Genomic DNA, 47,245 nt, shown 5'->3' with positions numbered 1-47,245 from the left:
TAAGTCACTGGAGAGCCGGACGATCGGGAAACCATCAAATCCGGTTCGGCGGGAGGCCGCGCGGAAAAGGACCAGCCCAACGGCTGGCACCTCGCCGCGCGGCCCACCCATCCGGATGGCTGGTGCGTAACCGGCGCCTGGCCCGCGACTACGAGCGGCTCACCGCCAACTCCGAGGCCATGATCAAGGTAGCGATGATTCGACTCATGACGATACGTCTTGCCGGTCAAACGATCCGCTGGGCCAACGCCACCGAGCGCGAAGCCGCCCAACGCATCAACGTTGAGCGACTTCTCGCCACGTAGTCACCTGGTTACCCGACGGTCTCTTACATAGCCGCGTGAATTCGTCGCCGAGGAACCGTCCTGGTCGACCGGGCTGCCCGGGTCCGTACCTCACCAATGTGGACAGATTGCACCCAACGTGGGAATCCCCTTCGGATCGGCCCTTCTACCGGTGGCCGCGTGGCACTACCGTTGCACGAAGAGTCACCGTACGGGGACGGAGGAGCGCGGCGTGCGCGAGTTGATCGAGGTCCGACTTCCTTCCGGCAACACGATGTGGGTCACTGTGGACTCCGACGAGGAGTCGCGCGACGTGGGGCTCCGCGAGCGGTTCGCCGACCTTCCCGGGCTGGCCGAGGTCGTCGACTGGGTGAGTTCCAATGTGGTCGCGGGGCTGCGGCACGCCAAGCCGGACCGGTTGACCGTGGAGTTCGGCGTCGAGATGGCGGTCGGCGAGCGGGGCCTGGTCGCCGCGCTCGGCGGGGTCGGGGGCAAGACCGCCGTGAAGGTGACGATGAACTGGGGCCCGGGGGACGACGAGCCGGGCGCGGAGCCGCCGGCCGAAGAACCCAGGTGACGGCATGGCCGCGCCGGACGGCATCGACCAGTTGACCGCGCTGCTGAAGGACTGCCTGGTGCGGGTCTCCGGGCGTGGTGAGGGCAGCGGCTTCTTCGTCGGCCCCGGGCTGGTGGCCACCTGCGCCCACGTGGCCGGCGCGGCCGGCGACCGGGTCACGGTCGGGTGGCGCGACGCCGACCTGCCGGGCACCGTCCGCTGGGCCTCCGCGCTCGACGGGCGCGGCATCGCGCCGTACCCGGACCTGGCGGTGGTCGAGGTGGCCGCGCCGGCCGGCGGCCATCCCGCGGTGTGGCTGGACGATCACCCGCCCACCATGTCGGCACGGCTCGTCATCGTCGGGCACGCCCGGTTGTACGGCCCGCAGGTCGGCCGGACATCGGGGTGGTTCGCCCACGGCGGCGGCTACGAGGACATGATCCGGCTGACCGGGGACGAGATAGAGCCGGGAATGTCCGGCGCGCCGGTCCTCAACGCCGAGACCGGTGGGGTGTGCGCCGTCACCAAGGCGACGCGGCGATCGGGGCAGCCCTCGGGCGGCGTCGCCGTTCCGGTCCGGGCCCTCCGTGGGATCATGGACCCGGCCCCGTACCGGCGGCTGCGCCGGGAGCACGACGCCTACCACCGACGCAACCGGCGCTGGACCGGCCTGGCCGACGACCTGCCGGGCGCGACGGGACCGGTCAGCCGCCGGGCCGAGCGGGAGCTGCGCGCGATACTCGCCGGTCTGCCTGCGGCAGGCCACGAACAGCACCTGGCGACCTACCGGGCGGTGGCCGGCGAGCTGGCGGTGCCGCCCCGGCACCCGCTGCACGACCACGGCGACGTGGTCAGCGAGCTGGCCGGGCTGCTACCGGCCGAGGACGGCTTCCCGCACGTGTTGGCGTACGCGATCGACATGTCCTTCGCCGCCGCCGAGCAGTCCGTCGCCGAGTCGTTGCGGGTGTGGGCACGGATGTCTCCCCAGACTCCCCGGGACCGCGACGAGGCGGCGACCCGGCTGGCCGACGGGCCCGCCCCCGCGGAGTCGGCGGCGACCTCCCGGACGCCGTCGGTGCTGGTGTACGTGCGGCCGGCCGGCCAGAACCGGCGGCGGTACCGCTGCGAGCTGTGGCGCCACGCCGACAGCGGCGACATCACGCCGATCGCCACGGACGACCCCGACCGGTCGCTGGAGGAGCTGCGGCGGCACCTGCGGGCCCGACTGCCGGACCTGGCCCGCGGCGGGCCCGACGACGCCTCGCGTCCCCTGATCGAGCTGGTGCTTCCGTACGATCTCCTCGACGAGGACGTCGACCAGTGGCTGGAGGCGCCCGACCGCAATCCGTGGTCGGTCATCGGGCAGACCAACCCGGTGGTGGTCCGCGAGCTGGAGCGCTTCGACGAGGACGACGACCGTCTCGGCGGCTGGCGGCAGCGCTGGAAGGCGCTCGAAGGCCAGGACATCGGGGTGGCGTTGACGTCGGTCTCCTGTCTGGAACGGCGGGAGCACCGGGCGCTGCACGCCTGGTTCCAGCTCGAACCCTCGCTGGGCGCGCTCGTGCTGCCGTGCTCGCCGCAGGAGGTTCCCGCGCGGGCGGCGCTCGAGGTCGGGCTCTACTGCGGCATCCCGGTCGTGCTGTGGCGCCGGCGCGGGTGCGCCGGGCAGCCCGGACTCTCGCACCGGGACTGTCCGGCCAGCCGGCTGGCGGAGGCGGTCACCCTCGAGTTGAGCAAGGCCGGCCGGGACGACGTCCCGGAGCGGATCATGCGGCTGCGCAACCGGGCCGGCGCCGACGGGCATCCCGAGTGCGGACACGACGTCGTGCTGCTGTGGGACGACCCGGGTCGCCGGCTTCCGCGGCCACGGATGGCGACACCGACAGGGGAGCGGCGTGGGTGAGTTCCTGGTCTATCGAGGCACCGGCGTCGCGGACCGCGACGACGACCGCATCCTGCGCCGGGCGGAGCCCCCGCCGTGGCGGGTGTTCGACGGGGAGCCGCTGACACCGCTGGACCGCGACGCGCCGGTGGGTCGCCGGCTGCCGTACCGGCGCAGGGCAGTGCCCTACCAGGCCGACGAGAACACGGTCAGGCTGGTCAACGTGGCGCTCCACCTGCGCCGCCCGCTGCTGGTGACCGGCCATCCCGGCACCGGCAAGTCCACCCTGGCCTACGCCGTGGCGCACGAGTTGCGGCTCGGCCCGGTGCTGCGTTGGTCGATCACCAGCCGCTCCACGCTGACCTCGGGCCTCTACCACTACGACGCGGTCGGTCGCATCGAGGAGGCCAACGCCCGCGCGGCCGGCCAGCCTGCCCTCGGTGCCGCCGCGGAGGCCGCGGAGCCGGACGCCGTGCCCCGCGGCGACGGCTCGAGCCGGTGGGGGCCGGTCGACATCGGCAGGTTCATCCGGCTGGGGCCGCTCGGCACCGCCTTCGCCCCGTACGCGCTGCCCCGCGTGCTGCTCATCGACGAGATCGACAAGAGCGACATCGACCTGCCCAACGAGCTGCTCGACGTGTTCGAGGAGGGCGAGTACGGCATCCCGGAGCTGCAACGGATCGCGGACCTCGTCCCGCGGGTGCGGGTGCGCCCGGCCGACAACGGCGAGCCGGTGACCGTGAACGACGGGCGGGTCCGCTGTCGCGAGTTCCCGTTCATCGTCCTGACCAGCAACGGCGAGCGGGAGTTTCCGCCCGCGTTCCTGCGTCGGTGCGTCCAGTTGGACCTGGCGCAGCCGGACGAGCGGCGGATCGAGGCGATCGTCCGGGCGCACCTGGGTGACGAGGCGGTCGCCGAGGCGGCTGATCTCATCGACGACTTCCTGGCCCGCCGTGAGCAGGGGCAGCTGGCCACGGACCAGCTGCTCAACGCGGTGTACCTGCTCCACCGGGCCAGCGGTGACGCCAGGCCCGACCGGGACGAACTGGTCAACGTGGTGCTGCGAGAGCTGAGCGGGTCGGGGTGACGGCCCGGATCGACCGCCTGCTCGCCGTTCTCGACGCCGCCGGCGTCCGGCTGACCCCTGCCGAGCTCGCCGAGGCCGTCTGGCTCGCCCTGCGGGTGGACGTGGCCGGGCCGTCGCCCGCTCCGGCCGCCGGCCCGCCGTCCGGGGGGCGGGCCGTGGTCTCCGGGCCCGGGCCGGCGCCGCCGTCGCGCGGCGAGCAGGTGGACCTGCGGCTGCCGGTGCGGCCGGGGAGGGATCCGGGGCCGGCCGCTGCCGCCCCGGAGGCGGGGCCGCCGGGTGACCCGGGCGGGCCGGCGGCGCCGGGCCGCGGGAACGCTCCCGCACCCCACCCGGACGGCGGGGGTGGCGACGGCCGGCTCGACCTGGAGGCGGTGCCGGGGTGGCCGCTGCTGGTGCGCACCGCCGGCGCCCTGCCGAACAGCGGACAGGTCCTGCGCGCGCTGCGCCCCCTGAAGCGGCGCGTCCGCTCCGGCCACCGCGCCACGATCGACGAGGAGGCCACCGCGTGCCAGATCGCCGAGCGTCGGTTGTGGACGCCGGTCTGGCGGCCGGCGACCGACCGGTGGTTGCACCTCACGCTCGTGCTGGACCGCAGCTCCGTCGGCGGGGTCTGGGACCGGCTGGGGCACGAGGTCCGTACGCTGCTGGAGCGGCTCGGGGCGTTCCGGACGATCCGGGTGGTGTACCTGGGCCTGCGCCCCGACGGGACGATGGGCCTCACCGCGCGCGCCCGGCTCGGCGGGCCGAACCCGCCGGTCGCGCCGCGCTCGCCGCTGGGCCTGACCGACCGGACCGGTGATCATCTCGTCCTGGTGCTCAGCGACTGCGTCAGCGGCCCGTGGCACGACGGCGAGATGGCCCGGGTGCTCGGAAAATGGGCCCGCCGCGCACCTGTCGCGATCCTCCAGCCCCTGCCGGAGCGGCTGTGGTCCCGTACCGGTCTCGATCCGGTGCCCGGCCGGCTGTCCGCCCCGCGCGCCGGCGCGCCGAGCGCGGAGTCCCCGTTCACCTCGGCCTGGCGGCGGCGTGGCCTGCCGGAGCGCACCGGGCCGGTACCGGTTCTGGAGATCGATCCGCGGTGGCTACGCCCCTGGGCGAACCTGGTCGCCGGCCGGGCGGTCGGTGGCATCGACGCGATCGTGACGCCCGCCGGCGTGCGCGACGTCGACGACGTGGGTCGTCCGGCGGCCGGCCGGGGGCCGGGTGGGACGCGGCAGCCGCCGGTCGAGCCGACTCCCGAGCGGCGGGTACGGGAGTTCCGGGCCGCCGCGTCGGCACCGGCGTACCGGCTCGCCCGGTACCTGTCGGCGGCGGTGCCGCTCAACCTCGCGGTGATCCGCGTCGTGCAGGCCGTGATGGTGCCCTCGGCCCGCCCGTCCCACTTGGCCGAGGTGCTGTACGGCGGGCTGCTCGTGCCGGTGTCGCTCGGCGGTGGGGCGGCTGACGAGCAGCACTTCGAGTTCCGCCGGGGCGTGCGCCAGGCGCTGCTGGGCACGCTGGACCGGGCGGAGGCGGGCCGGGTCCTCGCCGAGGTGTCCAGTTACGTGGAGCGGCACCTGGAACGAGCCGGGGCGTCGTTCACGGCGGTGGTGTCCGCCCCGGTGGGCAGCCTGACGGTGCCGGCGTTGCGTCAACCGTTCGCGCAGATCCGCGCCGAGGTGCTGCGCAGGCTGGCCGGGCGCGCGGCACCTGGCGATCCGGGGCCGGCGGGCGGTCCGGGGCCGGCGGGCGGTCCGGGGCCGTCGGCGACTGCTCCGGGCGGCGGGCCGCGGCTGGGCTCGGCCGCCGCAGCAGCCGGCCACCTCACGATCCTGCAGGTGAGCGGGTCGAGGCTGACCGGGGAGGGCGACCCGGCGACGGGCGACCCGGGTGACCCGGACGGCGCCGGATCCGCCTCGGGACCGTCCGGCCCGGAGCTGCTCGACGACCTCGCGGCCGCGTGTCACCGCGAGGGGAGGGCACCCGACCTCGTGATCGTCACCGGGGGTGCGGCCCGTCGGGCCACCCCGGCGGAGTACCAGGCGGCCTATCGTCTGCTGGAGAACCTGCGGACGCGGCTGGGCCTGCCCACCGGGCGCGTGATCGTCGTCCCCGGCCTGTCCGACGTCAACGAGGGGCGGTGCCTGGCCCACTTTCTGAGCCGGGCGGCGGACGGTGCGGAGCCGGTCCCGCCGTACTGGCCGAAGTGGGAACCGTTCGCGGAGCTGACCGCCAGGCTGCCCGGCGCGACGGCGTTCCAGCCGCACCAGCCGTGGCAGCTGCTGCCGGTTCCCGCCGCGCGCACGGTGGTCGCCGCGCTGAACTCCACCATGTCGGTGAGTCACCTACCGGGGGAACGGTTCGGCCGGCTGGGCCACGCCCAGCTGGAGTGGTTCGCCGACCGGCTGCGCGACTACGAACGGCGCGGCTGGCTGCGCGTCGGTGTGCTGCACCACGACCCGACCGACGGCGCGGACGACACGGGGCTGCGCGACGCGGACGCCTTCGCCCGACTGCTGGCCGCCCAGCTGGACGTGGTGCTGCACGACCACCCGGGCGGCGTACGTGAGATCGGCCTGACCGGGGTGCCGGCGGTCGGCCTCCACGGCGCGGACGGCTTGCTGCCGCCGGACGCGACGCACCGGACGGGTACGCCCGGCGGGTACCGGTACCAGCTCGTCGACCTCCGGCCGGGGACGCTGCGGGTGCTGCCACAGAGCCACGCCCGGCGGGGCGCGGCGGCCGGGCGGGACGTCTCGCACGCGTACGGCGACCACTGGTGGCCGCCGGAGGTGGGCGACAGGGACGCCGGCGCGGCGGGCGCGGCCGGCGTGGACGACCTCGTCGACGGATCGCGGACCGACCTGGTGGCCCGGGTGGCGCGGGCGTACCGGGCCCGTACGCCGGGTGCCGTCCTCGCGGAGCACCGGTGGCCGGGTGCGCCGCCGGGTGCGCCGCGGGCCGGTTACCTGGTGGTCTCGCCGGCCGGTGATCACCTGTCCGCCCCGTACCTGATCGGTGTGTTCGACGCTGAGCCGCGCGCGGAGACCGTGCAGCGGTTCCTGGACGACGTGGTCCGGCCGGACGGTCCGGGCCGTGACGCCACGCTGGTCTGCCGGTCGGTGCCGGCCCACTCCGGCCTCCGGGAACGGGCCCTCGGCCAGGGTGTTCGGCTGGTGAGCTTCGCCGACTTCGAGCTCGGTGACGACGTGCTCTGGTACGCCGAGGGGCAGGCGGCGTCGCTGGCCGACGACCTGGCGTTCCCGGCCGCCCGTTACGTCCCGCAGCCATACGTCCTGTTCGACCCCGACAGCGGGGCGTCCCGCGCCGGCGACGCGGGGCCGGCCGAGCCGGCGCCCGAGCTGCTGGGCCGTCTCCGCCGCTGGCTGGCCGCCCCGGAGGGGCAGATGATCGCGGTGGTGGGCGCCTCGGGGACCGGCAAGACGTTCCTGTTGCGGGAGTTGGCGCGCCGGCTGCACGCCGACCGCGACCCGGTCGTGCCGATCCTGGTGGATCTGCGGAGCCTGGACTGGCGCGTCGGCCTGGACGAGCTGGTGGCGATCCACCTGTCCCGGGGCGGCCTGCGCCGGGTGGACCTGGACCGGAGCCGGTACCTGCTGCGCGAGGGGCGCGTCGCGCTGTTGTGCGACGGGCTCGACGAGCTCGCCGCCCGCACCACCCACGACCGGCTGCGTGACTGGGTGGCCGGGTGGGAGGCCGGCGCGCGGATCCGGCCCGGCCGCGGGAAGGTCGTCCTGGTGAGCCGGGACGCCGACCTGCTCGCCGACGCGCTCGGCCCGTACTCCGTCGGGGGTCCGACCGGCCCGGCGGTGCGCTGGGTGCGGCTCGTGGGCCTGGACCGGGAGCAGATACTCGAGTTCCTGGCCCGGCGGCTCGGCGGCCCGGAGCGGGCGCGGGCCCGGCTGGAGTTGCTCGGGCGGGTCGGCGGCCTGCTGCGGATGGCCCGCAACCCGCGGATGCTCGCCTTCATCGCCGACATCGACGAGCAGCGGCTGCGCGCGGCCGCGTCGGGTGACGGCCGGGTGACCGTGGCGGACCTCTACCGGCGGCTGATCAGCGAGTGGCTCGACGGGGAACGGCGGCGTGGCGGCGCCGACGACGTCCTCGGCCTGACGCCCCTGGCCGACCTGGAGCGCGCGGTGACATACCTGGCCCGGCGGCTGTGGGAATCGGGCGAGGCGGCGCTCGGCGCGGACGCGCTGGGTGCGGCGGCCGACGTGCTGACCCGGCTCACCACCGCCCGGGGCGGTGGGGCGTCCGGCCGCAGCGAGACGGCACGGCTGCTGGGCGCCGGCACCCTGCTGGTCCGCGATCCGGCCTACCGCTTCCACTTCGTCGACCGCTCGGTCCTGGAGTGGCTGGTCGCCCGGGAGGTCGCCGACCAACTGGATCCGGACCACCCGGCCGGCCGGGTGCGCGGGCTGCTGCGCCGGGAGATGTCCCCGCTGCTGGTGGAGTTCCTGTGCGACCTCGCCGGGCACGACACCGCCCGCCGGTGGGCGCGGGCGGCGGGCGCCGACCCGGCCGCACCCGTGGAGGTGCGGGTCGCGGCCCGTCGGGTGCTCGACCACCTCGACCGGTCCGGCGCGGGCCAGGGGAGCCCGGACCAGGGAGGGGCCGGCGGCTCACCAGAGCCGCCCGCCGGACGGGACCGGCCTTAGCGCCGGCACGTACGGGTCGAGTTCGCCGGGCTCGAACCGGCACATGCCGATGGCGTACCAGTACTCGCCGTGCGGCTGTCCCGCCAGGACGTACCGCTGGTCGTCGAGCAGGACGGCCGAGCCGCCGGCGACCAGCGGTACGAGCACCGCCCGCGGCCCTCGGCGCGTGGTGTCCCAGAACCGGACGGCGCGGTCCCCGCCGGCGCTGGCGAGGTGCCGGCCGTCCGGGGTGTAGGCCAGCGAGCAGATCCACCCGGCGTGGCCGGTGAGCGTGTGGGTGAGCCGGCCGGTGGCGGTGGCCCAGATCCGGATGGTGCCGTCGGCACCGGCGCTGGCCAGGTGGCGCCCGTCGGGCGAGAAGGCGATGGCGGTCACCGGACCCTGGTGCCCGGCGAGGGCCCGCGGCGGCTGGCCGGCGTCGATGCCCCGGATCCTGATCGCTCCGTCCTCGTCCGCGCTGGCCAGGTGGCGCCCGTCGGGGGAGAAGGCGACCGCCCGGACGGTGTTGGCGTGCCCCGGCACGGACTGCCGCCGCCCGGTGGCGAGGTGCCAGACCCGGATGCCGTCGGTGCCGGCGCTGGCCAGGTGGTGCCCGTCCGGCGAGAACGCGATGGTGGTGACCCCGCCGTACTGACCGGCGAGGGCACGGACCCCGCCGTGGCCGGTGACGTCCCACATCCGGATCGTGCCGTCGGTGCCGGCGCTGGCCAGGTGGCGCCCGTCGGGGGAGAAGGCGATCGCGCGGACGGCCCCGATGTGCCCGGTCAGGGTCGCCTCGAGCGCCGCCGTGGCGGGGTGCCACACCCGGATGCCGCCGTCGTGGGCGGCGCAGGCGAGGTAGCGGCCGTCCGAGGAGACGGCGAGCGCGGTGACGGCCGTGTCGGGGCCGACCGGTTCGCTGAGCACGCGGGGCTGGTCGCCGACCACGGCGCTCCAGATCCGTACGGCGCCGTCGCCCGATCCGACCGCCATCCAGGGATCGTCCTCCCGAGGGGAGAAACCCAGCGCACAGGAGTCACCGCCGCCGCCCCGGAGGGTGCGGGACGGTCTGCCGTCGGCGGTGTCCCAGACGCGGACGGTCTCGTCGTCGCCGGCGCTGGCCAGCTGCCGGCCGTCCTGGTAGTAGGCCACGGCGTGGACGGTGCCGGTGTGGCCCGTGAGGGTGTGCAGCGCCTGGCCGGTGCCGGTGTCCCAGACCCGGACGGTGCTGTCGTCGCCGGCGCTGGCCAGCCGCCGCCCCTCGGGGGAGAAGGCGAGGGCGCGGATCCAGCCGGTGTGCCCGGTCATGGTGTGGACGATGGCGCTCGTGGCCACGTCCCACACGTGGATGCGCCGGTCGTCGCTGGCGCTGGCGATCCGGTCGCCCGACGGCGCGTACCCGACGGCGTGGATCGTGCCGGTGTGGCCGGTGAGGGTGTGTACGGTGCGGCCGGTGGTGGTGTCCCAGACGCGGACGGTTTCGTCGTCGCCGCCGCTGGCGAGGTGCCGGCCGTGGGGGCTGTAGGCGAGGGCGCGTACCCGGCCGGTGTGGCCGGTGAGGGTGTGTACGGTGCGGCCGGTGGTGGTGTCCCAGACGCGGACGGTCTCGTCGTCGCCGCCGCTGGCCAGGTACCGGCCGTCGGGTGTGCAGGCGATGGCCCGCACCGCGCCGGTGTGCCCGGTGAGCACCCGCAACGGGGTCCCGTTTCCGGCGTCCCACACCCGGATGGCGCCGTCTTCGCCACCTCCGGCCAGCAGCCGCACCCCGAAGGCCACCGCGACGGCGTGCACGACGGCGGACGAGGCGATCTGCGGCTCGGCGGCGGCGTCCCCGGGCAGTGCGGCGCCGAGCGCGTCCACGCCGCGCAGCGCCTCGCCGTCGGCTCCGGTCGCGGCCACCAGAGCGGCCCGGCGCAGCCGTACGCCGGTGAACACCGCGCCGGTCAGGTCCGTGCCGAGCAGTCTCGCCCCGGTGAAGTCGGCCTCGGTGAGGTCGGCGTCACGGAGCGCGGCCCGGTCCAGGCGGGCGCCGGTGAGGTTGGCCTCGGTCAGGTTGGCCCCGGTCAGGTCGGCGCCCACCAGCCGGGCGCCGGTCAGGTCGGCGCCGCTGAGGTCGGCGCCGGCGAGGAACCGGGCGGAGAAGTCCTCCCCGCGCAGGTCGAAGCCGGGCATGTGGAGTGGCGACGAGGTGGCCACCCGGAGGTGGCGGAGGACCTCGACGGCGTTGCGTCCGACCCCGCGCGCGGTCGACTTGTCGGCCAGGGTCTGCTCCGCCCAGTCGCGCATGACGTCGCGGCCGGCCAGGCCGACCAGGAAATCGATCATGAGGGGGGACATGGACCGTCCGACCAGGCCGGGGGCGGCCCCGCCGCCGGCGGTCAGCTGACCGGCGAGGTGCTTGGCGATCAGCCACTCCCGTACCGAGTGGTGGACGAAGGTGAACCGGCGCAGCCCGGACCGGACCAGCAGGGTGCTGGACCCGAGCAGGTGGGCGCTCTCCTGCGGTTCCAGGGCGGCTGTCTCACCGACCGCCGCGGCGGTGAGCTGGGACAGCGTGGCCGCGGCGGCTCCGAGGTCGTCCAGGCTGAGACTGTCGTCGGGTGAGTCCCACAACCGGAGCGCCAGGTGGGTGACGGCCTCCCACAGGTCCGCCTCGTCGGGTGCGAGCGGACCGAGGCGGCCCAGTCGCCGGGTCTCGTAGGCCAACCAGCGGTCGAGTACCTGCTGGTAGAGGTCGGCGGGGGTGATCGGGTTCCCGGCGTCGCTCGCGATCCGCAGGGGCTCCTCACCGAGTTCGGTGATGAACCCGAGCAGCCGCGGGTTGCGGGACAGCCCCAGCAGGTCGTTGACGTGCCGGAGCAGGTCGAGGCGGCGCTGGGCGCTGACCGGGTCGCGCAGCTGGTGGGTGAGGAAGGTGAGGATCTGCTGGTCGTCGAAGTCGGCCAGGCGGACGACCCGGCGGTCGGCGCCGAGTTGCGCCCCCAACGCCGACAGCACGTCGGCGTCGGTGAGGAAGTGCTGGTCACGGCTGGTGACGATGACCTTGGCCCGTTCCTCGGCGGCCTGCACGATCGTCTCCAGGTGGTTGGTCGCGCGGTCGTAGCTGACCCGGGTGGCCAGCTCGTCGAAGCCGTCGAAGAGCAGCGCCACCCTGCCCTCGCGGCGCAGGTACCGGAACGCGTCCAGATCGATCTGCCGTTGGCCGTGCCGGGAGAGCTGGACGGCGACGAGCTCGTCCAGGCTGTACGCCTTCTCGAAGCCCCGCAGGTCGATCAGCACCGGCACGGTCCGGCAACCGTCGCTGCGCATCCGCCGGGCCAGCTCGCGCAGGAGGAAGGTCTTGCCGTGCCCGAACGTGCCCAGCACCACCACCAGCCGCCCGCGCGGCGCGTCGACCCAGTCGCGCAGCCACGCCAGAAGATCCGTGGACGGCGGCGCCTCGGACGGCGCCCGTGGTCCCGGCAGGAACTCCGTGTAGCGCTGCGGGACGTATGCGGCGGACGGGTAGACGGGGTCGCTGTCCAGCACGGCGGCCTGCCGCTCGGCGAAGCGGTCGAGGTCGGACCCGAGCTGGAAGTCGGCGAAGGTGACGAGGGCGACGCCGCGCGCGCGGGCCCAGTCGCGCAGCCGCTGGTCCGTCTCCGCGCCGACGTGCACGAGGCTGGCGGTGCGGCCGGCGCCGCCGATCCGGAACCGGGCCAGCACGGTGCCGAACCACGCGACGTCGTCGCGGGTCGGGACGGCCGCGCACACCCCGACCGGGTGCTGCTCCGCCGGGCCGCGGTCGCCGTGCGCGGGGTCGGGAGAGATCCGCAGGTAGGCGAGCCGGGTCGAGTCCGGCTGGGGCACCAGGGCGACGTCGGCGTCCGGGTGGCGCAGCCGGCACACCTCCGCGACCTGGTCCGCAAGCCGGCGCAGCGCAGCCGGTGGACTCGGCGGGCGGGGGCGGGGCGCCGGCCGGCGCGGGGGAGGGTACGGCAGCGGGACCGGGTCGGTGCCGGCCGGGTGCGGACCGGGTGGCAGCGCGTGCAGCCGTACGTGGTCCGGATGCGCCTCGAGGAGTTGCCAGCCGCCGTTCCCGCCGCCGATCACCGGCGCGCCACCGGGGAGGAGGGCCACGGTGGGCCCGCCGGGCTGGCCGTGCACGACCAGGTCCAGGTGCGGGCCCAGGGCGGTGACGAACCGGTCGGCGTCGGCGAGCCGTCCGCCGCCGTCCGCTCCGTCCGGCCGGTGGTGCAGCACGCCGACCCGCAGCCAGTCGCGCCGGGCCGGTGCGGCGAGCTGGTCGGAGAACCAGTCGATCTGCTCCGCGCCCAGGTAGCCGTACTCGTCCTTCGGCAGGTGGGTCTGGGCCATCGTGGAGTTGAGGCCGGCGACGACGACGCCCAGGTCCGGGTATTCGGTGAGGCCCCAGGGTTGGTCCTTGGGCAGTTCCGTGCCGTGGAACCGGCGCACCATCGTGGCGAAGGGCTGCCACTTCTCCCAGTACGGCGGCGCCGGCTGTTCCTCGTCGGCGGCGCACTGGAGAAAGTAGGCGTGGCATTTGAGGCGGTTGACGTCGCTGCTGCCGGGCACCAGCACGATCCGGCGGGCGTCGAGCCCGAGTGCGTCCCGCAGGGTGCCGAGAAGCTGGTGCGCGATTTCGTATTCCGCGGAGGTCGCCCGTTCGGCGAGATTGCCGGCGATCATCACCAGGTCCGGCGGTCGGGTCACCTCCGAGGAAGCCAGTTGGTCGAGCAGGGCGGTGACCACGTCGTGCGGAGCCCGCCCCCCGGCCTGCGGAGAACGCATCGTGGTCAGGAAGTCCCGGCAGTGCAGGATCATGATCGGCGACGTGGTGTAAACCGGTGTTCTCCCCACTTCCGGGAGCCTTCCCGGGAGGCGCCGGCGAGTGGTGAGACGCGCAGGCCGCGTACGGGAGCGCTCTTCGTCTGCCATGGGCGGTAACGAGCGTACCAATTGTCGATGATCCATAAATGGGCCGTTCCGTTATGCGGGCTAAATATTGATACGCCCGGAATGTGACGCTGTTGGTCCAATGGGCTGGCGGGATATGCTGCGCCGAAGGAGAAGCACTGTTCCTGAGGTTGGCTGCCCGGCGCGGACGACGCCGCGCGCTGCATTGCCCGAGGTGAATGAACGGTGGTTGCCGATCAATGAGACTTCAGCCGCGCCAGGAACTGCTGTCAGTGTGGAAAGCAATATCCAGATGGTGCGGTTCGGGGCGGGCATTCTCCTGGGGCGACCGATCCGGCCGCAACTCCATCAGTGACGCCGAGTTGCTTCTCTGCCTCCTGCTGCCGCCGACGAAACTGCCCGGCATCCGTTTCGACCGTCCGGACGAGACCAAGCCGGACGTCTGCGCCGCGCTCGCCTCGTTCGGTGGTGCCGTGGAGATCCCGCAGCGGGTCGTCCGGCTCATCGGGGAGTACCTGCGGTGCTACACCGACCCCGGGACGGGGCTGCCGGAGTTCTCCGGCGGCAGCTACCTCACCACCGCGCCCGACGACGACCGGGAGCCCACCCCGGAGCAGCTGGCGCTCGAGGTGGTCGACTCGTACGCCACGTCGGTCGTGCTCACCACGGCCGCCATCGGGTTCCTGCGTGGCTACCGGCCGCAGGTCCAGCGGCCGTCCCACCGCGAAGAGATCGACAAGGTGGAGGTCGACGCGCGGAAGCGGCTGACGGCGGCGATGGCCGGGCTCCAGCGCAGCTTCACCCTCAGCGTCTTCCGGGGCGACAGCCGCGCGGGGCGGGCGCTGTGCGAGACCGTCAGCCCGGAGGAGGGTTACTCCGCCGAGCTGGTCGCCCGGATCCGGAACTCGCTGACCGACGTCATGGCCGGCCTCCGTGAGCTGGGCTCGTCCGCCGACGAGGTGGAGACGCTGCTGGAGAACCGCGACCTGCTGTTCGAGTGCGGCTGGTCCTGGGGCATCGTCCAGGGCGCGGAACCGGTCAAGACGCCGACGACCGTGTACGCCCAGCCCGGGCTCGCCGAGCCGTACCCGTACCTCTACTTCACGGTGGTGGCGGTCGACGGCATCCGTGACCTCTTCTCCCGCGAGACCCGGCTGCAGGGCCTGCTCGACGAGGAGCAGCAGTCGCTCGCCCGGATCCTCAACCTGCAGTGGGATCTGGCCCAGCGCTACTGGTCCACGATCGCCACCCTCGGCGACGATCGCTGGCCGGTCGAGGACCTGCCCTGGCGGACGACGGACGAGGAGGAGAGCGACTACTACAGTCTGCTGGTCGTCTCCCTCGTGCGGCACGCCCTGCTCGACCAGGGCGCCCCCGACTCCGACCTGGCCCGGATCGCGCGGGTGCTCGAAGACCTGGCCGACCGCGGGCGGATCAGGCGCCGGCCGCTCGCCGCCGATCCCGCCCTGAAGCTGCACCATCCGGGCACCTGGGTCGCGCTCGTCGGCGCCGAGCTCGCCGGACCGGACGCGCCCCCACTCGGCTGGCGGCTGGGTGAGCTGGGCACCCTGTTGCTCGGCCGGGCACTGGCCGTCGCGGCCCAGGCCAACGACCACCGCCTGCGGGCCCGGTTGCTGCGCCTGGCCGACGAGGCGTGGCGGCACCTGGAACGGCGTCGGCTGCGTGACGGCAAGGGGGCCGGCCTGTGGGACGAGCCGGCCAACGTGTACCCGACGCTGCCCCGCCGCGGGACGCCCAGTTGGTACCACACCACGCGGGTCATGCAGTGCATGGGCACGGCGGCCGACCTGATCCAGGGCGTGCCGCCGCCCGGCTCGATGCTGTCGGACATCGCCACCGAACTCCTGGTCGAGGCGGAGGACGTGTTCGACGAGGAGCAACTGCGCGGCTCGGGAGAGGGCGGTCCGGCGCTGCGCGACAGCCTGAGCCGGCAGGCGATCGGGCTGCGGCGGGCACGCCGGCTGCTGTCCACCCGGCCCGGCACGGCCGCCGCCCTGACCCTGGACGTCCTACGCGAGTTGGACAAACTCGCCGCGGCCCGGGAATCCGAGGTTGGAGACTAGCGTGCTGGTCTTCGCGGCGTCCGACAAGGGCGGCACCGGAAGGTCGGTCACGAGCTGCAACGTCGTGTACCGCCGCGCCCTCGCCGGTGCCGAGGTCTGCTACCTCGACTTCGACTTCGGCTCGCCCACCGCCGGATCGATCTTCCAGATCGTCGACGCCGCGCGGGGCGTGCGGGAGGGCGGCGGGCTGCACTCGTACCTGATGGAGCAGGACCCGCACGCGGCGGTCGAGGAGCCCCTGCGCATCGACGTGTGGAACCGGTCGGCCCGGGCCAGCCTGCGGCACCGCCCGCCCGGCTCCGGGCAGCTCATGCTCTTCCCGGGTGACCAGGACGGCGGTGAGTTCCGGCCGGACAAGGAGGCCCTGCGCCGGTGCGTCCGGCTGCTTCTCGCGCTCGACGAGGAGTTCGACATGTGCCTGATCGACCTCAGTGCCGGACGGTCGTACGCGACCCAGTTGGTGCTGGAGGCGACGGCCGACGCGGCGCTGCGCGGTGTGGTCGCCCGCTGGCTGGTCTTCCACCGCTGGACCCGGCAGCACATTCCGGCCGCCGCCGGCCTCGTCTACGGCAAGGACGGCATCCTCGACGTCGGTGAGCGCGCCGGGCACGACCGGGAGCGACTGGCGGCGTCGATCCGGTTCGTCCGCACCGCGGTGGTCGACCCGGACTCCGCCGAGCTGCGCGGACTGCGGCCCGCCCAGGTCGCGTGGCTGCGCGACTGCGACCAGGACCTGCGGCGGCTCGCCGCCCGGCATCGGGTCGGGCGGCTGGCGTTGCTCGGTTCGGTTCCGCTCGATCCGGTGTTGCAGTGGCGTGAGCAGCTGCTCTCCGACAACGACGTCGTCGCCCGGGACATCGCCAACCTGTCGACGGTGGCCGCGTTCGACGAGCTCGCCCGGAACCTCGTGGACGACGAAGTGTGGGCCACCACATGAGAGCCGACGCCGAGTTCTTCGAGTCGACCGCGGACGCGCGGGTGGAGTCCATTCCGCTTTCACATTTATCGATCGAGTTGGGTCATTTCTACTCCCCGGACCTCAGCCGGGACGTCGACTTTTTCGCCGACCATTTCCGTCGAATCGCCAGGTGGTCCGCGACCGCCCGGGCCGCCTGCCGCGACGCGGTCCAGGGAAAGACCGCGCGAATCAGCACGTGCGTGCTGATCGACGATTACTTCGGGCAGCCGGAGTCGCCCCGCACACTGCTGCCGAAATTGCTCGCGGCGGCCCGGGAGGGGGGCCTGGAGCTCGACTACCTCGCCCGGGAGTCCGGGTGCGCGGACCCGGTGGACCCGGCCGACGCGGACCCGGCCGAACCGGCGGACGACGCTCCGGCCGGCCTGTCGCTGGCCGAACTGGTCGAGGCGCGGATCGTGGAGGATCCACCGCCGGACAGCACCGGGGCCCGTCCACCGGTGCATCACACAGGGTGGTTGTGCAACGGGCAGCGTTCGCCGGCCACGGACCGTCACGAGGCGATGAAGCGGCCGAGCACGTGGCTGCCGCCCGCCGAGAACGCCGCCGTCAACCACTCCATCTTCGCCGACATCGAGCTGTGGCGGGACGGTGAGCGGGGCCGGCAGTGGTCCTGCGCGATGCTGGCCGCCGTGTGGCAGCTGCTGCGGCTGGGCGTCCTGCGGGACAAGGGCCGCCGGGTCGCGGTGCCGAGGCCGCTGCCGGACGAGCTGCCGGACGACTGGCGGCGGCTGCCCGCGGTGCTGCGGCTCAACGAGCGGGCGGCGCCGTTCAGCGCCTACCGGACCATGACGATCTGCGCCCCGCTGTTCCTGCCGATCGAGAACGCGGTCCGGACGATAATGCAGCAGGTGGCGGTGGATCCCGCCGTACTCGACCAGCTCGGCGGGCGCGGCGCCGACGAGGGGATCGCCCTGCCGCCCGCCGTGGTCGATCGGATCGAGTATCTGTTCGTCGACACCGGACCGGTGCACGGTGCTGGTCCTGGGTGAGGTGCAGACCACGGCCCTGCGCCATTCCGGCGACGTGCCCCGTGAGCTGGCGGAGAGCGTGCTGGCGCTGCTGGCCGGCGAGCGCGTCCGCGTCTCGGAACGCCCGATCGGGTACGCGGTCAGCCCGCACACCTTCACCGGGGTGGACTGCCGGATCGCCGCCCGCTCGGGTGCCCGGGTGCGCGGCGTGGGCACGCTCATGGGCCGGGTCTGCCTCACCGGCGGGCGGGTGTTGCAGAGCTCCGCCGTGGTGCGGGTCGAGCCGGTCGGGGGCGGCTACCGGCGGGCCTGGTCGCACTACCTGGCGCGGCTCGGTGTGGTGGAGACCCTCGGCCGGACCGACCTGCCCGGGACGGCGGCGGCCCACCTCGACGCGGACAGGCGGGCGTCCACGATGGGCATGGGCGCACTCTGCAACCGGCTCCTCGCCGAGGTGCAGGGGTCGTCGCTGCTGGACCGACGGCCGCCGGTGCGGGCGCGCCGTACGGTGCTGCGGTGGGCGGCGCTGACCGACGAGGACGTCCAGGCGGCCCGGGTGCGGCTCACCGTCCGCGAGGACGGCCTGCGGTCCGTGCGGCTGTTGCTGGGGCAGGCGGCGGTGGCCGACGTCGTCGCGCTGTGTGAGGATCTGGCGCTGCACGACTGGTTGCTGACCGCGCTGTTGTCGATCATCGAGCAGAGCCAGATCGGGGTCGGGGAGCCCGTGCAGATCATCCACCGGCTGCGGCCGGCCGTCGATCACCTGCTGCACCTGTGGATGCCGGCGGCCCGGCTGGACGGGTTCGCGCTGTCCGTCTGGGAGGGGCTGGAGGGCAGGCCCGGGCTGTCCCGACAGTGGGACGCCTCCGTGCGGCGGATCCGTGATCAGATCGCCATGGCCGCCGCGTTGGTCAACCGGGCGCCGGATGCCGTCCAGCTCTTTCGTTAGTGGATCGAACCGGGTCGACGGCGCCTCCCCTGAATGGGTTATCTTGTACGCCGCCCTGGGTAACGCAAGGCCTTTTCGGGTATTTGCGACGAATGCTACGCCGGCGTTAGATTGTGGTTATGTCTCCAGGCTGAGCAGGGATTGCATGTCGCGATTCCGCGCATGAGGACGGTAGGTGGCGGTGGTGAAGACCGAAGGTGCCGTGGTCGAGCGGCGAACCGCGGTCGGCGCGGACGCCGATCCGACCGGCTCGGGCACCACGTCGTCGCAGGCCGGGCTGACGATCGCCATCCTGCACACCGGCGAGCAGATAGAGACGGCCGCGGAGCTGCTGTGGACGGTCTGGGGCGCCAGCACCGACGCGGAGCGCAGCGAATTGATCAACGTCAGCCTGCTCCGGACCCTGTGCCACTCCGGCAACTACGTGGTGGGCGCGTACCGCGACGGCCGCATGGTCGGGTGCACCGTGGGGATGCTCGGTGCGCGCACCGGCCGACCGGATCATCTGCACTCCTACATCACCGGCGTGTCCCAGGCGGAACGCGGCCGCGGCACGGGGCTCGCGCTCAAGCGGCATCAACGCAGGTGGGCGCTGGAGCGCGGCATCGACGCCATCTCGTGGACGTACGACCCGCTGGTCTGCCGCAACGGGTACTTCAACCTGTGCAAGCTCGGCGCGACGGTCACCGCCTACCGGCCGGACTTCTACGGGCGACTCGACGACGGCGTCAACACCAACGAACGCACCGATCGGCTCCTGGTCGAGTGGGCCCTGCGTTCCGAGTGGGTCGAGCAGGCCATGACCGGCGAACCCGGGGCGATGCGGCGGCACGCCCGCGTGGTCCCCGGCGCCGAGCTGATCGCAGTACCGGAGGACATCGAGATGCTTCGGAGAACCGACCGCCAGCGGGCCCAGCGCGAGCGCTTCGCGGTACGGGACCGCTTCCTGGCGCTCTTCGCCGACAACTACCGGGTGGCGGGCATGACCAGCACCCACGAGTACGTCCTCGTGCCGGCCCACACGACCCCCTCGTACGAGCCGTGAAACTCACCCGGATCGAGCTGCACTGGGTGCGGCTGCCGCTGGTGGCGCCGTTCCGGACCTCGTTCGGCGTGGAGTACGACCGGGAAGCGCTCCTGGTGAAGGCGGTCACGCCCGACGTGGTGGGCTGGGGTGAGTGCGTCGCCCTGCCGCAGCCGCTCTACTCCGCCGAGTACGTCGACGGCGCCGCCGACGCGCTGATCCGCTTCCTCGTTCCCGCGGTCAGCGCCCTGCCCGACGTCACCGCGGCGGCGGTCGGGGCCGCCCTCACCGCCGTCAAGGGGCATCCGATGGCGAAGGCGGCGCTGGAGATCGCGATCCTGGACGCCCAGCTCCGGCAGGCCAACATGCCGCTGGCCGACTATCTCGGTGCCGTCCGACCAGCGGTTCCGTCCGGCGTGTCCGTCGGCATCATGGCGTCGATCCCGGAACTGCTCGACGCGGTCGACGGCTACCTGGCCGCCGGATACCAGCGGATCAAGCTGAAGATCCAGCCGGGCTGGGACGTGGCGCCGGTCCGCGCCGTGCGCGAGCACCTCGGTGACGCGGTGCCCCTGCAGGTGGACGCGAACGGGGCGTACACGCTCGCCGACGCCGTCCACCTCGCCAGACTGGACCCGTTCGAGCTGCTGATGATCGAACAGCCGCTGGTCGAGGACGACCTGCGCGGGCACGCCGCGCTGGCCCGGCGACTGCGTACGCCGATCTGCCTCGACGAGTCGGTCACCTCTCCCGCGCGGGCCGTCGAGGCGATCGAGTCGGGGGCCGCCGCCGTCATCAACATCAAGCCCGGTCGGGTCGGCGGATATCTGCAGGCACGACGGATCCACGACATCTGCGCCGCACACGGCGTGCCGGTGTGGGTCGGCGGCATGCTGGAAACCGGCATCGGCCGCGCGGCCAACCTGGCGCTGGCCGCGCTGCCGAACTTCTCCCTGGTCGGCGACGTGTCGGCGTCGGACCGCTTCTTCGCCCGGGACATCACCCCGCCGATCACCATGCGGGACGGTTGGATCGAGGTGCCGACCGGGCCGGGGATCGGGGTGGAACCGGACGATGCCGCACTGAAGGAGGCGTCCGTGCGCAGCGAGTGGATCGATCTCTGACGTGTCGTGACCGGGCCCCCGCCGCGCTCTGCCGGACGCTGTGGAGCTGCCCCGCCTGTGCTACCGCACCCCCCCCCGATCCGGCAGGGCTCGCACCGCTCGGCGCGTAGCCGCGTGGACCCCTGGCCGCCCCGTCGTCGCCGCCCCGTTCGTGCGGGCAGCTCCACAGGGGCCGACCGTCCGTGTCCGCCTCCCGTGCCCGGCGTCCCGCTACCGGTCGCCACGATCGGGGCAGGGCGGCCGTCGGCCGATTTCCACGGCTGGAGTCAGGAGGGCGTTCACCCGCCGGCGGCCACGAGCCGGCGGATCTCGGCGGCGGCCGGGTGTTCCGGCGCGACGGTGAGGAACCGGCGCAGGGTGGCCGCCGCCCCGGGGGAGCGGCGGTCGCGCTGCGCCAGCCCGAGCACGAGCAGGCCGTCGGGGGAGTCCGGGGCGCGGGCCAGCACCCTCCGCGCCGAGTCCTCCGCTCCGGTGGCGTCGCCGGCCCGCAGCAGCGCGAACGCCAGCCGCAGCCGGATCGCGTCGTCGGGCCGGTCCCGCAGCGCCTCCTCGTACATCCGGGCGGCGGCGTCGTAGCGGCGCTGCGCCTCCAGGTCCCGGGCCAGCGCGACGGCGACCGTCACGGGGTCCGCCGGCTCGGCCGGTGGGCCCGGCCGGTCGAGCCGGCCGGCGGTCACCGCGACCGACGCCACGAGGGCGACCACCCCGACCGAGGCGACCCGCCACGCCCGGCGGACTCCCCGGCCGGGCGGCGCGGCAGGCACGTGGGTGGGGGGCGCGCCCGCCCCGGAGCCGGCACCGGTCGGTACGACCGGCCCGGGCGGTGCGCTGGACCCGGGGGCGGGCGGCGCCGCGCGGGGCCGCAGCGTACGCAGGGCGGCCCAGCCGGCGCCCAGCAGGGCCAGCGCGGGTACGGCCCAGAGCAGCGGCCCGGCCCGGCCGGGCGCGTCGGCCAGCACCTCCGGCCCGTACCGCTCGACGAACCAGCGGCGGACCTCCTCGGCGTCCCGGCCCTGCGCGACCTGGTCCGCCACGACCTGCCGCATGGCGGCGGCGATCGGCGAGCGGGAGTCGGCGACCGACTCGCCCTGGCAGGCCGGGCAGCGCAGCCCGGCGGCCACGGCGCGCGCCGGGTCCTGGCGGTCGGTGCCGCCGGCCGACCGGGCCAGCCCCGCGCCGGCGGCGGCGAGCAGGGCCGCGAGGACGAGCGCCCCGAGGGCGGCCCGCCACCTCATCGGGCCAGCAGCGGCGCCACCCGCTGCTCCAGCCACTGCCCGGTGACCACGCCCCGCTGCCGGTCGACGATCCGGCCGTCGCGGTTCACCAGGAACGTCTCCGGCACCCCCCGGACCCCCCAGTCGACCGCCCGGGTGCCGTCCGGATCCGGCAGCACGGTCAACCCCTGCGCGCCGGTCTGCTCCAGCAGCGCGCGGACCGCGTCGGCCCCGTCCCGGACGTTCAGCCCCACCAGCCGCAGCCCCTGCGGCGACCAGCGCCGGTCGGCGTCGACCAGCAGCGGCAGCTCGTCGCGGCAGGGGCCGCACCAGGAGGCGAAGACGTTGACCAGCACCACCTGACCGCGGGCGTCGGCCAGGTCGAACCGGCCGCCGTCCAGGGTGGCGCCCGCGAGCGCCGGGGCCGGCGCGGGCATGCCGCCGGCCGCGGCGGAGTCCGGCGGCGGCGCGGGCTGACGCAGGCCGAGGGCGAGGACCGTGCCCAGGGCGGCGGTGAGCGCCAGCGCCAGCGCCGGGCCGACGCGCGGCGTACGGAAACGGGGGCGGATCATGCCGGCGTCCCGGCCGGCACCGGCCCGGGTCCCGCCGGGGCGGCGGCCCGGCGGCGCGGGCGGACGGCGCCGGCCGCCGCGAGCAGGCCCCCGGCGGCCGTCAGCGCGCCGCCGGTCCAGAGCAGCCCGACGAGCGGGTTGACCGCCAGCCGCACGGTGGCGCTGCCGCCGTCCGGGGCCACCGCGAGCAGCGTGACGTACGTGTCCCGCAGCGGCCCGGTGCGGATCGCCGGCACGGTGACGGTGGCGTCCCGGGCGGGGTGGTAGCGCAGCGCCGGCGCGACGGTACGTCCGCCGCCCGCACCGGACAGCCGCAGCCGGGCCCGGACGGTCATCGTCCCGTCCTCGGCGGTCCGGTCCACGCCGACCAGGCGCACGGACGCGCCGGCCACCCGCAGCGTCTCCCCGGTGCCGACGACCCGCTCGACGTCGCGGCCGTACGCGGCCGATCCGGCCACGCCCACGGCGACCAGGGCGATCCCGGCGTGCGCGACCAGCCCGCCGACCCGGCCGGACCGCCGGTGCCGGCGGCCGGCGGCGGCCGCGTCGGAGTCGGCGCGTCGCGGCCGGCCGGGATGCGGCATCCGCTCCGCCAGTTCCGTGGCCACGCCGGTGAGCACGAACGCCGCCGCGCCGAACGCGGCCAGCGCCGCCGGGCCGGGCCGGCTGAGCAGCCCCACCGCCGCGACGGTGGCCAGCGCGACGCCCCCGGGCACGGCGAGCCGCCGGAGTCCCCCCGCGCGGGCCGTGACCGCCGGCAGCGCCCCCATGACGAGGAGCACAGCGACCGCCAGCGGCACCGCCGTCCGCTGGTAGTAGGGCGGGCCCACCGAGGTGCGTACGCCGCCGAGCGGGCTGGACAGCAGCGGGAAGACCGTGCCGACGAGCACCACTGCCGCGATCGTCACCAGCAGCACGCCGTTGGCCAGCACGGCGGTGCTGCGGGACAGGGCCGGCGCGGCGGCGCGGCGGGGCGGCTCGGGCGTCCGCCGGCCGGCCAGGAGGGTCGCCGCGACCACCGCCAGCAGCACGAAGCCGAGCAGCATCGGCCCCAGCGGCGAGTCCGTGAAGGCGTGCACGCTGGACACCGCCCCGGAGCGGGTGAGGAACGTGCCGAACAGCACCAGCACGAAGCTCGCGCAGGCCAGCACCAGGTTCCAGCCGGCCCGGCCGGCGCCGCGGCGGGTGGCGGTGTGCAGGAACGCGGTGGCGGTGAGCCACGGCAGCAGGGAGGCGTTCTCCACCGGGTCCCACGCCCAGTAGCCGCCCCAGCCCAGCACCGCGTACGACCACCAGGCGCCGAGCCCGATGCCCGCGGTCAGCGCCGCCCAGGCGGCCAGCGTCCACGGGCGGGCGGCCCGCACCCAGTCCCGCCCCTGCGGCCCGGCCAGCGGCGCGGCGAGCGCGAACGCGAACGGCACCACCAGGCCCAGGTACCCGGCGTACAGCAGCGGCGGGTGCACGCCCATCGCCGGGTGCTGCTGCAGCAGCGGGTTCGGGCCCGGACCGTCGGCGGGCACCGGGCTGACCGGCCGGAACGGGTTCGCCGCGAACGCGGACAGCGCGAAGAAGAACACGGTCACGGTGCTGACGACCGCCATGGCGTACGCGTGCAGCCGGGCCGGGTACCGGCGACGGTGGGCCAGCAGGGCGGCGAACCCGGCGAGGACCAGCAGCCAGAGCAGCAGTGACCCGTCCAGCGCCGCCCAGAGGCTGGTCACGGTGTGGTACGCCGGGACGTGCCGCCCGCCGTTCTCCGCGACGAACTCCACGCCGAAGTCGTGCCGCAGCAGGGCCGCCTCCAGCAGGGCGCAGGCGACGGCGGCGGCCGCCAGGGTCGCGGCGGAGGCCAGCCGGGCCGGTCGGGTGGGTGCGGCGAACAGGGCCACCCGCAGCCAGAGCAGGGCGGTCAGGGTCGCGCAGAGCAGTCCGGCGGCGAGGCTCGCGGTGCCCAGGTCACCGAGCACGGGCGGGCTCCGGGGGGCTGGTGGCCGGGCGGTACTCGTTGCCGTGCCGGACCACGACGTGGTCGGCGTGGAACACGCCGTCGGGCGACAGCGTGCCCTCGACGACCGCCCCCTCGCCCTCCCGGAACGTCTCCGGCGGCACGCCGCGCTGCTCGACGGTGATCTCCCGGCCGCCCTCGGCGAGGCGGAAGACCAGCAGGTCGCCGTCGCGGCGCAGCGACCCGGGCACGACGTCGCCGCCGAGGCGGACCCGGTCCCGTGCCCCGGCGGGGTCGCCGAGCACCTCGGCGGGGGTGCGGTAGTAGGTGAGGGTGTCGGCCAGCACGGCGGCGACCAGCAGCGCGCCGGCGGCGGCCAGCACGGCGACGACGGCGGCCCGGCCGGCCCGGCGACGGCTCATCCGACCCGGGCCGGGAGGCGCTCGGCGGCGGGGGCGGCGTCCGCGCCGAGTCGGCGTTCCAGCCGGACCACCCGGTGCAGCAGGACGCAGAGCGCGGCGAGGGTGGCGGCGGCCGCGGCGAGGAGCAGGGCGAGGCCCATGCGTGGGTCGATCGGTGGGCGGTCGGGGGCGAGCACGGTGGCCTGCTGGTGCAGCGACCGCCACCAGAGGACGGAGAAGTGGACCACCGGTACGAGTAGGAATGCGGTTGTGCCGAGGATCGCGGCCGGTCGGGCTGTCTGGTGGCTGTTGCCGTTGTGGGTTCCGGTGTGTTCGGCGGCTGCGTGGCGTAGGGCGAGGTAGCCGGTGTAGGTGAGCAGGAGCAGGGCGGTGCTGACGAGTCGGGGGTCCCAGGCCCACCAGGTGCCCCAGACCAGTCGGCCCCAGAGGGCTCCGGTGGCGATGGCTGCGGCGGTCAGGGTGACGCCGACTTCGGCGGCGGCTCGGGCGAACCGGTCCCAGCGTAGGTCGCGGCCGTGCAGGTATGCTCCGCTGCTGGCGAGTACGACGGCGAATGCGGCGTATGCGGTCCAGGCGGCGGGGACGTGCAGGTACATCAGCCGTTGTGCCTGGCCTTGCACCTCGTCGGGTGGTGCGAGCCAGCCCCCGGTCACGGTTGCTGCGGCGGCGAGTCCGGCGGCGAGCCATGCCATCGTTCGGCGGGCGGCGGCGGCCCGGGCGGTGTCCGCGACGAGGTCCACGCTGCGGGCGCGCATGATCTCCCTGTCCGCGCCCCGGAGGGCGCTCCGCTGAGGGTGGGGACTGTGGAGCCCACGATAAGGCGCTCGGCCCCACATACGGCACCTTTCGGAATAAAACGGATGAAGCCGGGCGGCCGCGATTAGGGTTCTTCCCGGTGAAGACGACAGTGGAAACCAGGTCACGCTCGGCCCGGCGGCAGCGCCGGCCCCGGGCGGTGCTGCCGCTGCTGTCCGGCCTGCTGCTGCTCGCCGGCTGTTCCGGCGACAGCCCGTCGGCGTTGAATCCCGCCGGGACCGGGGCGGCGCGGATCAACGGCCTCTGGTGGCTGCTGTTCTGGATCTCCGTGGTGGTCTTCGTCGAGGTCATGGCGCTGCTCGCCTGGGCGCTGGTGTTCCGGCGGGGCGCCGCACGGGTGCGCCACGGCCAGCCGCTGCGGTTCGTGACCATAGCCGGGGCCGCGATTCCCTTCGTCATCCTGGTGGCCGTCTACGGGGTCGGCCTGCGGGACCTCGCCGCGCTCGGTGCCGGTCCGGGCCGGGACGCACTGACCGTGGAGGTCACCGGCCACAAGTGGTGGTGGGAGGTGCGCTACCCGGACGCCTCCGGCGCCACAGCCAACGAGATTCACATCCCGGTGGGGGAGCGGGTCAAGGTGCGCCTGCGGACCGCCGACGTGCTGCACAGCTTCTGGGTGCCGCAGCTCATGCCGAAGACGGACCTGATCGCCGGCGAGACCCGGGAGACCTGGTTGGAGGCGCGGAAGGCCGGTAGCTACCGTGGCCAGTGCGCCGAGTACTGCGGCACCCAGCACGCCCACATGGCGTTCCTGGTGGTGGCGCAGTCCCGCGCCGAGTTCGATGCCTGGCTGGCCCGGCTGGACGCTCCGGCCCGGGCGCCCCGGACCGACGCCGAGCGGCGCGGGCAGCAGGCGTTCGTGCAGGGCACCTGCGCCGCCTGCCACTCGATCCGGGGCACCGGCGCGCAGGGGCGGGTGGGGCCCGACCTGTCGAACGTGGGCTCGCGGTGGAGCATCGGCGCCGGGGCGGTGCCCAACGACGCCGGGCACCTCGGCGGGTGGATCGCCAACTCCCAGACCGTCAAGCCCGGCAACGCGATGCCCCCGCAGCCGGTCGACGCCGCCCGGTTGCCCGACCTCATCGCCTACCTGCGGTCACTGGAGTAGGTGCGACGATGTCCACCACCACCGGCACACCGCCCGGCGTCGGGCGGGACGACCTGGAGCGGCTGACCGAGCACTGGGAGGAGCCCCGGTCGCTGCGCGCCTGGTTCACCACGGTGGACCACAAGAAGATCGGCCGGCGTTACCTGGTCACCGCCGGGTTCTTCTTCGCCCTCGCCGGACTCGGCGCACTGACCATGCGTACCCAGCTCGCCCGGCCCGAGGCGGAGGTCCTGTCCCCGCAGGAGTACAACCAGCTGTTCACCATGCACGGCACGGCGATGATCTTCCTGTTCGCCACCCCGATGCTGTTCGGCTTCGGCAACTTCCTCGTCCCGCTGATGATCGGTTCCCGGGACATGGCGTTCCCGAGGTTGAACGCCTTCGGCTACTGGGTGTTCCTGTTCGCCGGGCTGTTCATGTGGGCGAGCCTGCCCTTCGGCGCCGCCCCGAACAACGGCTGGTTCGCCTACGCGCCGCTGAACGACGTGCGGAACAACCCCGGCCTGCACATGGACGTCTACGCGCTCGGCCTGCTCTTCCTCGGCATCTCGACCACGGCGGGCGCGATCAACTTCATCGTCACCGCGCTCAAGCTGCGCGCGCCGGGGATGTCGCTCAACCGGGTGCCGCTGTTCGTCTGGGCGATCGTGGCCACCGCGTTCATGGTGATCTTCGCACTGCCGGCGTTGAACACGGACAACGCGCTACTCTTCCTCGACCGCCGGTTCGGCGCCCACTTCTTCGACCCGTCCCACGGCGGGAACGTGCTGCTCTGGCAGCACCTGTTCTGGATCTTCGGGCATCCCGACGTGTACATCATCGTGATGCCGGCGCTGGGCATCGTCTCCGCCGTGCTGCCCGCCTTCACCCGCCGGGGCGTCGTCGGCTACCCGCTCATCGTGCTGGCGATCGTCGCGATCTCGATCATCTCGTTCGGGGTGTGGGTACACCACATGTTCGCCACCGGACTGCCGCAGCTGTCGTACAGCTTCTTCAGCGCGGCCAGCACGATCATCACCATCCCGTCCGGAATCCAGATCTTCGCCTGGCTGGCCACCATGCTGCTCGGCCGGCTGGTGCTCCGCGCGCCGCTGCTGTTCGTCATCGGGTTCATCGTGACCTTCGTGCTCGGTGGCTTCACCGGCGCGATGTTCGCGCTGACCGCGTTCGACCAGCAGGTCACCGACTCCTACTTCGTGGTGGCCCACTTCCACTACGTGCTGGTCGGCGGCGCGGTCTTCCCGATCCTCGCGGGCATCTACTACTGGCTGCCCAAGATGACCGGCCGGATGTACCACGAGGGGCTCGCCCGGTGGGCGTTCTGGCTGTTCTTCACCGGCATGCACGTCACGTTCTTCCCCATGCACCTCTACGGCCTGTTCGGCATGCCCCGGCGGGTCTACACCTACCGCGGTGACCTGGGGTGGAACGGATGGAACCTGGTCAGCACGATCGGGGCGTACCTGCTGGCGGTCAGCCTGCTGCTGGTGCTCATCGGGGTGGTGCACGCGGTACGGCGGGGCCGGCCCGCGCCGGCCGACCCGTGGGACGGGGACAGCCTCGAATGGTCCACCGCGTCACCGCCCGAGCCGTACAACTTCCCGGTGATCCCGCAGGTGCACAGCCTGCATCCCGCCTGGGACGAGCGCACCGTCGAGTCGACCAGCTCGGGGGCGACCGAGGACCGCATCCTCAGCCACGGCCGGCGCACCCTGTTCACCAGTGAGCTGGACGCGCGCCCCGAGCGGGCGGTGCGGATGCCGGAGCCCACCTTCAAGCCCCTGGTGCTCGCCGGCGCGCTGCTGGTCTTCTTCGTCGCCATGCTGCTGGCCTGGTACCCGGTCGCCGTCGCCGCGGTGGCGGCGGTGGCGGCGACGGTCGCGGCCTGGCTCTGGCCGACGCGCCGCCCGGACGAGGAACTCGGAGTCGCGTCATGACGGACCGGGGCGGAGTCGTGGCCGCGGCCACCGGCGCCGAGGCGCTCACCACGGAACTGCCGGTGGGCCGGCCGACCGGCTGGTGGGGCATGGTGATGTTCGTGGCCACCGAGGCCACCCTCTTCGCCTGCCTGCTCGGCAGCTACTTCTACCTGCGCTTCCAGTACGGCCCGCAGTGGCCGCCCCCCGGCATCGAGGATCCGACGCTGCTCAAGCCGCTGGTGATGACGGCGATCCTGGTGCCCAGCAGCCTGCCGGTCATGTGGGCCGAGCGCGGCATCCGGCACGGCCAACGCCGGCGGCTGCGGCTCGGGATGGCGGCCACTCTCCTGATGGGGACGACCTTCCTGCTGTTGCAGGGCACCGAGTACGACGAGAAGCTGCACATGTTCAGCCTGACCACCAACGCGTACGGCTCGCTGTTCTACGTCATCACCGGATTCCACGGGCTGCACGTGCTGGTCGGACTGACCATGATCGGCTGGCTGCTCGTCGCGTCCCTGCGCGGCGGCAGCTTCGGCGCCCACCGCCACGACCGGGTCCGCAACGTCGCCATCTACTGGCACTTCGTCGACACGGTCTGGGTGGCCATCCTGTTCACCATCTACCTCTCCCCGCGGTTGTGATGAGCGCCCAGCCCGGTCCGCGGATCCGCCTGGCCGGCGGGCTGCTGCTCTGGTACGGCGTGCTCGGTGGCGCCGTCGCCTGGGCGGTGCACCTGCTCGCCGCCTGGAGCCTGGACGAGCTGGCCTGCGCCGCCGGGTCCCAGCACATCTCCGGCGTGCCGCTCTGGCAGGCGCTCGGCATCGCCGTGGTCGTGCCCGCCGTGGCCACCGCGGGAGCGCTTCTGGTGGCCGCGCTCGTGTGGTGGCGGACCGCGCGGGCGCAGGCGGCGGGCGACGCGGACCGGGCGACGAGCCGGTCCCGGCTGCTCGCCGTGGTGGGCGTCTGGGCGAACCTGCTGTTTCTGGCGATCATCGTGCTCGGCGGGGTCGCCGTGTTGGTGTTCCCGCCATGTCAGGGATGAGCGGCTACCGGGCCCACGGGCCCGGCCCGGGCGACGTCGCGGACGGCCTGCTGACCATGCTGGTCGTCGCCGGGCTCTGCCTGATCGCGGCCGGCTACGGCCGGGGCGTGCACGAGGTGTGGACGCGCCGTGGCCCCGGCCGGGTGGTGCCGGGCTGGCGGGTGGGCGCGTTCGCCGGCGGGCTGCTGGTGGCGCTGGCGGCTGACCAGGGCCCGCTGCATCGGCTGGCGGAGTCCTCCTTCGCCGGGCACATGGCCCAGCACATGCTGTTCGCGCTGGTGGCTGGCCCCCTGCTCGCGGCCGGCGCGGCCGGGCTGCCGCTGACCCTGGCCGCGCCGCGGTCGCTGCGCCGGCAGTTGGCCCGCGTGCGGGCCGCACGGCCGGTGCGCTGGCTGCGCCGTCCGACCCGGTACGCCCTGCTGGCCGGAGCGGGGCAGACCCTCGTCCTGTGGCTGTGGCACCTGCCGGGCCCGTACGTCGCCGCGGTGGACCACCCGGTCGTGCACACCGCCGAGCACCTGAGCCTGGTGGCGGCGGCCTGGCTGCTGTGGGCGCCCGTGCTCGGCGCGGCCCGGCACCGCACCCCGGCGCCGGTGTCGGTGCTGCTGCTGGTCGGCACCATGCTGCCCGCCTCGGCCCTCGGCGCGGCCCTCACCTTCGCCCCCGAACCGGTCTATCCCGCGCGCGTGCTCGGCCCCGACCCGCTGGCCGACCAGCAGCTCGCCGGGCTGCTGATGTGGGCGCCGATGGACCTGGTCGTGCTGGTGGCCACCTTGGCGATCTTTGGGAGCTGGCTGCTGCGACTGGACCGGGAGCGGCCCGACCGTCTGGTCGCCGCCTGTCCGGGCCGGCCCCCGCAGCCGGCGGCGACCGGCACCGCGACGGAAGGAATGGTGCGATGAGCGGTCGGCTCTGGATTCTGGCGACCGTGCTGGCGGTGCTGCCGGTCGTCGCCGTGACCGGGTGCTCCTCGACGTCGCCACCGCCGCCCCCCGAGTCCCGGGCCGGCCGCCCCGACCGGGGTGCGCAGCTGATCGCCCGGTACGGCTGCGGCTCGTGCCACACCATCCCCGGCGTCGCTCGGGCCGACGGACTCGTGGGGCCGCCGCTGACCCGCTTCGGCGCCCGTTCCTACGTCGCCGGTGAGCTGCCCAACAACGCGGACAACCTGCAACGGTGGATCATGGATCCGCAGGCCGTCGAGCCGGGCACCGCCATGCCGAAGCTGGGCGTCAGCGCGATCGACGCGCAGGACATCGCGGCCTACCTCTACACCCTGGACTGATCGATGCGGCGACGACGAACGGTGACGTTGCCCGCGGCGCATCCGCGCCGGGCGCTCGCGGCGGGGGTCGTGCTGGTGCTCGCCGCGGGACCGGTGGCGCTCGCGTCCGCGCCCGGCCCGGCCGCGCCGGCGACCACCGCTCCCGCGGCCGACCTGGGCAGCCGGCTCTACCTGGAGCAGTGCGCGAGCTGCCACGGCCCGCAGGGGCAGGGGTCGCAGCGCGGGCCGTCGCTGATCGGCGTCGGCCCGGCCTCGGTGGACTTCCAGCTCTCCACCGGCCGGATGCCCGTGACCCAGGAGGTGCAGCAGTCGTCGCGCCGGCCGCCGGTCTTCTCCCCCGAGGAGATCTCGGCGCTGGTCGACCACGTGGCCAGCTTCGGCGGCGGAGGCCCCCAGATCCCCCGGGTCGGCCCCGGCGACGTCGTCCCGGGCCGAGACCTCTTCGCCGCCAACTGCGCGCCCTGCCACGGGGCGACCGGCTCGGGCGCCGTTCTCACCAACGGCTGGATCGCGCCGCCGCTGTACGACGCCTCGCCCACCCAGGTCGCCGAGGCCGTCCGCGTCGGGCCGGGACTGATGCCGGCCTTTCCCAGCCAGGTGCTGACCGACCGGCAGGTCGACGACCTGACCGGCTACGTCCGGGAGTTGCGCGGCGAGCGGCTGGACCGGGGCGGCAACCCGCTCGGCCGGCTGGGTCCGCTGGCCGAGGGGCTGGTCGCCTGGGCGGTGGTGCTCGGGCTGCTGGTGGGCGCCGTGCGCTGGCTGAGCCGAAGGGCGGGTGAGTGATGAACGGCGGCACCCAGCCGAAGGCCGAGCGGGCCGCGAGCCGCCGGATCGCCGGCGCGTTCCTGGTGAGCGCCGCCGGGGCGATCGGCTTCGCGGTCACGTACGGGCTGGACGGCGGAACCCAGTGGGAGGGCGTGTGCCTTGCGGTCGCCTTCGCCGGCCTGGCGGTGGGGCTCGCGGTCTGGTCCCGGCGGCTGGTCCGGGTCGGCGGTTACGTCGAGGAGCACGAGGGCTTCACCCCGCCCCCGGCCGAGCAGGCGATGACGGCGGCCGTGCTCCACGCGCCGGACAGCCCCACGCGCCGGTGGGGGCTGCTCGCGGCGCTCGGCTTCGCGCTGACTGCTCTCGGCGTCGCCGCGCTGTTCCCGCTGCGTTCCCTGCTCCCGTCGGACCGGCAACGCCCGGCGCGGTCGCTGAAGGACACCCCGTGGGGGCCCGGCGTCCGGCTGGTCGACGGCGAGGGACGACCGTTGCGTCCGGAGGACGTGCCGGCCGACACGCTCGTCGGGGTCTTCCCCGAGGGCGGCGTCGACGTCGGGGACGCCCCGGCGTTCGCGGTCCGTCTCGACCCCGGGCGCTTCATCCGCCAGCCCGCTGGCGGGCACCTGGGCGGACTGGCCGTCTGGTCGCTGCTCTGCACCCACGCAGGCTGTCCGGTACGGCTCTACCTGAAGGGCACCGGCCGGGTGCTCTGTCCCTGCCACCAGTCGTCGTTCGACCTGCTGGCCGGTGCCCGGCCGGTCGCGGGCCCCGCGGCCCGGCCGCTGCCGGGACTGCCGGTCGAGGTGGGCTCCGACGGCTACCTCCGGGCGACCGGCGACTTCACCTCACCGCCCGGCGCCGGCTTCTGGAGCCGGCCATGATCCTCGGCAGCCTGGCCCGCGCGCTGGATGACCGGTTCCGGCTCTCGCCCATCACCCGCCGGGCGCTGGCGAAGGTCTTTCCGGACCACTGGTCGTTCATGCTGGGCGAGATCGCGCTCTACTCGTTCGTCACGCTGATCCTCACCGGGGTCTATCTCACCTTCTTCTTCGACGCCAGCTCCGCCGACCGGGTCTACCACGGCTCCTACGCTCCCCTGGACGGCGCGACCACCTCCGCCGCGTACGCCTCCACCGTGCGGCTGAGCTGGGACGTCCGGGCCGGCCTGCTGATCCGGCAGACCCACCACTGGGCGGCGCTGGCCTTCGTCGCGGCGATCATGCTCCACCTGGCCCGGATCTTCTTCACCGGGGCCTTCCGCAAGCCGCGCGAACTCAACTGGCTGATCGGCGTGACCATGCTCGCCCTCGCCCTGGCAAACGGCTTCACCGGCTACTCGATGCCCGACGATCTCGTGTCCGGGCTGGGCCTGCGGATCATCACCTCCGTGGTGGAGTCCATCCCCGTGGTCGGTACGTGGCTGGTCGCCCTGGCCCTGGCTGGCGAGTTCCCGTCCGACGAGATGATCCCCCGGATGTTCGTCACCCATGTGCTGCTCGTACCGGCCGTCCTCGTCGCTCTCATCTCACTGCACCTGGGTGCCGTGGTTCGGCAGAAGCACACCCAGTTCCCGGGCCCGGGCCGGACCGAGCACAACGTGGTCGGATCCCGGCTGTGGCCGAGCTACACCCTGCGTACCCTCGCCCTCTTCTCCTGGATCCTGGCGGTGCTGTTCGCCCTCGGCGGCCTGGTCCAGATCAACCCGGTCTGGCTGTACGGCCCGTTCGAGCCCGCACAGTCCACCTCACCGGCCCAGCCGGACTGGTACGTCGCCTGGGGCGACGGCGCGCTGCGCCTGTTCCCGCCGTGGGAGTTCCGTGTCGGCGGGTACCTGGTGCCGGCGCCGTTCTTCCCCGGCGTCGTTCTCGGCGGGCTGACCTTCCTCCTCCTCTACCTGTGGCCGTTCCTCGAACGGTGGCGCACAGGCGACCGCCAGCTGCACCAACTGCTCGACCGGCCCCGGGACCACCCGGCCCGGATCGGCATCGGCGTGTGCGCCCTGACCTTCTACGGTCTGCTCGTCGTGGCCGCGGGTGACGACATCCTCGCCCGACTCCTCCGCGTGCCGGTCTACGACCTGCTCACGCTGTTCCGGATCCTGGTGCTCGTCCTGCCGGTCCTGGCCGGTGTCCTCGCCTTTCTCGTCGCGCGGGCGCTGCGCCGCGGGGAGGCATCCTCGCTCGGTGAACTCACCCGGGCCGACCTGCGCCGGGCAACCCGCCCCGCACCCCGGCGCCCGGCCGGCCAGGACGAACCCGAGGTCCCCGACCTGCACCGACCGGGGCAGGTCGAGCTGTGGCCGGAGGGTGCGCTGTGGCGGTGGCGCTACCGGGACGACACCGGGCAGGTGACTCTCACCAGCAACCGGGCGGTCACGTCGCGGGAGGAGGCGGTCGGGGCAGCCCGGCTCGCGTACCCGGGCGTGGACCGGGCGGTGGTGCCCGGCCCGCCGCCGCCCCCGCCGCCCGGCCGGGTCCGCACCGCCCTGCGCCGCTGGGGTCGCGCCGCCGCCGCCGGATCGCTTCTGGTCGGCCTCCTCCTCGACCACCGGCGGCGCGGCGGCCGTCGGGGGCCGCCCCCACCGGACCCGGCCGAACCCGGGTCGCCGCCGGCGGACGAGCCCGCCGGACCGAGCGGGCGGCCGTGAGGGCGCTGATCGGGCACCCGCCCGAGCTGGTCTGGGTCGGGCTCAAGACGGTGCTGCTCTACCTCACCGCCGTGGCCGGTTTCCGGATCAGCCGCCGCCGCACCGTGGGCGAGGTCTCCCCGTACGACTTCGTGGCCGCCGTCGCGGTCGGCGCGATCGTCGGCCGGCTGCCCAGCGCGCCGGACGCCAGCTACCTGGCCGGTATGGTCACCCTGCTGGCGCTCCTCCTCGTCCACGCTCCCGACCCGGGTGGGATCGACTTCGCGGTGCTGGAGCAGCAGGGCCGCCTGTCGATCGTGGCGCGGGCACCGGCCGGATGAATGGGGCGCCCACCTTCGTGCGCCGTCATCCTTGGCTCAGCGGACTCGGTCGTAGACGAGAGCCAACGTGCCATGCTCGCCGGCGGCCTGGCTGGCGAGCGCCCACTGCCCCGTGGGAAGGCCGTCGTCGAAGAGGCGCGGCCCGCCGCCGAGGAAGACCGGGAAGATCGTGAGCGCCAGCCGGTCGACCTCGTCGGCGGCCAGCAGCGCCTTGATGACGCTCGCGCTGGAGAGCACGAGAATGTCGCCGCCCTCGGTCGCCTTGAGGTCCGCGACCACCTCGGCGGTCGGCTTGTCGACGACCGTCGTCCGCTCCCACGGGGCCTCGCCGAGGGCCAGAAACCGAGGAACCGTTACCTTTCAGTGCGCTCTGGCGAGCACACGGTTGGTAGTCCCGCCTTGCGGTGGGACGGTCCCGGTCTGACCGACTGGTGTCGTGCCGGGTTCACGCTTCATGGCCACCTGCCCGCGTACGCGGGTCTTCTGGTCGGCTCCACGTGCTGCCACCGGGCCACTCCCGGCGGTGTCGTGCCTGGCTGTGAGGGCGGCCAGATTGAGCGAGGCGTTGCGGTCCCGATCCATGATCAGGCCACACGCCTGGCAGTGGTACTCGCGCTCGGACAGGGCCAGCTTGGCTTTCGCCGCGCCGCAACCCGAGCAGGTCTTTGAGGATGGATACCAGCGGTCGGCAACCAGCAGCTGGCCGCCGTTCCAGTCGGTCTTGTACGCCAGTTGGCGGCGGCCGCCGGCAGCACGGTGGTGACGAGCGTCGCCCGCTCGGGGCACGCCGAGCCGACGACGGCGCGGCACCGGGCCGCTCAGACCCGGTGCCCGCCGCGCAGGGCCGGGACGTCCTTCAGCGGCGGCACGGCCCGTGGTCGTCTGCCTGGAGCGGGTCACCGTGGCCGACTGCACACGCGCGTCACGCCGGCCGACCGTCGACCTGGTCGAACGCACCACCGCCGGCGCCCACCGGCCGGGTTGGCTCGCCCGTCGGCGGCGGTACGGGCCGTCAAGATCATCCCTTGACGCTTCCGGCGGCCATGCCCGACACGATGTAACGCTGCATGAGCAGGTAGAGCGCCACGGCGGGCAGCGTGTAGATCATTCCGACGGACATGACGGTCTGGACCGGTGTGCTGATCTCCCCGATGAATCCGGCGAGGCCCACGGACATCGGCTGGAGCCCGGGGTCGGTAAGGAAGCTCACCGCGAAGATGTACTCGTTCCACCCATGGAAGAACGCGATGACGGATCCGGCTGCCATGGTGGGCGCGACGATGGGAACGATCACCCGCCACAGGGTGCTGACCGGTGAGCAGCCGTCGATCTTGGCCGCGTTGTCGAGGTCGCGTGGCACGGTGTCGATGGCATTCTTGAGGATCCACGTCACGACCGGCAGCACGAAGGCGGTGTTGCCCAGTACGAGCCCACTGCGGCTGTCCAGCAGGTGGAGCGTCTTGAACACCGACAACAGCGGCACGACGAGCACCGCCTCGGGAAGCATCTGGGTCACGAGGAGCCCGATGCCGACGAGTACCTTGCCACGGAAGTCGAACCGTGACATCGCGTAGGCGATCGGCACGGCCAGTGCCATCGTCAGGGCCGTCGTCCCAGCGGCGATCAAGGCGCTGTTGGTGAGCCAGTGGACGATGGTCGTGTCACTGAACACGTCGGCGAACGTGCCCAGCCCGGACGGGTCGGGCAACAGGGGGGGTCGATCGCCGAACAGTTCGTCGTCGGTACGGGTGGCGGTGATGAGCATCCAGTAGAACGGGAACACGGCGAGACCAACGAGGGCGAGCACGACCGTGACGGCCCCGGTCAGCCCCATTCGGTACTTGAGTCCATGACGCATGGCTAGGCCGACTTCTCTGCTCGGTTGGTGACGACGAAGAAGATGACGGTGATCGCCAGTGAGATGACGACCCCGACGAACCCGACGGCGGCGGCATGCCCGAGCTCACGCTCGACGAATCCCCGCCGGTACAGGTCGATGACCAGGGTGTTGGTGCTCCCGGCCGGTCCACCCTGGGTCATCAGCCAGATCAACTCGAAGCGGCGGATCGACCAGATGGTCATGAGCAGCGCCAGGATCGAGATCGTGGGCCGGATGACCGGCCAGGTGACGGCCCGGAAGCGTTGTGTCCAGGTGGCTCCGTCGAGCATTGCCGCCTCGTGGAGTTCGTCGGGAACGGCCTGCAGCGCGGCGAGGATGATCACGGCGGTGAAGGGGAACAACTGCCAGATCGTGATGAAGAGGATCGTGCCCAGGGCTCGGGAGGTGCTGTCGAGCCACTGCCCGTCGGTGGGCGCGAGGCCGACGCCGCCGAGGGCATCGTTCGCCACGCCGTACTGGGGGTTGAAGATCCACGCCATGATGAGCGCGACGGCGACGGCCGGCGCCGCCCAGGGGATGATCAGCAGCGATCGCGCGATGCCGCGGCCCTTGAAGTTGCGGTTCATCAGGAGCGCCGTGCCGAGTCCGAGGAGCATCGTTCCGAAGACGCAGGCGATGACGTACACGATCGTCACGCGAACGGCGCTGAGGAACCCGGGATCGGCGAAGACGTCGCGGTAGTTGTCCAGGCCGATCAGGTCGATGCTCGTGGGGTTGAGCAGGCTCGTGTCGGAGAAGCTCAGCACGACCTGCTGAAGGAACGGGATGCCCTGGAACGCCACGAGGTAGCAGACGGCCGGCGCTGCGAGGAGGTAGGGCAGCAGACGCTCGCCCGCCCGTCGTCGCGGTGCCGGTTTCGGCCCGCCGACACGCTGGCGGCCGCGCGTCGATGTCGCGTCGAGTACGGACATGTGTGGCTCGTTTCGTCGGGGGACGGGCGTACGCCCGGGGGGATGTACCGGCGGGACGGTGGCTGGGAGTGGGGCCGGCACGGCGCCGGCCCCACTCCCGTGGGCGGCTACTTGCCGGCGAGCTGTTTGGCCTTCTCCTGTGCTCCGTCGAGGGCCTGCTGGATGTCGCCGCCGGTCTGCAGCGCGTTGAGCACCGCTTGCACCACTGCGGAGCGGATCCGCGGCGTCTCGACTTCGAGTCCGGTCGGGATGAACGAACGGGCGTGGTCGCTCTGCGCGTCGAACACCTTGACGAACGGCGACTTGGTGAGCTCCTCCGTGGTCCGTTCCACGGGGGTGGCGACGAGGCTTCCGCCGAGGAAGCCCTGGACGGTCGTCTGCGCTTCCTTACCGAGGAACCAGCGGACGAACGCCTCGGCCGCCTTGGCGTGCTTGGTGTTGGCGTTGATGCCGATGGCGGCCATCACCTGGCCGATGGTCCGCGTCGGGAACGGTGCGGGCGCGGCGGCGATCGGGATGTCGGGGTTGGTGCCACGAAGAACGGTGGGGATCCCGCCGTTGTCGATCATCATGGCGATCTTGCCCGAGGCGAACATGCGGCGGTAGTCGGCGGCGGTCGAGCCCTTCGGGATGACGCCGGCCTTGTAGACGTCGGCGTACGCCTTGACGCCGGCGACCGTCTGTGGGCTGTTGATCGTGGGGTTGCCGGCGTCGTCGCTCCACGCGCCGCCCGCGCCGTAGACGAAGTTGCTCAGGTCGTACCAGACACCGGCCTCCTCGGCCTGGGTGGTCCGGAACGCGAAGCCGAACCGGCCGTCCACCGTCTGTTCGTGGGCGACACGGACGAACTCCTCGAACGTCGCCGGCGGCTTCGGAACGAGGTCGGGGTTGTAGATGAGCGCGTAGTTGGAGACGTCGAGCGGGACGCCCCACTGGTGGTCGTCCATGACGAGAGACTCGGCGGCCGCGGTGAGGTCGACGTCCTTCACGACATCGTCCAGCGGACGGATCAGTTTCGCGTCGGCGGCCTCGTAGATGTTCATCTGGTCGAACGCGATGACGTCGGGGCCCTTACCCTGGCCGAGCTGCGTGAAGATGGTCGTGCCGAAGGACGCGAACGGGATGGAGACCGGTTTGACGACGTAGTCGTCCTGGCTGGCGTTGAACTTCTCCAGCAGAGCCGTCAGTTCCGGGCCCCGCTTCGGCTCGCCGAGCATCGACGCGGCGAAGGTGATGGTTTCCGGGCCGTCGCTGTCGGTACCGGCGGAATCGCCGCAGCCAGCGAGGAGGGCGAGTGCGGTCACGGCGCAGATGCTGACGCCGAGTCGGTGGTGTCGCATGCCTTACCTCTGATCTTCTCTGCCGCCAGGAACGCTGGCGAGGTGATCGGCAGGGTCGACGGGCGCACGGTGGTGGTGGGAGGCGTTGTCGACTGCCGGGTCGGTTGGTGATCCGGTGATCCGGATCGGGGGGATGGCACCGGCGGCCATCCGGGCGAACTGCGCGGCACCGAGGCTCGTGGCCTCGGAGATGTCCGGCAGTTCGTAGTCGCCGAGATAGCGGCGCTTGATCTCGCGGACCGCGTGGCTGGTCAGCCCGCCACCGGTCATGATGCGTCGGCGGGCGGGGATCCCGGCCACGACGTCGAGTTGGTGGACCAGGTAGGCGGCGCGTTCCTGCACCGCCTCGATGACGGCTCGCCACACCTCGGCCCGGTCCGGTTCGTAGTCGATGTTGGTGAGCTGAGCCTGGTCGAGCCAGACGTTCGAGACGCGGGGTCCGTCGACCCGAGGGACCACGGCGAGCGCCGCCTCGTCCAGCGCCGGCAGCTCGTCGCGCTGGATTCCCATGAGCTTCAGGAACCGCCCCATGCCGATCCCGCTGCGCACGCTGGCCATGGCCTGCAGCCGTCCGGGAAACACGTCCCGGCCGACGGACAGCCCGCGGTTCACCGCATCCACCAGGTTGAGCGCGTTCCACGGATGCTCGGGAAGGTGCCGGATGATCGCCTCGCCGGTGCCGCACGAGTCGACGAGATCGGCGTCGTCGAGGGCGCCGAGCCCGACCGCGGCCACGAGGTGGTCGAGGCCGGCGATGGTGACGTGCGCGCCGCGGATCCTGGCCGGCCCGGTCGTCACCGGGCCGAGCGAGGTGCCGGCCCCGACCCGGTCGGGCAGCAGGGTCGGCGGCACGCCCGCCCAGGCGCTGGTCTCCTCCGACTGCCGGCCGGAGACGACGTCGAGGAGTCCGGTGCGGCTGGCCAGTGACGCCTCGCCGGCGAGCGCCCCGGTCAACCGGAACGCGAGCCACTCCTGGATGCTGAGCCACCGGACCCACTGCGACAGCGGGGCGTACCGCTCGGCCAGCCAGGCGAACTTGAACAGCGACGGCTTGAGGTTCACGGGCAGGCCGCTGCTGCCGGTGAACGCCTCCAGGCCGAGCGTGACGGCGAGCCGGTCGAGCTGGTTGGCGCCGTGCACGTCGTACCAGGGCAGGCCAGGTGCCAGGATGTCGCCCCGCGCGCCCAGCGGCACGCCGGTCTCGCCGAACCCGGTGAGGCCGATGCCGACCACCCGGCCCGCCGGGTGGTCGGCGAGCAACGCTTCGAGGTGCTGGAGTACCTCGTCGAGCAGCCGGTCCGGGGCGAGGATCGTGGCTCCCGCCGTACGCTCCCAGGGGGTGGCCCGAGAGCTCAGCGCGACGGTGTTCCCGTCGGCGTCCACGATCTGGATCTTCGTGTACGTCGTGCCGACGTCGACGCCGAGGTAGAACTCGTCGGCCGCTCTGGTCATGGGAGGTCCCCGGCCCTGCCCTCGAAGGCGTTCACGTACGACACGAACCGGTCGGCGATCTCCGCGCGGGCCTGCGCCGCGTCGAGTCGGCCGGTCATCAGCCCCTCCAGGCTCGGCGCCCAGGTGCTGCGGCCGATCGCGAAGCCGGTGAAGCCGTCGGCCCGCCCGGCCACGTGCAGCCAGTGCAGGATCTGCGCGTCGTCGGCGCCGCGGCCGAGAACGATGCACTCGACGTCGTCGCGGCCGTCCGCCCGCGCCTGTGCGGCAACCGCCTGGTACTGGTCGACGGTGGCGAGGCCCTCGACCTTCCAGATGTCCGCTTCGATGCCAGCCTGCTGGTAGGCACGGATCGTGTCCACCATGATCTGCGGGCGCAGTTCGGTGTCGAACCGCTCCCGGTCGCCGCCGACCGCCTCCAACTGCTCGACGGACGGGAGCACGAGAAGCTCCAGCATCAGCCGCTGACGCCGCGGGGACACCCACTCCGAGAGTTCCCGGAGCCGGGACATCGAGACGGCGAGGAGGTCGGCCGGCAGCGTCTCGTCGGCGATGGCGAGCACCTTCACGTGGTCGGGGTCGAATGCCTCGACGTGTACGTCGAACTGGTCGCCGTACTCGAGCTCGAAGACCCGTTGCAGGCTGCGCTCGGCCGGCATGGCCAGTACGAGCCCCTGTCCGGTGACCTCCCGGGCGATGTCGGCGCCGTACTCCTCGTCGACGAGGACGCCGAGCGTCGACCGCTGCAGCCCGCGTGCGGCGATCGCGAGCGGCAACGACTCCCAGATGACGCGCTTGAGCGCGGAGTAGTCGACCGGCCGCCCCTGGTAGGTGCCCCCGTGCTCGCCGAACATCTTCGTCAGTGAGGCGCGGTGATCGAAGGCAAGCATGTACAACGTGCTCATCGGGTGACTCCGATTCTCAAAGGGTGGCCGCCACTGCGACGGTCTTGACCCGGGTGTAGAAGGCGAGTCCGTCCAGGCCGTGCTCCTTGAACGCGGAACCGGACTCCTTGAACCCGCCGAACGCCTGGTGCACGTCCCAGCCGCTGGGCGCGAGATTGACGACGACCTGGCCGGTCTCCATGCCGCGGACGAACGCCTCCGCCGCGGCCAGGTCGTTGGTGAAGATGCCCGACGCCAGTCCGTAGGTCGTCTCGTTGGCGATGCCGATCGCCTCGTCCAGGTCGCCGAACGGCATGACCGCGACGACCGGGCCGAACACCTCGTCGGTCCAGATCCGCATGTCGGGGGTGACACCGGTGACGACGGTCGGCCTGACAAAGCAGCCGCGGGCCGCGGCGCCGTCGCTGAGTCGCGCGCCGCCGGCAGCGATGACCGCGCCCTGCTCGCGGGCAGTGCCGATCAGGGCGAGCACCTTGTCGAGTTGGCGCTGGTTCACCACCGGGCCCATGGTCGTCGCCGCGTCGGCGGCCGGTCCGACGGCGACCGCGCCGGCTCGCGCGACGATCTGCTCCACGACCTCGTCGTAGCGGTCCCGATGGACGAGGAGACGGCTCACCGCGGTGCACCGCTGACCGGTCTGGCCGAAGATCGACGGCAGCAGCACCTCGAGCGCCCGGGTGACATCGGCGTCGGCCATGATCACCGCCGCGTTCTTGCCGCCCATCTCCGTCTGCAGACGGGTGCCGGTGCCAGCGATCGCCTGGCCGAGGTGGCGGCCGGTCGCGGTGGAGCCGGTGAACGTGATCCCCGCGATCCGCGGGTCGCGGACCAGCGTGTCGCCGACCTCCGTGACGTCGCCGGTGACCGTGTTGAAGGTCCCCGCGGGCAGTCCGGCGTCGTTCATCACCTGGGCGAGGAGCAACGCCACGGCGGGCGTGTCCGGGCTGGGCTTCAGGACCACGGTGTTGCCCTGGATCAGCGCGGGTGCGGCCTTGCGGACCGGCACCATCAGCGGGTCGTTCCACGGGGTGATGGCGAGGACGACGCCAATGGGCTCGTGTCGTGTCGTGGTCACGACACCGGGGCGACGGTCCGGCACGACGTCGCCGTGCGGGAGACGACCGACGCCGGCGAAGAACTCCACCAGCTCGGCACTGCGCTCGACCTCGATCGTCGCTTCGGCGGTGGTCTTACCCATCTCGCGGCAGATCGTGTCCCGGAACTGGTCGGCTCTCTCCCGGATGAGCGCGGCGACGGCGAACAGGTACTTGCCACGCAGCACGCTCGGCGTGTCCCGCCAGGCCGGCAACGCCGCCACGGCGGCGTCGATGGCCGAGCGGGCCTCGGCGGCGGACATCCGGGGCACGACCGCGACGACGTCGGAGGAATCCGCCGGGTTCGTCGACACATCCGTGCCGGCCGCGCCGTCGACGTACGTCCCGTTCACGAGGTTGCGCAGGGTCAGGGTGCCGGCGTCGCTCATTTCTCCACGACCTCCCACGGGCCGACCAGGTAGCGGTCGAGGGCCTCCTCGGAGAAGCCGAACCCCAGCCCCGGCGTCTGGTGCAGCCGGATGACACCCCCGGCGACGTCGAGCTGACGGTCGAGGAGCGTGTTGATGTTGTGGATGTCGTTGCCGACGAAGTACTCGACGAAGATCGCGGCCGGAAACGCGCCCACCATCGGCGCGTGCAGGTCGTGGAACCAGTGCGGCGCGAGCGACACCCCGTACGCGCTGGCCAGGTCGGCGATCTTCCGAAGCTCGCTCAGACCGCCGCAGACGGCGGCGTCGCACTGGAGGATCACCGCGGCCTCGGCGTCCAGCAGGCTCTTCGCCCGCCAGCGGCCGGCCTCGATCTCGCCGGTGGCGACCGTGATCGGCGTCGCCTTCGCCAGCCGCGCGTGGTTCTCGATGTCGTCGGGCCCGAACGGCTCCTCGATGAAGTAGGGGTCGAACTCCTCCCAGCGACGCAGCGCGCGAACGGCACTCGGCAGGTCGCTCCACGTGTTGTTGGCGTCGAGCATCAGCACCCCCTCGGTGCCGATCACCTCTCGTGCCGCGGCGATACGAGCCCGGTCCTCCTCGACACCGACCCGCCCGACCTTGATCTTGAAGGCGGAGAAGCCGAGGTCCTTGTAGCCCTGAAGCTCGGCCGCGAGCCCGTCGACACCCTTGCCGTCGAGGTAGTAACCGCCGGAGGCGTACGCCGGGACCTCGTCGGAGTGGCCACCCAGGTACTTGTGCAGCGGCATGGCGGCAGCGCGGGCGCTGCGGTCCCAGAGCGCGATGTCGAGGGCGGACAGGCCGCGGACGACCGAGCCCACCCGGCCGTGGAGCAGTGCCTCCTGGTACATCGCCTGCCAGGCGCCCTCGATGAGGTCGGCGTCCCGGCCGAGCAGGACGGGGGCCAGCAGGTCGCGCACCGCCAGCGTGGCGATGTTGGCCCTGCTGTGTCCGGGGTAGCAGAAACCGATTCCGGTCACGTCGTCGTCGGCGGTGATCCGGACGAGCGTGTACTCACGATTGGTGATCGTCCGTCGCGCGATGCCCGTGACCTGTGGTAGGGGCACAACGGCGGTGGCGACCTCGATCCGGGTGATGACAGGCATGCAGATTGGTCCTCGTCGGCTCCGCGAGCGCCTTGGCGCGCTCGTCGATCGGGGGCCAACGTAAGGGGGGCCTGGCCTGGCTGAATAGCAATCGTCAGTAACATTGATTTCCTCTATAGGAAATCCTGATGCAACACCCGCACGGGAGGCACACGGTGGAGACTCGCTGGCTGGAGACCTTCGTGGCCGTGGCGGACCGGCGCGGTTTCGCCGCGGCCGCCGCCGAGCTGGGCGTGTCCCAGCCCACCGTGAGCGCCCAGATCGCCGCCCTCGAGAAGGAGTTCGGCGTGGCGCTCTTCGACCGTGATCGTCGCCCCATCGGCCTCACCGACCGTGGCCGCGCTCTGCTGGTCCACGCCCACGCGATCCTCGGGGAGATCGAGTCGGCACGAGGCAACGTCAGCGAGTCGGTCGGGCGCAGACGGGGGGAGGTGCGCCTGGGCACCTACCCGAGTGCGACGGCCGGCTACGTCCCCGAGCTGTTGAAGGCCTTCCGGGCGGTGTATCCGCTGATCCGGGTGCGGCTCGTCGAGCTGGGCGGCGCCCACCTGCACGACGCGGCGATCCATGGCGACGTCCAGCTGTTCCTCCGCCAGACCACGCCGCCACTGTCGGAGACGGTCTTTCGCAGCCACCCCATGTGGCGGGAGAGGTTCAAGGTGGTCACGCCCGCGCACCACCCGCTGGCCAGATCCGACGAGCCGCTAGCCCCCGCCCACCTGCTCAAGCATCCGCTCATCATGACCGGCCGATACGACACGGACAGCCTGCAGACCCACCCTCTCTGGTTCTCGCTCCAGCAACCGCCCCCGCTGGCGTACCAGGTGAGCAACCCCCAGTCACTCGTCGCGCTGGTCGGCGCCGGCCTCGGTGTCGGCGTCACCACCCAGCTGGCCATGGACGTGTCCCGCACCGACAACCTGCATGTCCGCGACATCGACCATCCCGACGCCGTTCGTGACGTCCGGGTGTGGTGGCCGCGGCAACGCCGCCTGTCGCTCCCCGCCCAGACACTGCTGCAGTTCATGACCGAGACCGCCGCCGTCCCCTACAACACCATCGACATGCGCAAGAAACCACGGCCCGCATGATCCGGCGGCGCGCCCGCTGGCGGCCTCGCTGGTTCGGCTGCCGTATATCCACCAGCCGAGCAGGTCGGGCCGTCGAGTGTGCGGTGACGGCCTGGGCGGGTTCTCGGCACGCCGCCAGCCGCGCCTGACCGGCGGCAGCGCGGAAGCCGCCCGGCAGTTTGGCTTCGACTGGCCGGCGCGACTCTGAAGGCGGAACCGGCCGAGCAAGGATCGGGTGACGGCCGAGGCGCGCGGATACTGTGGTGCGCGGCGACGGTCGGTCGCCGCGTGTGCTCGCCGGGAAGAGGTGTCTTTGATGGCCGACGCGCCGATCTTGGTGCTCGGGGCGACCGGCGGTCAGGGCAGCGCCGTCACCGAGGCGTTGCTGGGCCGCGGGGCCCGGGTGCGGGCGCTGGTGCGCGACCCGAAGCGGGGGTCGGCTCGCCGGTTGGCCGACCGGGGTGTCGAGGTGGTCGCGGGATCGCTGGATGATCGCGGCTCGCTGGTCACGGCGATGGCGGGCGGGGCGGCTACCTTCGCGCTCACGACCCCATTCGAGGCGGGTGTGGATGCCGAGGTGACCCAGGGGCGGGCGATCTTGGCCGCCGCCGGCGAAGCCCGGGTGCCGCATCTGGTGTTCAGCTCGGTGGCCGGCGCCGATCAGGGCAGCGGCGTGCCGCACTTCGACAGCAAGGCGCGCATCGAAACCGAGCTGGCCGCCGGTGACGTCCCGTACACGATCCTGGGGCCGACGTACTTCTTCGAGAACGCCCTCGGTGGGGCGGACCGCATTCGCGGCGGGGTGCTCGATCTGCCGCTGCCGGCGGATCGGCCGCTGCAGCAGCTTGCCCGCGCCGACCTTGGCGTCTTCGCCGCGCAGGTGCTTCTCGACCCCGCTCCCTACGTCGGGCGGCGCATCGAGCTGGCCAGCGATGCCCCCACCCCCGACCAGATGGCGGCCGCGTTGAGCGCGGCGCTGGGGCGGGAAGTGCGCCATGAGGGGGTGCCGCTGGCCGAGATCGGCAATCCGGACATGCACGCGATGTGGGCGTTCTTGAACGGGCCGGGTTACCAGGTCGACATCGCCGCGCTGCATGCCGCCCACCCCGAGGTGGGTTGGACCAGCTTCGCCGATTGGGCCCACCACACGTTCGGATCCGTTTCGTGAACACTCCGAGCCGGGTATCGACGGGTGCGGCCGGGCGCCGACCTGTCCGATGCGGTACGTGACAGAGGGTTGACAACTGCGGGCCGCGCGACGCCAGCCGCGACTCCCTCCACGAGCACGACATCGGCCGCGGCCGCCTCAGTACCGGGTGGAGGCTGTGCCCGGGTCGTGGCGGTGCTTCCTGTTGCCTGCCGAGGCGGCAGCTTGACCCGGATTGCGGTATCCGCAGGTGGCGCGGGTCGGCGACCCGCCTCCACATGGTGAGCCGATGTCCCGCCAAACCGTTGACGTGGCCTCAGTCACGCTCCTATGGTGAACCACCAGTTCACTGAGCGATCCGACGCGGCGGGGGTGACCGGCGGATCCAACGCCAGACGACGCTTCCGAGGGATTCGGAGAGTGCCTGCATGACCGCGACAAGAACCGCCACCACCTCGGCCCCCGCGGCCGGGTCGGCCGGGCAGGTCGAACGAGTGACACCGCGCCGATCCGGGCGCCTGTCCGCCGCGAGGAAACGCGTGCTGAACGTCGTCGGGGCCGTACTGGTCGTGGCGGTGCTCGCCGGCCTCTGGGAGGGGTACAAGGCGCTGGGACGCGCCGTCGGTGACGTCGTGCCCGGCACCCGGATCGCCTTCCCGGTCGCCACCGACGATCTTTCGATGCCGCACGTCTGGTCGATCCTCGGCGCCCTGGTCGAGCCGGCCCGGCGGAGCGACCCGATGTCCCTGGGCAGCTATCTCCTCGGCGAGACCAGTGTGACGCTCCGCGAGGCGTTCTACGGTCTGGTGGCGGGCTCGTCGCTCGGCCTGCTGCTGGCGGTCCTCTTCCTGCACGTGGTGCCGCTCAGCAAGGGGCTGATGCCCTGGCTGGTGGCGTCGCAGACGGTTCCCCTGGTGGCGATCGCGCCGATGATCGTGATCTGGGGCGGGAAGGCTGGCGCACCGCCCTGGGTGGCGGTGACCGGCATCGCCGCCTACCTCGCGTTCTTCCCGGTCACCATCAACACCCTGCGGGGCCTGAAGTCACCGCCGAAGGTCCAGCTGGAGTTCATGCGCAGCGTGGGCGCGGGCCGTTGGCAGGTGCTGGGGTGGCTGCGGATCCCGGCGGCGCTGCCCTTCGTGTTCGCCGGGCTTCGGCTGGCGGCCACCGCGAGCGTGGTGGGTGCGATCGTGGGCGAGCTTTCCGCAGGCACCGGCCGGGGCATCGGCCGGGCGATCCTCACCTTCGCCTACTACTACTCGAACGGGCCGGAGAAGTTGTACGCGGCCGTCCTCGTCGCGGCGGCGGCCGGCATCGTGTTCGTGCAGTCCCTGGCACTCATCGAGCGCCTGGCGCTC

38 protein-coding genes and 1 pseudogene (1 of these 39 running past the window's edge) are annotated in these 47,245 nt (G+C 73.2%); 24 read left to right on the top strand and 15 right to left on the bottom strand.

The features are described from left to right. From ABGB16_RS12650 to ABGB16_RS12630, 5 genes and pseudogenes are all read left to right on the top strand, one after another. A pseudogene (locus ABGB16_RS12650) lies at positions 1-305 on the top strand (hypothetical protein); the annotation flags it as partial. 211 nt (positions 306-516) lie between these two features. Further along, the gene (locus ABGB16_RS12645) at positions 517-861 is read left to right on the top strand and encodes a CU044_2847 family protein (RefSeq protein ID WP_347668204.1); all 345 of its coding nucleotides are present in this window, start codon (positions 517-519) and stop codon (positions 859-861) included. 4 nt (positions 862-865) lie between these two features. Continuing rightward, positions 866-2,743 (top strand): trypsin-like peptidase domain-containing protein, encoded by a 1,878-nt coding sequence (locus tag ABGB16_RS12640; protein ID WP_347668203.1) that lies wholly within the window; start codon positions 866-868, stop codon positions 2,741-2,743. Continuing rightward, positions 2,736-3,809, top strand: a complete 1,074-nt coding sequence (locus ABGB16_RS12635) for a MoxR family ATPase (RefSeq protein ID WP_347668202.1) — start codon at positions 2,736-2,738, stop codon at positions 3,807-3,809. Before ABGB16_RS12640 ends, ABGB16_RS12635 begins: the two co-directional genes overlap by 8 nt. Then, positions 3,806-8,470 carry an SAV_2336 N-terminal domain-related protein gene (locus ABGB16_RS12630; RefSeq protein WP_347668201.1) on the top strand — a complete coding sequence of 1,555 codons (4,665 nt, stop codon included), beginning with the start codon at positions 3,806-3,808 and terminating at the stop codon, positions 8,468-8,470. Before ABGB16_RS12635 ends, ABGB16_RS12630 begins: the two co-directional genes overlap by 4 nt. Here the strand turns inward: ABGB16_RS12630 and ABGB16_RS12625 are convergent. Next, entirely contained in the window at positions 8,435-13,309 is a 4,875-nt protein-coding gene (locus ABGB16_RS12625) for a pentapeptide repeat-containing protein (RefSeq protein ID WP_347668200.1), read from the bottom strand. The genes ABGB16_RS12630 and ABGB16_RS12625 overlap by 36 nt on opposite strands. A gap of 275 nt (positions 13,310-13,584) precedes the next feature. Here ABGB16_RS12625 and ABGB16_RS12620 point away from each other — a divergent pair, with 275 nt between their 5' ends. The 6 genes from ABGB16_RS12620 (at position 13,585) to menC (ending at position 20,494) form a co-directional block, all read left to right on the top strand. Then, the gene (locus ABGB16_RS12620) at positions 13,585-15,450 is read left to right on the top strand and encodes an SCO2524 family protein (protein ID WP_347668199.1); all 1,866 of its coding nucleotides are present in this window, start codon (positions 13,585-13,587) and stop codon (positions 15,448-15,450) included. Further along, positions 15,440-16,387, top strand: coding sequence for an SCO2523 family variant P-loop protein (locus ABGB16_RS12615; protein WP_347668198.1), 948 nt, complete (start codon positions 15,440-15,442; stop codon positions 16,385-16,387). The genes ABGB16_RS12620 and ABGB16_RS12615 overlap by 11 nt, the downstream gene beginning before the upstream one ends. After that, on the top strand, positions 16,384-17,418 hold the full coding sequence (locus tag ABGB16_RS12610) for an SCO2522 family protein (RefSeq protein WP_347668197.1): 1,035 nt from the start codon (positions 16,384-16,386) through the stop codon (positions 17,416-17,418). Before ABGB16_RS12615 ends, ABGB16_RS12610 begins: the two co-directional genes overlap by 4 nt. Then, positions 17,402-18,346 (top strand): SCO2521 family protein, encoded by a 945-nt coding sequence (locus tag ABGB16_RS12605; RefSeq protein ID WP_347668196.1) that lies wholly within the window; start codon positions 17,402-17,404, stop codon positions 18,344-18,346. The genes ABGB16_RS12610 and ABGB16_RS12605 overlap by 17 nt, the downstream gene beginning before the upstream one ends. A gap of 184 nt (positions 18,347-18,530) precedes the next feature. Then, complete coding sequence (locus tag ABGB16_RS12600) at positions 18,531-19,391, top strand: GNAT family N-acetyltransferase (protein ID WP_347668195.1); 861 nt, start codon at positions 18,531-18,533, stop codon at positions 19,389-19,391. Further along, on the top strand, positions 19,388-20,494 hold the full coding sequence (gene menC, locus ABGB16_RS12595; RefSeq protein ID WP_347668194.1) for an o-succinylbenzoate synthase: 1,107 nt from the start codon (positions 19,388-19,390) through the stop codon (positions 20,492-20,494). The genes ABGB16_RS12600 and menC overlap by 4 nt, the downstream gene beginning before the upstream one ends. Before the next feature lie 278 nt (positions 20,495-20,772). Here the strand turns inward: menC and ABGB16_RS12590 are convergent, their stop codons facing one another. Genes ABGB16_RS12590 through ccsA form a run of 5 tightly spaced genes read right to left on the bottom strand, consistent with a single transcriptional unit; the run spans position 20,773 to position 25,402 of the window. Then, positions 20,773-21,729, bottom strand: coding sequence for a cytochrome c-type biogenesis protein CcmH (locus ABGB16_RS12590; protein WP_347668193.1), 957 nt, complete (start codon positions 21,727-21,729; stop codon positions 20,773-20,775). Continuing rightward, complete coding sequence (locus ABGB16_RS12585) at positions 21,726-22,280, bottom strand: TlpA disulfide reductase family protein (protein WP_347668192.1); 555 nt, start codon at positions 22,278-22,280, stop codon at positions 21,726-21,728. Before ABGB16_RS12585 ends, ABGB16_RS12590 begins: the two co-directional genes overlap by 4 nt. Further along, positions 22,277-24,247, bottom strand: a complete 1,971-nt coding sequence (locus tag ABGB16_RS12580) for a cytochrome c-type biogenesis CcmF C-terminal domain-containing protein (RefSeq protein ID WP_347668191.1) — start codon at positions 24,245-24,247, stop codon at positions 22,277-22,279. Before ABGB16_RS12580 ends, ABGB16_RS12585 begins: the two co-directional genes overlap by 4 nt. Next, entirely contained in the window at positions 24,237-24,647 is a 411-nt protein-coding gene (locus tag ABGB16_RS12575; RefSeq protein WP_347668190.1) for a cytochrome c maturation protein CcmE, read from the bottom strand. The genes ABGB16_RS12580 and ABGB16_RS12575 overlap by 11 nt, the downstream gene beginning before the upstream one ends. Then, complete coding sequence (gene ccsA, locus ABGB16_RS12570) at positions 24,644-25,402, bottom strand: cytochrome c biogenesis protein CcsA (RefSeq protein WP_347668189.1); 759 nt, start codon at positions 25,400-25,402, stop codon at positions 24,644-24,646. Before ccsA ends, ABGB16_RS12575 begins: the two co-directional genes overlap by 4 nt. Positions 25,403-25,542: 140 nt before the next feature. On the opposite strand from ccsA, the gene coxB reads away from it, so the two are divergent. The 10 genes from coxB to ABGB16_RS12520 are packed head-to-tail and all read left to right on the top strand — an operon-like array spanning position 25,543 to position 34,555. Further along, on the top strand, positions 25,543-26,571 hold the full coding sequence (gene coxB, locus ABGB16_RS12565; protein WP_347668188.1) for a cytochrome c oxidase subunit II: 1,029 nt from the start codon (positions 25,543-25,545) through the stop codon (positions 26,569-26,571). Positions 26,572-26,579: 8 nt separating this feature from the next. Continuing rightward, entirely contained in the window at positions 26,580-28,508 is a 1,929-nt protein-coding gene (gene ctaD, locus ABGB16_RS12560; protein WP_347668187.1) for a cytochrome c oxidase subunit I, read from the top strand. Next, the gene (locus ABGB16_RS12555; RefSeq protein ID WP_347668186.1) at positions 28,505-29,134 is read left to right on the top strand and encodes a heme-copper oxidase subunit III; all 630 of its coding nucleotides are present in this window, start codon (positions 28,505-28,507) and stop codon (positions 29,132-29,134) included. Before ctaD ends, ABGB16_RS12555 begins: the two co-directional genes overlap by 4 nt. After that, on the top strand, positions 29,134-29,535 hold the full coding sequence (locus ABGB16_RS12550; RefSeq protein WP_347668185.1) for a hypothetical protein: 402 nt from the start codon (positions 29,134-29,136) through the stop codon (positions 29,533-29,535). Before ABGB16_RS12555 ends, ABGB16_RS12550 begins: the two co-directional genes overlap by 1 nt. Continuing rightward, positions 29,532-30,437, top strand: a complete 906-nt coding sequence (locus ABGB16_RS12545) for a cytochrome c oxidase assembly protein (protein WP_347668184.1) — start codon at positions 29,532-29,534, stop codon at positions 30,435-30,437. The genes ABGB16_RS12550 and ABGB16_RS12545 overlap by 4 nt, the downstream gene beginning before the upstream one ends. Further along, positions 30,434-30,820, top strand: coding sequence for a c-type cytochrome (locus ABGB16_RS12540; protein WP_347668183.1), 387 nt, complete (start codon positions 30,434-30,436; stop codon positions 30,818-30,820). The genes ABGB16_RS12545 and ABGB16_RS12540 overlap by 4 nt, the downstream gene beginning before the upstream one ends. Positions 30,821-30,841: 21 nt before the next feature. Then, positions 30,842-31,606, top strand: coding sequence for a c-type cytochrome (locus ABGB16_RS12535; protein WP_347668182.1), 765 nt, complete (start codon positions 30,842-30,844; stop codon positions 31,604-31,606). After that, complete coding sequence (locus tag ABGB16_RS12530; RefSeq protein WP_347668181.1) at positions 31,606-32,469, top strand: Rieske 2Fe-2S domain-containing protein; 864 nt, start codon at positions 31,606-31,608, stop codon at positions 32,467-32,469. Before ABGB16_RS12535 ends, ABGB16_RS12530 begins: the two co-directional genes overlap by 1 nt. Further along, positions 32,466-34,235, top strand: coding sequence for a cytochrome bc complex cytochrome b subunit (locus ABGB16_RS12525; RefSeq protein WP_347668180.1), 1,770 nt, complete (start codon positions 32,466-32,468; stop codon positions 34,233-34,235). Before ABGB16_RS12530 ends, ABGB16_RS12525 begins: the two co-directional genes overlap by 4 nt. Continuing rightward, positions 34,232-34,555: a hypothetical protein gene (locus tag ABGB16_RS12520; RefSeq protein ID WP_347668179.1), complete on the top strand. Its 324-nt coding sequence runs from the start codon at positions 34,232-34,234 to the stop codon at positions 34,553-34,555. Before ABGB16_RS12525 ends, ABGB16_RS12520 begins: the two co-directional genes overlap by 4 nt. A gap of 36 nt (positions 34,556-34,591) precedes the next feature. On the opposite strand, the gene ABGB16_RS12515 is transcribed toward ABGB16_RS12520, so the two are convergent. From ABGB16_RS12515 to ABGB16_RS12475, 9 genes are all read right to left on the bottom strand, one after another. Beyond that, a complete protein-coding gene (locus tag ABGB16_RS12515) occupies positions 34,592-34,834 on the bottom strand; it encodes a dihydrofolate reductase family protein (RefSeq protein ID WP_347668178.1) in 243 nt (80 codons plus the stop codon). Positions 34,835-34,915: 81 nt separating this feature from the next. After that, the gene (locus ABGB16_RS12510) at positions 34,916-35,455 is read right to left on the bottom strand and encodes a zinc ribbon domain-containing protein (protein WP_347668177.1); all 540 of its coding nucleotides are present in this window, start codon (positions 35,453-35,455) and stop codon (positions 34,916-34,918) included. 118 nt (positions 35,456-35,573) lie between these two features. Beyond that, the gene (locus tag ABGB16_RS12505; protein WP_347668176.1) at positions 35,574-36,320 is read right to left on the bottom strand and encodes a carbohydrate ABC transporter permease; all 747 of its coding nucleotides are present in this window, start codon (positions 36,318-36,320) and stop codon (positions 35,574-35,576) included. A gap of 95 nt (positions 36,321-36,415) precedes the next feature. Further along, positions 36,416-37,366 carry a sugar ABC transporter permease gene (locus ABGB16_RS12500; protein WP_347668175.1) on the bottom strand — a complete coding sequence of 317 codons (951 nt, stop codon included), beginning with the start codon at positions 37,364-37,366 and terminating at the stop codon, positions 36,416-36,418. 107 nt (positions 37,367-37,473) lie between these two features. Next, positions 37,474-38,670 (bottom strand): sugar ABC transporter substrate-binding protein, encoded by a 1,197-nt coding sequence (locus ABGB16_RS12495; RefSeq protein WP_347668174.1) that lies wholly within the window; start codon positions 38,668-38,670, stop codon positions 37,474-37,476. Positions 38,671-38,709: 39 nt separating this feature from the next. Next, positions 38,710-40,158, bottom strand: a complete 1,449-nt coding sequence (locus tag ABGB16_RS12490) for an FGGY family carbohydrate kinase (RefSeq protein WP_347668173.1) — start codon at positions 40,156-40,158, stop codon at positions 38,710-38,712. Then, positions 40,155-41,060: a DUF2090 domain-containing protein gene (locus ABGB16_RS12485; protein WP_347668172.1), complete on the bottom strand. Its 906-nt coding sequence runs from the start codon at positions 41,058-41,060 to the stop codon at positions 40,155-40,157. Before ABGB16_RS12485 ends, ABGB16_RS12490 begins: the two co-directional genes overlap by 4 nt. Before the next feature lie 16 nt (positions 41,061-41,076). Next, the gene (locus ABGB16_RS12480; RefSeq protein ID WP_347668171.1) at positions 41,077-42,543 is read right to left on the bottom strand and encodes an aldehyde dehydrogenase family protein; all 1,467 of its coding nucleotides are present in this window, start codon (positions 42,541-42,543) and stop codon (positions 41,077-41,079) included. Then, positions 42,540-43,670 carry a mandelate racemase/muconate lactonizing enzyme family protein gene (locus ABGB16_RS12475; RefSeq protein ID WP_347668170.1) on the bottom strand — a complete coding sequence of 377 codons (1,131 nt, stop codon included), beginning with the start codon at positions 43,668-43,670 and terminating at the stop codon, positions 42,540-42,542. The genes ABGB16_RS12480 and ABGB16_RS12475 overlap by 4 nt, the downstream gene beginning before the upstream one ends. 155 nt (positions 43,671-43,825) lie before the next feature. On the opposite strand from ABGB16_RS12475, the gene ABGB16_RS12470 reads away from it, so the two are divergent. From ABGB16_RS12470 to ABGB16_RS12460, 3 genes are all read left to right on the top strand, one after another. Further along, a complete protein-coding gene (locus tag ABGB16_RS12470) occupies positions 43,826-44,761 on the top strand; it encodes a LysR family transcriptional regulator (RefSeq protein WP_347668169.1) in 936 nt (311 codons plus the stop codon). A gap of 295 nt (positions 44,762-45,056) precedes the next feature. Continuing rightward, positions 45,057-45,908: an NmrA/HSCARG family protein gene (locus tag ABGB16_RS12465; protein ID WP_347668168.1), complete on the top strand. Its 852-nt coding sequence runs from the start codon at positions 45,057-45,059 to the stop codon at positions 45,906-45,908. A 518-nt stretch (positions 45,909-46,426) separates the two neighbouring features. Then, a protein-coding gene (locus ABGB16_RS12460) for an ABC transporter permease subunit (protein ID WP_347668167.1) crosses the window boundary here: on the top strand, positions 46,427-47,245 show its 5' portion. Its footprint extends 21 nt past the window's final position; only the first 819 of its 840 coding nucleotides appear in the window; the start codon lies at positions 46,427-46,429; its stop codon lies off the right edge, out of view.

It is taken from the genome of Micromonospora sp. B11E3 (genome assembly GCF_039871625.1).
Classification (GTDB): Bacteria; Actinomycetota; Actinomycetes; order Mycobacteriales; family Micromonosporaceae; genus Micromonospora.
Note: the sequence above shows the minus strand (reverse complement) of the source record. Positions and strands in the feature narration are given on the sequence as shown.

Bases quoted from the DNA above. Each gene is read 5' to 3' on its own strand.
- ABGB16_RS12640 (WP_347668203.1), top strand. From the start codon at position 866: ATGGCCGCGCCGGACGGCATCGACCAGTTGACCGCGCTGCTGAAGGAC.
- ABGB16_RS12620 (WP_347668199.1), top strand. From the start codon at position 13,585: ATGAACGGTGGTTGCCGATCAATGAGACTTCAGCCGCGCCAGGAACTG.
- ABGB16_RS12610 (WP_347668197.1), top strand. From the start codon at position 16,384: ATGAGAGCCGACGCCGAGTTCTTCGAGTCGACCGCGGACGCGCGGGTG.
- ABGB16_RS12590 (WP_347668193.1), bottom strand. From the start codon at position 21,729: ATGAGGTGGCGGGCCGCCCTCGGGGCGCTCGTCCTCGCGGCCCTGCTC.
- ABGB16_RS12585 (WP_347668192.1), bottom strand. From the start codon at position 22,280: ATGATCCGCCCCCGTTTCCGTACGCCGCGCGTCGGCCCGGCGCTGGCG.
- ABGB16_RS12575 (WP_347668190.1), bottom strand. From the start codon at position 24,647: ATGAGCCGTCGCCGGGCCGGCCGGGCCGCCGTCGTCGCCGTGCTGGCC.
- ccsA (WP_347668189.1), bottom strand. From the start codon at position 25,402: ATGCGCGCCCGCAGCGTGGACCTCGTCGCGGACACCGCCCGGGCCGCC.
- ctaD (WP_347668187.1), top strand. From the start codon at position 26,580: ATGTCCACCACCACCGGCACACCGCCCGGCGTCGGGCGGGACGACCTG.
- ABGB16_RS12555 (WP_347668186.1), top strand. From the start codon at position 28,505: ATGACGGACCGGGGCGGAGTCGTGGCCGCGGCCACCGGCGCCGAGGCG.
- ABGB16_RS12550 (WP_347668185.1), top strand. From the start codon at position 29,134: ATGAGCGCCCAGCCCGGTCCGCGGATCCGCCTGGCCGGCGGGCTGCTG.
- ABGB16_RS12545 (WP_347668184.1), top strand. From the start codon at position 29,532: ATGAGCGGCTACCGGGCCCACGGGCCCGGCCCGGGCGACGTCGCGGAC.
- ABGB16_RS12540 (WP_347668183.1), top strand. From the start codon at position 30,434: ATGAGCGGTCGGCTCTGGATTCTGGCGACCGTGCTGGCGGTGCTGCCG.
- ABGB16_RS12530 (WP_347668181.1), top strand. From the start codon at position 31,606: ATGAACGGCGGCACCCAGCCGAAGGCCGAGCGGGCCGCGAGCCGCCGG.
- ABGB16_RS12525 (WP_347668180.1), top strand. From the start codon at position 32,466: ATGATCCTCGGCAGCCTGGCCCGCGCGCTGGATGACCGGTTCCGGCTC.
- ABGB16_RS12505 (WP_347668176.1), bottom strand. From the start codon at position 36,320: ATGCTCATCACCGCCACCCGTACCGACGACGAACTGTTCGGCGATCGA.
- ABGB16_RS12500 (WP_347668175.1), bottom strand. From the start codon at position 37,366: ATGTCCGTACTCGACGCGACATCGACGCGCGGCCGCCAGCGTGTCGGC.
- ABGB16_RS12490 (WP_347668173.1), bottom strand. From the start codon at position 40,158: ATGACCAGAGCGGCCGACGAGTTCTACCTCGGCGTCGACGTCGGCACG.
- ABGB16_RS12485 (WP_347668172.1), bottom strand. From the start codon at position 41,060: ATGAGCACGTTGTACATGCTTGCCTTCGATCACCGCGCCTCACTGACG.
- ABGB16_RS12480 (WP_347668171.1), bottom strand. From the start codon at position 42,543: ATGAGCGACGCCGGCACCCTGACCCTGCGCAACCTCGTGAACGGGACG.
- ABGB16_RS12475 (WP_347668170.1), bottom strand. From the start codon at position 43,670: ATGCCTGTCATCACCCGGATCGAGGTCGCCACCGCCGTTGTGCCCCTA.
- ABGB16_RS12465 (WP_347668168.1), top strand. From the start codon at position 45,057: ATGGCCGACGCGCCGATCTTGGTGCTCGGGGCGACCGGCGGTCAGGGC.